General features: G+C 57.1%; 53 protein-coding genes and 1 pseudogene (1 of these 54 only partly in view). 36 read left to right on the top strand and 18 right to left on the bottom strand.

What is annotated here, in order from left to right; all coding sequences use genetic code 11:
• Nucleotides 1-90: the 3' end of a hypothetical protein gene (locus J8G15_RS06265; protein WP_210546661.1), read on the top strand. It extends 237 nt beyond the left edge of the window; only the last 90 of its 327 coding nucleotides appear in the window; the start codon falls outside the window, past its left edge; the stop codon is at nucleotides 88-90.
• 105 nt (nucleotides 91-195) lie between these two features.
• Here J8G15_RS06265 and hutH read toward each other — a convergent pair whose 3' ends face one another.
• Nucleotides 196-1764, bottom strand: coding sequence for a histidine ammonia-lyase (gene hutH, locus J8G15_RS06260; protein WP_210547489.1), 1569 nt, complete (start codon nucleotides 1762-1764; stop codon nucleotides 196-198).
• A complete protein-coding gene (gene hutU, locus J8G15_RS06255) occupies nucleotides 1761-3461 on the bottom strand; it encodes a urocanate hydratase (protein ID WP_210546660.1) in 1701 nt (566 codons plus the stop codon). Before hutU ends, hutH begins: the two co-directional genes overlap by 4 nt.
• Before the next feature lie 79 nt (nucleotides 3462-3540).
• Here hutU and J8G15_RS06250 point away from each other — a divergent pair, with 79 nt between their 5' ends.
• The 12 genes from J8G15_RS06250 (at nucleotide 3541) to J8G15_RS06195 (ending at nucleotide 13874) form a co-directional block, all read left to right on the top strand.
• Nucleotides 3541-3711, top strand: coding sequence for a hypothetical protein (locus J8G15_RS06250; protein WP_210546659.1), 171 nt, complete (start codon nucleotides 3541-3543; stop codon nucleotides 3709-3711).
• Nucleotides 3712-3727: 16 nt separating this feature from the next.
• Nucleotides 3728-4474: an IclR family transcriptional regulator gene (locus J8G15_RS06245; protein ID WP_210546658.1), complete on the top strand. Its 747-nt coding sequence runs from the start codon at nucleotides 3728-3730 to the stop codon at nucleotides 4472-4474.
• 24 nt (nucleotides 4475-4498) lie between these two features.
• Nucleotides 4499-5242, top strand: a complete 744-nt coding sequence (locus J8G15_RS06240; protein ID WP_210546657.1) for a transporter substrate-binding domain-containing protein — start codon at nucleotides 4499-4501, stop codon at nucleotides 5240-5242.
• A gap of 17 nt (nucleotides 5243-5259) precedes the next feature.
• Nucleotides 5260-5928, top strand: a complete 669-nt coding sequence (locus J8G15_RS06235; RefSeq protein ID WP_210546656.1) for an amino acid ABC transporter permease — start codon at nucleotides 5260-5262, stop codon at nucleotides 5926-5928.
• Entirely contained in the window at nucleotides 5925-6689 is a 765-nt protein-coding gene (locus J8G15_RS06230) for an amino acid ABC transporter ATP-binding protein (RefSeq protein WP_304621856.1), read from the top strand. Before J8G15_RS06235 ends, J8G15_RS06230 begins: the two co-directional genes overlap by 4 nt.
• Before the next feature lies 1 nt (nucleotide 6690).
• Nucleotides 6691-7401: a histidine utilization repressor gene (gene hutC / locus J8G15_RS06225; RefSeq protein WP_210546655.1), complete on the top strand. Its 711-nt coding sequence runs from the start codon at nucleotides 6691-6693 to the stop codon at nucleotides 7399-7401.
• Nucleotides 7398-7955 (top strand): HutD family protein, encoded by a 558-nt coding sequence (locus tag J8G15_RS06220; protein ID WP_210546654.1) that lies wholly within the window; start codon nucleotides 7398-7400, stop codon nucleotides 7953-7955. The genes hutC and J8G15_RS06220 overlap by 4 nt, the downstream gene beginning before the upstream one ends.
• Nucleotides 7952-9166 carry an imidazolonepropionase gene (gene hutI, locus J8G15_RS06215; protein WP_210546653.1) on the top strand — a complete coding sequence of 405 codons (1215 nt, stop codon included), beginning with the start codon at nucleotides 7952-7954 and terminating at the stop codon, nucleotides 9164-9166. Before J8G15_RS06220 ends, hutI begins: the two co-directional genes overlap by 4 nt.
• Nucleotides 9163-9960: an N-formylglutamate deformylase gene (hutG, locus tag J8G15_RS06210; RefSeq protein ID WP_210546652.1), complete on the top strand. Its 798-nt coding sequence runs from the start codon at nucleotides 9163-9165 to the stop codon at nucleotides 9958-9960. Before hutI ends, hutG begins: the two co-directional genes overlap by 4 nt.
• Nucleotides 9953-11350 (top strand): formimidoylglutamate deiminase, encoded by a 1398-nt coding sequence (locus tag J8G15_RS06205; RefSeq protein WP_210546651.1) that lies wholly within the window; start codon nucleotides 9953-9955, stop codon nucleotides 11348-11350. The genes hutG and J8G15_RS06205 overlap by 8 nt, the downstream gene beginning before the upstream one ends.
• Nucleotides 11351-11409: 59 nt before the next feature.
• Complete coding sequence (locus J8G15_RS06200; protein WP_210546650.1) at nucleotides 11410-13356, top strand: acyl-CoA synthetase; 1947 nt, start codon at nucleotides 11410-11412, stop codon at nucleotides 13354-13356.
• 98 nt (nucleotides 13357-13454) lie between these two features.
• Entirely contained in the window at nucleotides 13455-13874 is a 420-nt protein-coding gene (locus tag J8G15_RS06195) for an ACT domain-containing protein (protein ID WP_210546649.1), read from the top strand.
• On the opposite strand, the pseudogene J8G15_RS06190 reads toward J8G15_RS06195, so the two are convergent.
• The 3 genes and pseudogenes from J8G15_RS06190 to gabT all read right to left on the bottom strand — a co-directional run bounded on the left by J8G15_RS06190 (nucleotide 13835) and on the right by gabT (nucleotide 17497).
• Nucleotides 13835-14632, bottom strand: a pseudogene (locus J8G15_RS06190) (carbon-nitrogen hydrolase family protein). The gene J8G15_RS06195 and the pseudogene J8G15_RS06190 sit on opposite strands and share 40 nt — an antisense overlap.
• Before the next feature lie 80 nt (nucleotides 14633-14712).
• Nucleotides 14713-16176, bottom strand: coding sequence for an NAD-dependent succinate-semialdehyde dehydrogenase (locus tag J8G15_RS06185; protein ID WP_210546648.1), 1464 nt, complete (start codon nucleotides 16174-16176; stop codon nucleotides 14713-14715).
• A gap of 13 nt (nucleotides 16177-16189) precedes the next feature.
• Nucleotides 16190-17497 (bottom strand): 4-aminobutyrate--2-oxoglutarate transaminase, encoded by a 1308-nt coding sequence (gabT, locus tag J8G15_RS06180; RefSeq protein ID WP_210547487.1) that lies wholly within the window; start codon nucleotides 17495-17497, stop codon nucleotides 16190-16192.
• 115 nt (nucleotides 17498-17612) lie between these two features.
• Between gabT and J8G15_RS06175 the strand changes: the two genes are divergently transcribed.
• Nucleotides 17613-19136: a PLP-dependent aminotransferase family protein gene (locus tag J8G15_RS06175; protein ID WP_210546647.1), complete on the top strand. Its 1524-nt coding sequence runs from the start codon at nucleotides 17613-17615 to the stop codon at nucleotides 19134-19136.
• 326 nt (nucleotides 19137-19462) lie between these two features.
• Here the strand turns inward: J8G15_RS06175 and J8G15_RS06170 are convergent, their stop codons facing one another.
• From J8G15_RS06170 to xopAW, 4 genes are all read right to left on the bottom strand, one after another.
• Entirely contained in the window at nucleotides 19463-19621 is a 159-nt protein-coding gene (locus J8G15_RS06170) for a hypothetical protein (RefSeq protein ID WP_210546646.1), read from the bottom strand.
• Between the two features lie 88 nt (nucleotides 19622-19709).
• Nucleotides 19710-19970, bottom strand: coding sequence for a hypothetical protein (locus J8G15_RS06165; protein WP_210546645.1), 261 nt, complete (start codon nucleotides 19968-19970; stop codon nucleotides 19710-19712).
• Nucleotides 19971-20154: 184 nt separating this feature from the next.
• Nucleotides 20155-21384, bottom strand: coding sequence for an IS256 family transposase (locus J8G15_RS06160; protein WP_210546644.1), 1230 nt, complete (start codon nucleotides 21382-21384; stop codon nucleotides 20155-20157).
• A gap of 190 nt (nucleotides 21385-21574) precedes the next feature.
• Nucleotides 21575-22423 carry an EF-hand domain-containing protein gene (xopAW, locus tag J8G15_RS06155; protein ID WP_210546643.1) on the bottom strand — a complete coding sequence of 283 codons (849 nt, stop codon included), beginning with the start codon at nucleotides 22421-22423 and terminating at the stop codon, nucleotides 21575-21577.
• Between the two features lie 222 nt (nucleotides 22424-22645).
• Here xopAW and J8G15_RS06150 point away from each other — a divergent pair, with 222 nt between their 5' ends.
• From J8G15_RS06150 to J8G15_RS06135, 4 genes are all read left to right on the top strand, one after another.
• Nucleotides 22646-23362: a response regulator gene (locus J8G15_RS06150; protein ID WP_210546642.1), complete on the top strand. Its 717-nt coding sequence runs from the start codon at nucleotides 22646-22648 to the stop codon at nucleotides 23360-23362.
• An 11-nt stretch (nucleotides 23363-23373) separates the two neighbouring features.
• Nucleotides 23374-24384, top strand: coding sequence for an ATP-binding protein (locus J8G15_RS06145; protein WP_210546641.1), 1011 nt, complete (start codon nucleotides 23374-23376; stop codon nucleotides 24382-24384).
• 275 nt (nucleotides 24385-24659) lie between these two features.
• Nucleotides 24660-25130, top strand: coding sequence for a helix-turn-helix domain-containing protein (locus tag J8G15_RS06140; RefSeq protein ID WP_210546640.1), 471 nt, complete (start codon nucleotides 24660-24662; stop codon nucleotides 25128-25130).
• Nucleotides 25131-25138: 8 nt separating this feature from the next.
• Nucleotides 25139-25720: an RES family NAD+ phosphorylase gene (locus tag J8G15_RS06135; RefSeq protein ID WP_210546639.1), complete on the top strand. Its 582-nt coding sequence runs from the start codon at nucleotides 25139-25141 to the stop codon at nucleotides 25718-25720.
• A 109-nt stretch (nucleotides 25721-25829) separates the two neighbouring features.
• On the opposite strand, the gene J8G15_RS06130 is transcribed toward J8G15_RS06135, so the two are convergent.
• The gene (locus tag J8G15_RS06130; RefSeq protein WP_210546638.1) at nucleotides 25830-28019 is read right to left on the bottom strand and encodes a transporter substrate-binding domain-containing protein; all 2190 of its coding nucleotides are present in this window, start codon (nucleotides 28017-28019) and stop codon (nucleotides 25830-25832) included.
• Nucleotides 28020-28143: 124 nt separating this feature from the next.
• The gene (locus J8G15_RS06125; RefSeq protein WP_210546637.1) at nucleotides 28144-28956 is read right to left on the bottom strand and encodes a helix-turn-helix domain-containing protein; all 813 of its coding nucleotides are present in this window, start codon (nucleotides 28954-28956) and stop codon (nucleotides 28144-28146) included.
• Between the two features lie 94 nt (nucleotides 28957-29050).
• On the opposite strand from J8G15_RS06125, the gene J8G15_RS06120 reads away from it, so the two are divergent.
• Together J8G15_RS06120 and J8G15_RS06115 are read left to right on the top strand one after the other, a co-directional pair.
• Entirely contained in the window at nucleotides 29051-30277 is a 1227-nt protein-coding gene (locus J8G15_RS06120) for an MFS transporter (protein WP_210546636.1), read from the top strand.
• 26 nt (nucleotides 30278-30303) lie between these two features.
• The gene (locus J8G15_RS06115) at nucleotides 30304-32028 is read left to right on the top strand and encodes a thiamine pyrophosphate-binding protein (protein ID WP_210546635.1); all 1725 of its coding nucleotides are present in this window, start codon (nucleotides 30304-30306) and stop codon (nucleotides 32026-32028) included.
• Nucleotides 32029-32138: 110 nt separating this feature from the next.
• Here the strand turns inward: J8G15_RS06115 and J8G15_RS06110 are convergent, their stop codons facing one another.
• From J8G15_RS06110 to J8G15_RS06085, 6 genes are all read right to left on the bottom strand, one after another.
• On the bottom strand, nucleotides 32139-33767 hold the full coding sequence (locus J8G15_RS06110) for an ABC transporter substrate-binding protein (protein ID WP_210546634.1): 1629 nt from the start codon (nucleotides 33765-33767) through the stop codon (nucleotides 32139-32141).
• A gap of 18 nt (nucleotides 33768-33785) precedes the next feature.
• Nucleotides 33786-34802 (bottom strand): peptide ABC transporter ATP-binding protein, encoded by a 1017-nt coding sequence (locus J8G15_RS06105; RefSeq protein WP_210546633.1) that lies wholly within the window; start codon nucleotides 34800-34802, stop codon nucleotides 33786-33788.
• Nucleotides 34799-35815, bottom strand: a complete 1017-nt coding sequence (locus J8G15_RS06100) for an ABC transporter ATP-binding protein (protein ID WP_210546632.1) — start codon at nucleotides 35813-35815, stop codon at nucleotides 34799-34801. Before J8G15_RS06100 ends, J8G15_RS06105 begins: the two co-directional genes overlap by 4 nt.
• 10 nt (nucleotides 35816-35825) lie before the next feature.
• Nucleotides 35826-36725, bottom strand: a complete 900-nt coding sequence (locus J8G15_RS06095) for an ABC transporter permease subunit (RefSeq protein WP_370627540.1) — start codon at nucleotides 36723-36725, stop codon at nucleotides 35826-35828.
• On the bottom strand, nucleotides 36722-37726 hold the full coding sequence (locus tag J8G15_RS06090) for an ABC transporter permease subunit (RefSeq protein ID WP_210546631.1): 1005 nt from the start codon (nucleotides 37724-37726) through the stop codon (nucleotides 36722-36724). Before J8G15_RS06090 ends, J8G15_RS06095 begins: the two co-directional genes overlap by 4 nt.
• 241 nt (nucleotides 37727-37967) lie before the next feature.
• Nucleotides 37968-38396, bottom strand: a complete 429-nt coding sequence (locus J8G15_RS06085) for an SWIB/MDM2 domain-containing protein (protein ID WP_210546630.1) — start codon at nucleotides 38394-38396, stop codon at nucleotides 37968-37970.
• Between the two features lie 185 nt (nucleotides 38397-38581).
• Between J8G15_RS06085 and rraA the strand changes: the two genes are divergently transcribed.
• On the top strand, nucleotides 38582-39103 hold the full coding sequence (gene rraA / locus J8G15_RS06080) for a ribonuclease E activity regulator RraA (RefSeq protein ID WP_210546629.1): 522 nt from the start codon (nucleotides 38582-38584) through the stop codon (nucleotides 39101-39103).
• Here rraA and J8G15_RS06075 read toward each other — a convergent pair.
• Complete coding sequence (locus J8G15_RS06075; RefSeq protein WP_240538461.1) at nucleotides 39100-39984, bottom strand: DMT family transporter; 885 nt, start codon at nucleotides 39982-39984, stop codon at nucleotides 39100-39102. The two genes, rraA and J8G15_RS06075, sit on opposite strands and share 4 nt — an antisense overlap.
• A 186-nt stretch (nucleotides 39985-40170) precedes the next feature.
• Here J8G15_RS06075 and speB point away from each other — a divergent pair, with 186 nt between their 5' ends.
• From speB to rplT, 15 genes are all read left to right on the top strand, one after another.
• On the top strand, nucleotides 40171-41088 hold the full coding sequence (speB, locus tag J8G15_RS06070) for an agmatinase (protein WP_210546627.1): 918 nt from the start codon (nucleotides 40171-40173) through the stop codon (nucleotides 41086-41088).
• A 12-nt stretch (nucleotides 41089-41100) separates the two neighbouring features.
• Entirely contained in the window at nucleotides 41101-42402 is a 1302-nt protein-coding gene (locus tag J8G15_RS06065; protein ID WP_210546626.1) for an FAD-binding oxidoreductase, read from the top strand.
• A gap of 177 nt (nucleotides 42403-42579) precedes the next feature.
• Nucleotides 42580-43302, top strand: a complete 723-nt coding sequence (locus J8G15_RS06060; RefSeq protein WP_240538460.1) for a gamma-glutamyl-gamma-aminobutyrate hydrolase family protein — start codon at nucleotides 42580-42582, stop codon at nucleotides 43300-43302.
• A gap of 38 nt (nucleotides 43303-43340) precedes the next feature.
• The gene (locus J8G15_RS06055; protein WP_210546624.1) at nucleotides 43341-44708 is read left to right on the top strand and encodes a glutamine synthetase family protein; all 1368 of its coding nucleotides are present in this window, start codon (nucleotides 43341-43343) and stop codon (nucleotides 44706-44708) included.
• 50 nt (nucleotides 44709-44758) lie between these two features.
• The gene (locus J8G15_RS06050; RefSeq protein WP_210547485.1) at nucleotides 44759-46168 is read left to right on the top strand and encodes an aspartate aminotransferase family protein; all 1410 of its coding nucleotides are present in this window, start codon (nucleotides 44759-44761) and stop codon (nucleotides 46166-46168) included.
• Between the two features lie 94 nt (nucleotides 46169-46262).
• Nucleotides 46263-47429 (top strand): extracellular solute-binding protein, encoded by a 1167-nt coding sequence (locus J8G15_RS06045; protein ID WP_370627502.1) that lies wholly within the window; start codon nucleotides 46263-46265, stop codon nucleotides 47427-47429.
• Nucleotides 47430-47514: 85 nt separating this feature from the next.
• Nucleotides 47515-48615 carry an ABC transporter ATP-binding protein gene (locus tag J8G15_RS06040; protein ID WP_210546623.1) on the top strand — a complete coding sequence of 367 codons (1101 nt, stop codon included), beginning with the start codon at nucleotides 47515-47517 and terminating at the stop codon, nucleotides 48613-48615.
• A 10-nt stretch (nucleotides 48616-48625) separates the two neighbouring features.
• The gene (locus J8G15_RS06035) at nucleotides 48626-49543 is read left to right on the top strand and encodes an ABC transporter permease (protein ID WP_210546622.1); all 918 of its coding nucleotides are present in this window, start codon (nucleotides 48626-48628) and stop codon (nucleotides 49541-49543) included.
• A 10-nt stretch (nucleotides 49544-49553) separates the two neighbouring features.
• On the top strand, nucleotides 49554-50411 hold the full coding sequence (locus J8G15_RS06030) for an ABC transporter permease (protein WP_210546621.1): 858 nt from the start codon (nucleotides 49554-49556) through the stop codon (nucleotides 50409-50411).
• 91 nt (nucleotides 50412-50502) lie between these two features.
• Nucleotides 50503-51972 carry an aldehyde dehydrogenase gene (locus tag J8G15_RS06025; protein ID WP_210546620.1) on the top strand — a complete coding sequence of 490 codons (1470 nt, stop codon included), beginning with the start codon at nucleotides 50503-50505 and terminating at the stop codon, nucleotides 51970-51972.
• Nucleotides 51973-52331: 359 nt separating this feature from the next.
• On the top strand, nucleotides 52332-53651 hold the full coding sequence (aceA, locus tag J8G15_RS06020; protein WP_210546619.1) for an isocitrate lyase: 1320 nt from the start codon (nucleotides 52332-52334) through the stop codon (nucleotides 53649-53651).
• 259 nt (nucleotides 53652-53910) lie between these two features.
• Nucleotides 53911-55845 carry a threonine--tRNA ligase gene (gene thrS, locus J8G15_RS06015; RefSeq protein ID WP_210546618.1) on the top strand — a complete coding sequence of 645 codons (1935 nt, stop codon included), beginning with the start codon at nucleotides 53911-53913 and terminating at the stop codon, nucleotides 55843-55845.
• A 142-nt stretch (nucleotides 55846-55987) separates the two neighbouring features.
• The gene (infC, locus tag J8G15_RS06010; RefSeq protein ID WP_240538459.1) at nucleotides 55988-56515 is read left to right on the top strand and encodes a translation initiation factor IF-3; all 528 of its coding nucleotides are present in this window, start codon (nucleotides 55988-55990) and stop codon (nucleotides 56513-56515) included.
• A 190-nt stretch (nucleotides 56516-56705) separates the two neighbouring features.
• Nucleotides 56706-56909, top strand: coding sequence for a 50S ribosomal protein L35 (gene rpmI / locus J8G15_RS06005; protein ID WP_210546617.1), 204 nt, complete (start codon nucleotides 56706-56708; stop codon nucleotides 56907-56909).
• A gap of 25 nt (nucleotides 56910-56934) precedes the next feature.
• On the top strand, nucleotides 56935-57294 hold the full coding sequence (gene rplT, locus J8G15_RS06000) for a 50S ribosomal protein L20 (RefSeq protein WP_210546616.1): 360 nt from the start codon (nucleotides 56935-56937) through the stop codon (nucleotides 57292-57294).
• The last annotated feature ends 34 nt before the right edge of the window (nucleotides 57295-57328 follow it).

The following is a 57328-nucleotide window of genomic DNA, read 5'->3' as shown; positions in this document are numbered from 1 at the left end:
TCGGTCCTTCTTTTTTCGATTGGCGCTTGTGTCGCCTTTGTCACTCTTGTTCGGTCGCTAAAGTTGGTGGTAAAGCATGCAGGCGCCTAACCATCTCCATTGAGAGGACGCTGTCCGGCAAGCCCAGTGCATCTCCTGTCAAACGATAGACCTCGCAATGGCAGAATCACCAAAAATTTGCGCACTGCCATCTGCTTAAACCGCCACCCAAAGTGCCGGCAAACCCGGCAAGGCGCGAAACAGCGGCGATAGGCGGCCCTCGCGCACCAGTTGGGTGGCGTGTTCAATGTCCGGCGCGAGGTAACGGTCCACATGCATGGCGGGCGTGGTTTCGCGCAGCAAGGCGTGGGCGGCTTCCAATGCGGGCGAGCTTTTCAGTGGACGCAAAAACTCAATGCCTTGGGCGCATGCCAGCAATTCGATGCCCAGAATGGTGGCTGTGTTGCTGATCATGGCCTGCAGGCGGCGCGCGCCAAAGGTGGCCATGGAGACATGGTCTTCTTGATTGGCGCTGGTGGGCAGGCTGTCCACACTGGCTGGGTGCGCCAAGGACTTGTTCTCGGAGGCCAGTGCGGCTGCCGTGACGTGGGCAATCATGAAACCGCTGTTCAGGCCCGCATCGGCGGTCAAAAACGGCTGCAGGCGCGAGACGCCGCTGTCAATCAGCATGGCAATGCGGCGCTCGGCAATGGCACCCACTTCGGCAATGGCCAGCGCCATGCCATCGGCCGCCAGCGCGACCGGCTCGGCGTGGAAGTTGCCGCCCGAGACCATGGCACCGTCTTCGGCAAACACCAGCGGGTTGTCGGTGACGGCATTGGCTTCGCGCACCAGCACCACCGCACCATGGCGAAGTTGGTCCAGACAGGCGCCCACTACCTGGGGCTGGCAACGCAGGCTGTAGGGGTCTTGTACCCGGTCATCCCCGTCCAGATGCGAGTCGCGAATGGCGCTACCTTTGAGCAGGGCGCGGTAATACTGGGCCACGTCAATCTGGCCGGGTTGGCCGCGCAGTTCATGAATTCGCGGGTCAAACGGGCCGTCGCTGCCGCGTGCTGCGTCCACCGTCAACGCGCCAATCACCAGCGCTGATTCCAGCACGGGCTCAAAGCTGATCAGGGCGTGCAGCGCCAGCGCGGTAGAGGTTTGTGTGCCGTTGATCAACGCCAGGCCTTCTTTGGGGCCGAGGGTGAGCGGTGTTATGCCGGCTTCTTGAAGCGCGGGGCCGGCGGGTACGCGTTGGCCATTGACCAGCATCTCGCCTTCGCCCAGCAGGGCCAGCGTCATGTGAGCCAGCGGTGCCAAGTCACCGGACGCGCCGACCGAGCCTTGTGACGGCACGTAGGGCACCAAGCCCGCGTTGAACACCGCCAGCAGGGTGTCGACCACCACCTGGCGCACGCCAGAGTAGCCGCGCGCCAGACTGGCGGCTTTCAGCACCAGCATGATGCGCATGATGGCGGGCGCCAGTGGCTCGCCCACGCCCACGCTGTGGGAGCGGATCAAATTGAGTTGCAGCGTGGCCAATTGCTCTTTGCTGATGCGTTGGTTGGCCAGCTTGCCAAAGCCGGTGTTGACGCCATACACCGGCGCATCGCCGTCAGCGGCGCGTTGCACCACCAACTGGCTGGCCTGAATATCGGCGCGGCTGGCTTCGGGTAAGGTGAGTTGCACGCCACCGGCGTGAATGGCTTGCAGTTGTTCCAGCGTCAAGTGGCCGGGTTGAATCAATAGGGTGTTCATTGGAGTCGTCATGGTTTTCAGGCTTTCATGGGCAGGTTCAGGCCTTGCTCGCGGGCACAGGCTTCGGCAATGTCATAGCCGGCATCGGCGTGGCGCATGACGCCGGTGGCGGGGTCGTTCCACAGCACGCGGCCCAGGCGGTCTGCTGCCTCAGGTGTGCCGTCGGCCACTATCACCACGCCCGAGTGCTGGGAGTAACCCATGCCCACGCCGCCGCCGTGGTGCAGGCTGACCCAGGTGGCGCCGCTGGCAGTGTTGAGCAGAGCGTTCAGCAGCGGCCAGTCGCTCACTGCATCGCTGCCATCCGCCATGGCTTCGGTTTCGCGGTTGGGCGAGGCGACTGAGCCGCTGTCCAGATGGTCGCGGCCAATGACGATGGGGCCTTTGAGTTCGCCGCTTTTCACCATCTCGTTGAAGGCCAGGCCGGCCCGGTGGCGTTCGCCCAGCCCGATCCAGCAAATGCGGGCGGGCAGGCCTTGAAACGCAATGCGCTCTTGCGCCATGTCCAGCCAGCGATGCAGGCCCGCGTTGTCGGGGAAGAGTTCTTTCATCTTGGCGTCGGTCTTCTTGATGTCTTCCGGGTCACCGCTCAAGGCCACCCAGCGGAAGGGGCCCACGCCCCGGCAAAACAAGGGGCGTACATAGGCGGGAACAAAACCGGGGTAGTCAAAGGCATTGGCCACGCCAAAGTCTTTCGCCACCTGGCGCAGGTTGTTGCCGTAGTCGACCGTGGGAATGCCCATGGCGTGAAAGTCGAGCATGGCTTGCACGTGCACCGCGCAAGATTCGCCGGCGGCCTGCGTGAGTGCGGCGTGTTGGGCCGGGTCTTTTTGCGCGGCTTGCCACTGCGCCACGCTCCAGCCCGAGGGCAGGTAGCCGTTGATGATGTCGTGGGCTGAGGTCTGGTCGGTGACGATGTCGGGGCGAATGCCGCCGGCCTGGGCGCGCTTGACGAGCTCAGGGACGATCTCAGCGGCGTTGCCGCACAGGGCGATGGAAACCGCTTTTTTCTCGGCCGTGTACTTGGCGATGCGCTTCAGGGCGTCGTCCAGGTCGGTGGCTTGCTCGTCCACGTATTGGGTGCGCAGGCGAAAGTCGATGGAGCTTTGCTGGCACTCAATGTTGAGCGAGCAGGCGCCGGCAAAAGTCGCGGCCAGTGGCTGCGCGCCGCCCATGCCGCCCAAACCGGCGGTCAGCACCCAGCGCCCAGCCAGATCGCCGTTGAAGTGCTGACGGCCGGCCTCCACAAAGGTCTCATAGGTGCCTTGCACGATGCCTTGCGAGCCAATGTAGATCCAGCTGCCAGCCGTCATTTGGCCGTACATCATCAAACCTTTGCGATCGAGTTCATTGAAATGCTCCCATGTGGACCATTTGGGCACGAGGTTGGAGTTGGCAATCAACACCCGGGGCGCGCCGGGGTGGGTGCGAAACACGCCCACGGGCTTGCCGCTTTGAACCAGCAAGGTTTCGTCCGCCTTGAGCTGGGTCAGGCTGTGCAGAATGGCGTCAAAACACGGCCAGTTGCGCGCCGCCTTGCCGATGCCGCCGTACACCACCAGTTCATCGGGGTTCTCGGCCACTTCCGGGTCGAGGTTGTTTTTCAGCATGCGGTAGGCGGCTTCGATTTGCCAGTCGGCGCAGGTCAGGGTGCTGCCGCGGGGCGCGCGCACTGGGCGGGCGACGCTGTCGGCAAAGGGGCTACGGTGGTTTGACATAGGAAACTCCAGCGTGGTGGTAAATTCGCATTAAGTTTAGTTGTCTATACAACTATAAAAGTAAGTATTTACCCTGTAATTGAACGAGGAGAGTGACTGTATTTTTGGTCGCATCCAGCTCTATTCTCATTGGGAGATTGCAGCTGTTTTCACCAAAGGGATGGGGCCAACAATGGGGATTTTTGAAAGTCAAAAAAGAGAGTTGCATTCCCGCCAGTTGAGAATTGATGATTTACGAACCAATGAATGACCTAGATACTGGACGCATGTCTACCGACGTAAACACTCTCTCAACTGTTGATCGCGCTTTGTCCGTCCTGGCTGTTCTGGCGCGGCACGGTAGTGCACTGTCGGCCATGGATTTGGTCAAAAAGACCGGCTTAAGTCAAAGCACTCTCTATCGCCAATTGGCCGCGCTGAAAAAGTGGGGTTTCGCGCTTGAGGTCGATGGCCGCTACGCCCCAGGGCCACTGAGTCTGCAGTTGGCACTTGGCTTTGATATCGCCTCTCATCTTGTTCAGCATGCGCGCGCCGACATGTTGCTATTGGCACAGCAAACCGAAGAAAGCGTCGGATTGATCGTGGCGGTCAACGGTCAAGCTATTTGTATCGACATGATCGACAGCCAACAGTCCCTGCGCTGCTCTTTTGAAAAGGGACGAAGCGTGCCACTTCACAAGGGTGCATCGGCCAAGTGCCTCTTGGCACATTTGCCCAGTAGGGATTTGAGTGCTCTCCTTCAGCCTTTGATGGGCGACGGGTCTCCTGAGAATATTGGTTTGTTGGCAGAGTTGGCCGCAATTCGAAAGGCGGGCTTTGTCGTTAGTGATGGTGAGGTTGACCCGGGCGTATGGGGTGTGAGTGCCCCCTTGTTTTCCCTGGGACGACGACCCGTTGGCGTTTTGACTTTGATGGCGCCGAGCGTGCGTGTAGAAAACAACCATTCACCCCTGATTCAGATGACGGTCGTAACGGCCGCCCGTATTACGCGAAGTTTGAATACCCCGAGCTAGTTTTAACCACCTGGAGACAACATCATGAACTTTCGTCGCACCTTTCTATTTTCCTGTGCTGCAGCCGTTGGCTTGAGTGCCGTCAATGCGCATGCGCAAGACACACTTCGGGTTGGCACCGACGCTACCTTTCCTCCTATGGAATTTGTCGAAAACAACGTGAGAACCGGGTTTGATATTGAACTGGTTGAAGCCCTTGGAAAGGCGATGAACAAGCGAATTGAGTGGGTGGATATTGACTTCAAGGGTTTGATCCCTGGGTTGATTTCCAAACGATTTGACATGTCAGTCTCGGCGATCTATATCACGGACGAGCGCAAGAAAGTCGTGGATTTTTCCGACTCTTACTATGCCGGTGGACTGGTTGCTATGGTGAAAGATGGCAATTCGGCCATCAAGACCCTTACTGACCTGAATGGTAAAAAAGTTGCAGTCCAAGTCGGAACCAAGTCGGTCGGCTACTTGGGGACCAACCACCCTCTAGTTCAATTGGTTGAGGTTGAAAAAAATCAGGAAATGTTCAACCTTGTTGACATTGGCCGGGCGGATGCCGCTGTTACCGGCAAACCGGCCGCTTTTCAATATGTACGTACTCGCGGTGGCATGAGGGTGCTTGACCAGCAGTTGACCACGGAGGAGTACGGCATGGCTATTCGCAAAGACACCCCTGAGTTGACTCGTGCCGTGAACGCTGCACTGGCAAAACTCAAGGCAGATGGGACCTATGCCCAGATTGTCAAAAAATGGTTTAGCGGCATGTCCAAATAACACGCAGGCGGCATCTGATGGAACTCGATTTCTCTCCAGTTTTTGATGGTTGGCGCAACCTCATGCAAGGGGCGTGGGTAACGGTTGAAATTACCTCGTTATCGCTCTTGCTTGGTTGCGTCATGGGCTTGTTGGTGGGGATCGGGCGTCTGAAGCCTGAGCGGCGCGTGGTCTATGCGTTGTGCACCAGCTATGTGGCTGTCATTCGTGGTACGCCGTTGCTGGTACAGCTCTTTCTGCTGTTTTTTGGATTGCCTCAGTTCGATATTCTTTTGCCGGCTTTTGTCTGCGGCGTATTGGGGCTGGGCGTTTATTCAGGGGCCTATGTTTCCGAAATTGTTCGGGGCTCCATCCAGTCGATTGACAAAGGTCAGATGGAGGCAGCGCGATCGATGGGCATGTCGTATGGAACTGCCATGCGGGCCATCATCTTGCCTCAAGCCTTGGTGCGGATGATTCCCCCGCTGGGCAACGAGTTTATTGCCCTGATCAAGAACTCAGCCCTAGTGTCGCTACTCACCATTCACGATGTGATGCATGAGGGACAAAAGATCATTAGTGTGACGTATCGTTCATTGGAGGTCTATCTGGCCATCGCTGCTATCTATTTCATATTGACTGGAATGACATCTCTTGCCTTGCGAAAGATCGAACAGCGTTTGCGTGCAGGAGGCATGGTGCAATGAAAACCCAAGAACCCATCATTCACATCCGTGCATTGCACAAGTCATTTGGCGAGCATGAGGTCTTGTGCGGAATTGACTTTGATGTTCAACCGTCACAGGTTGTCGTAGTTATTGGTCCGAGCGGCTCTGGTAAGAGTACCTTTCTGCGGTGTTGCAATGGACTTGAGCAACCGAACAGTGGATTGGTCAAAATATGCGGCCGCGTCCTGACCGACAACGGCCAGATGTTGGGCGAGCAAGCCTTGAACCATTTGCGTGAAGAAGTGGGCATGGTGTTCCAGTCCTTCAATCTATTTCCGCACCTTTCGGTTATTGAGAACATCACGGTTGGCCCTTGCAAAGTCCGCGGGGTGTCCAAAGTAAATGCTGAAGTTGAGGCCATGGTTCTGCTGAATAAAGTTGGCTTGTCTCAAAAGGCGCACGCGATGCCCGGAAGTTTGTCTGGAGGACAGAAGCAGCGTGTAGCCATTGCCAGGGCGTTAGCTATGCAGCCCAAAGTCATGTTATTTGACGAGCCGACGTCGGCGTTAGACCCCGAGCTGGTCGGCGAGGTTCTTCAGGTGATGAAATTACTCGCCAGTGAGGGAATGACGATGATGGTTGTGACCCATGAGATGGATTTTGCGCGAGAGGTCGCGGATATTGTGGTCGTCATGGATGGCGGAATCGTGATAGAGGCTGGCGCTCCTGACGTAATATTTACGGCCCCAAAGGAAGAGCGCACGAGAGACTTTCTGCGTGCTGTGCTGACGCGTGCGTGAAATGGTTGTTCAACCACTCCCTGCCTACGAGCAAGTCAAAGCCTTCGTCAAGTCGCAAATCACCTCCGGTGCTTGGCGCCCGGGCGATGCGGTGCCCAGCGAAGCCGCGTTGCAGTTGCAGTTTGGGGTGAGCCGCATGACGGTGAACCGCGCTGTGAAAGAGCTGGCGGTGGAGGGGCTGGTGACGCGTGTGCAAGGTTCGGGCACGGTGGTGGCGCAGTTGCACCGCATCTCCAGCACGCTGGCAGTGCGAGACATTCATGAGGAGGTGCTGGCCCGGGGCCACACGCACACCAGCCGTTTGGTGAAGTTAGAGGCTGTGCCGGCTGACGCCGCACTTGCCCAGGTATTGGGTGTGGCGGTGGGCGACACGGTGTTTCATTCCCAACTGGTGCATTTTGAAAACGACGTGCCGATTCAGTTTGAAGACCGCCATGTGAACCCGTTGGCCGCGCCAGATTACATGCGCAATGATTTCGCCCGCACCACGCCCACCCATTACCTGTTGGACCATGCCCCCTTGACAGAAGCCAGCTATGTGATCGAAGCTTGCCTGCCGGACCCGTTGGAGGCCAAACACCTGGCCATGAAACGCGGAGAGCCTTGTTTGGTCATGACCCGGCGCACAGTGAGTGGTGCGCATGTGGCCAGCGTGGCCCGCTTGGTGTACCCCGGTTTGCGTTACAGCTTCAGTGGGAATTTTCAGTTATGACCTGGCATGTTTTGCACTTGAATGACGTTGCCCCAACGCCTTGGCGCAATGGGGGCGGCACCACGCGTGAACTCGCGGTCTGGCCGGAGACCCAGAACTGGGTCTGGCGCATGTCCGTGGCGGAGGTGGCACAGGGCGGGCCGTTTTCAGCCTTCCCGGGTGTGCATCGCTGGTTTTCGGTGTTGAGCGGCGCAGGCGTACAGCTGACCATCGAAAACCGTCGCCACGTCTTGCACGATGACACCGCGCCGTTTGACTTTGATGGAGATGTTCCAGTGGACTGCCAACTGCTCGACGACCCCACGCAAGATTTCAACCTCATGGTGAAGCAGGGTGTGGGCGCCCGCATGGAGCGGCTTCGCGTGCCGTTTGATCGAACGCTGAATACTCCTAAAACAATAGCTGTCTACGCAGGTAATACGGGGGCTAGAGTGCTATTTAATACTGAAGTATTGACATTGGAGCCCCAAACCTTAATTTGGCAGCATCTGCCGGTGGGTAGCCAGTTTCAGGTGCATGCTGAGCACGCGCTATGGATGGAGATTGATTTATGAGTCTGACATTTTGGAACAATTGCAACCTTGCAACGATGCGCGCCGGCGCCGTCATGCCTTACGGTTTGATTCCCGACGGCGCGTTGGTGGTGGAAGGCCAGACACTGCGCTGGGTTGGCCCCCGCACCGAGGTGCCGGCGGATTTGCTGGAGCGCTGCACCACCCAGCACGACGCGGGCGGCGCCCTGATCACCCCCGGCTTGATCGATTGCCACACCCACCTGGTGTACGGCGGTGACCGTGCCCATGAGTTTGAAATGCGCCTGCAGGGCGCCAGCTATGAAGACATTGCCGCACAAGGCGGAGGCATTGCCTCTACGTTGCTGGCAACGCGCAACGCCAGGGCGGAGGAATTGAAGGCACAAAGCAGCGTGCGCTTGCAACAACTTTTAAAAGAAGGCGTGACCACCCTGGAGATCAAGTCCGGCTACGGCCTGAGCTTGATGGACGAGGGCAAGATGCTGGAGGTGGCGCGTGACTTGGGCCAAGAGCATCGGGTGTCGGTGCGTACCACCTTTCTGGGCGCCCATGCTGTGCCGGCGAGCTTTGCCGGCCGGGCGGACGCCTACATTGACGAGGTGGTTGGCATGCTGCGCGAATTGCATCGCGAGGGACTCGTTGACGCCGTGGATGCTTTTTGTGAACGAATTGCCTTCAGCCCCGCTCAGGTCGCCCGGGTGTTTGAAGCCGCTAGCGCGCTGAACCTGCCGGTGAAGTTGCACGCTGAACAACTCAGCGACAGCGGTGGCGCGGCGTTGGCTGCCAGTTTTGGGGCTTTGAGTTGCGACCACCTGGAGTGGTTGAGCGAGGAGGGCGCCGTGGCGATGGCACAAGCGGGCAGTGTGGCCGTGTTGCTGCCGGGCGCGTTTTACTTTCTGCGTGAAACCAGGCTGCCGCCCATTGAGTTGCTGCGTCGCCTGAACGTGCCGATCGCCGTGTCTACCGACTGCAACCCCGGCAGTTCTCCGTGCACCTCGCTGTTGCTGATGCTCAACATGGCGTGCACGCTGTTCCGCCTGACGCCCGAAGAGGCTCTGGTCGGTGTTACCCGCCATGCCGCGCAAGCATTGGGGCTGGCGGACCGGGGCGTGCTGGCCACGGGCCACCGCGCCGACTTTGTGCTGTGGAACGTCAAGCATCCCGCCCAACTCAGCTACGCGTTGGGCGCCAACCCCTGCCGCGAAGTTGTTTTTGAAGGCCAAGTTCGATGACCTACACCCTGCACCATGGCAATTCGCCGCTTCTGGTCAGCATGCCCCACATTGGCACCCATATTCCTGAGGAATTGCGCAGCGCCTATGTGCCCCCCGCTTGGGAGGTGGAAGACACCGACTGGCACTTGGACCAGCTCTACAACACCTTGCCCGAGTTGGGGGCCAGCGTGCTGATGCCAAAGACCTCGCGCTACGTGATCGACCTGAACCGCCCGCCGGATGACGCACCCATGTACCCCGGTGCCTCCAACACGGAATTGTGCCCCACGCATTTCTTCACGGGCGACGCCTTGTACCTGCCGGGCCAGGCACCGGGGCCGCAGGAGTGCCTGCGCCGGCGTGCGCTCTATTGGCAGCCGTATCACACGGCTTTGGCGGCTGAGCTGCAGCGTATCAAGGCGGAGCATGGCTATGCGCTGCTGTGGGACGCACACAGCATTCGCTCGCAAATTTCATGGCTGTTTGAAGGCACGCTACCGGGGCTGAACGTGGGCACTGCCAATGGCGACAGCGCCCATGAAGCTGTTGCCGGGGCTGTGATTCAGACTTGTGCCTCGCAAACCAAGGTCAGCCATGTGCTGAACGGCCGCTTTAAAGGCGGCTACATCACCCGCCACTACGGCGCACCGGCCAACCGGGTGCACGCCGTGCAACTGGAAATGTGCCAATACCTCTATATGCAAGAGAGCGCACCGTTTGCCTATGACGCCGCCAAGGCGGCCGCCATACAACCGCTGCTGACGACGATGCTGCAAGCCGCGATGAGCGCTTGCCGGAAGCTGTATGACTGACGCCACGAAGAGTTTTTTCGCCCAACAAGCGTGGGTCAACGGCACATGGGCACGGGACGTGTTGCTGGGTGTAAATGTCAATGGAGTTTGGAGCGGCGTGCAAGCGGGCGCCTCCGAGGTGGAGCGAAGGGGCGCTGTTGTCTTGCCTGGACCGGTGCTGCCGGGGCTGGTCAACGCCCACAGCCACGCCTTTCAGCGCGCCATCGTCGGACTCACCGAGCGCCGGGGTGGGGCAGTGGGCACGGCCAGCGACGACTTCTGGAGCTGGCGCGACCGCATGTACACGGCCGCCCTGCGTATTGCGCCAGCCCAGTTGGAGACCATTGCCACCTTGCTCTACACCGAGCTGCGCCAAAGTGGCTACACCCAGGTTTGCGAGTTCCACTACCTGCACAACGCGCCCAGCGGTCAGCCCTATGCCGATCCGCTGGAGATGTCGCTCGCTCTGGCGCGTGCTGCGCAGCGCGCCGGCATGGGCTTGACGCTATTGCCCACGCTGTACATGCGCTCCGGTTTTGATGCGGCGGGCTTGCGCGGCGACCAGCGCCGTTTTGCGTCATCGCCAACGTCCATTGCCCGCCTGGTTGAAGGCTTGCAAGCCCAGGTGCGCGACATGCCGTGGGTCAACGTGGGTGTGGCTATGCACTCGTTGCGTGCCGCTGATGAAGGCGCCATTGCGGAAATCGCGGCCTTTGCCAACGAGAGTGGCCTGCCGGTGCACATTCACATTGCCGAACAAACCCAGGAGGTGCAAGACTGCATCTCCCACACGGGTCTGCGCCCGATAGAGTGGTTGCTTACGAAGATGCCGGTTAATGCAAACTGGAATTTGGTGCATGCCACCCACACCACGCCTGCCGAGTTGCAAGGTGTGGCCTACGCAGGTGCTTCCATCATCATTTGCCCCAGCACCGAGGCCAATCTGGGTGACGGCGTGTTTGACTACAGCGGCTTTGCCAAGCGAGGTGGCCGTTGGTCGATTGGTTCAGACAGCCACGTCACCCGCAGTTGGAGCGAAGAGTTGCGCTTGCTGGAGTATTCCCAGCGCCTCGCCCTGCGCCAGCGCAATGTGGCGGCGCAGGCTGGCGAGCACCTTAGCACCGCTGCCGCGTTGTTTGAGGGGGCGTTGGCCGGCGGGCACGCCGCCACCGCGCAGCCGCTGGGCGGTATTCAGGTGGGGCATCGTGCCGACTTCATGGTGCTGGACTCCAACGCCCCAGCGTTGTTGGGAATGCCTGCCGACCACGTTCTGGATGCCCAGCTTTTCTCCAGTCCCGACGCCAAGCCCTTGGCGGTCTACCTGGCTGGTCAGGCGCACAACTTGGCACAGTGGCCCGCGCAGGCTCAGAACTATGCCCAGGTCATGCGTGATTTGTGGAGCGAGTTGTAGGGCAGGACGCGCGGGTGACTTCGCAGGGTGGTGTTTGGGCTTAAAGTCCAAATCACACCATGAACAAGCCATCCACACCCCCTACAGCGGCCAACCAGCCTTTTGTGGCGCCGCCACCCATTCGCAGCCTGGACGACGTTCGGCGGCTGGAAGCGCTGCCGCTGGCGCAAACCGTGGCCGTTCCCAGCACCTACGCCCTGCTGTGTAACTCGGCGCGAGCCTTTGGCAGCAAACCTGCGCTGACCTTTTTGCGCACGGCCAATCCTGAGGATGCGCCGATTCGATGGTCCTATGCCGACCTGCTGGCCGGCGTGCACCAAACCGCCAACCTGTTGCACAGCCTAGGTGTCGGCCCTGAGGACGCGGTGGCGGTTTTGCTGCCCGGTTGTCTGGAATATCACTTGGCCCTTTGGGGTGGCGAGGCGGCTGGCATTGTGCAGCCGCTCAACCCCTTGCTTAGCGATGAAAAACTGGTGTCGCTCATGACTGTGGCCCGCGCCAAGGTATTGATCGCCTATGGCAGCGACGCTGATACGCCACTCTGGTCCAAAGCGCTGCGTTTGCGCACGCAGGTGGCCACGCTGACGACGGTGCTGCGGGTGGCACCCCATGATGAAACATTGGACAGCGAACCGCCATTGCCTGAAGGCGTGCTCGATTTTGGCTCGGCACGTGCCGCCCAAGTCGATGACCACTTGGTGAGCGGCCGCAATATCCTGCCCACTGACGTTGCCGCCTACTTTCACACCGGTGGCACCACCGGCGCGCCCAAGCTGGCCCGCCACAGCCATGGCAGCCAAGTCTTCACGGCCTGGGCCTGCGTCATGATGCAAGGCGTGCAACCCACTGATGTCGGCATCAATGGCTACCCTCTTTTTCATGTAGCAGGCGTTTTGCCCGGCTCGCTCACGGCCCTGGCCGCCGGGGCTGAAACAGTCATCCCCACCACGGCCTTGATGCGCAACCGCGATGTGCTGGCCAACTACTGGCATTTGGTTGAAAAGTACCGGGCGACGTCGGTGTCAGGCGTACCCACGGTGCTGGCCGCCTTATCCAATGTGCCGCGAGGTGCGGCAGACATTTCATCGGTGCGCTACTGCCGCACCGGAGCGGCGCCTATGCCTGCTGAGCTGGGCCTGCGCTTTGAGCGCCAGTTTGGCATTCATGTGCATGAAAGCTTTGGCATGACCGAGATGGCCGGCATCTCCACCGTCACCCCGCCCGGTGTGGTGGGCCCGGCCGGCTGTGTGGGTTTTGCGCCGCCCTATGTGCGCATGCGAGTCGTCGCGCTGGACGCCAGTGGCGGTGCCACCAACACCGACATGCCCGCGGGCGAGCAGGGCATGGTGCTGTTCCAGTCGCCCAATGTCTTCCCCGGCTTTCTGGACCCGGTGGATACCGCGCACGCGTTCACGCCCGAGGGCTGGCTGGCCACCGGTGACCTGGGTTGGCTGGACAGTGAAGGACGCCTGAACCTGAGCGGCCGGGCCAAAGACCTGATCATTCGCGGCGGGCACAACATTGACCCCAAAACCATTGAAGACGCGCTGAGCGCCCACCCCGCCGTGCAGCTGTGCGCCGCCGTGGGCGCTCCGGACGCCTACGCCGGTGAGTTGCCGGTGATGTTCGCCACCCTGGTGCCGGGCGCGAGGGCGACCGAGGCCGAGTTGTTGGACTTTGTTGCCACCCGAGTGGACGAAGCACCTGCGCGCCCCAAGGCAGTCACCATTCTGGCCACCATGCCCATGACCAACGTGGGAAAGATTTTCAAACCCGATTTGCGCCAGCTCGCCACCCAGGCAGTGGTGGTGGCGCTGGTTGAGCAGGTCTACCGCGACCAGAGCATCACTGGCGAGCCTGCGGTCATAGTAGAGATCGATCCGCAGCATGGGGTTCGGGTGAGCATTCCCACCGATCTGGCTGGTGAGCGTTTTGCGGTAATGCACGCGGCGGTGAAGGACGCCCTGGCACGTTTGCCGGTCAAGGTGGCCCTGCACGTACCGTAGTTTTTTGGCTTTTATTTCAGCGATTGCGCAGGGTTCGTCTTTGGCGACAATTGTTCAGTTGTCGACAATCGCCAAATATCAATCCAAGACATCAAACCATGCCTCCCATCTCAGATCTAGACACCCGTCTTCGGCACATGGAGCCGGTGCTCAATGCAGGCGTTTACGTGTTCACACAAAGCGATGGCACGGTGCCGATCGACCCGGCGCATGTCATGGCATCCATCAGAGAGCCAGAGGGCTTGTCGCTTGTTTTGGAAGAATCGGTTGCCCTAGCGGCTGGCCTCAAGCCAGCCTTGCGCTGCGCCTGGATCACGCTGAATGTGAACTCAGACCTGGAAGCGGTGGGCTTGACCGCCGCCTTCGCCACCGCGTTAGGTCAAGCCGGCATAAGCTGCAACGTGGTTGCCGGCCTGAACCACGACCACATCTTTGTGCCGGTGCACAGGCCCGCGGCGCTCGGGCCTGCAAGGCGGCACTATTCGGGTTTCACCAGCGGGCCGAGTGTGTTCAGGTAAGCGTCCACACCCGAATCCTTCTGATAGACGGTGAAGTCCACATCGCGATCCCGAAAGCTCTTCAACGGTTGGCCCAGGTTGCTGCGCAATCCGCGCTCCCGTTCGCGTCGCACTTTTGCAAAGTCCACTTCAATCGGGATCACCTCAGCCCCTGCAGCGGCCTGGTGCAACACGTAGCCTGACGGGTCAATCACGATGGAGCGACCTGTGCCGGCATCCCCTGAGCCGTTGATGTCAAAGAAATAGACCTGGTTGGTTGCGGCCGACGCTCGAGCAATCGACAATTCCACGTCGCGGTCAATCGTGTCAGTCATGGTGGGGTGAAGGATCACCTCTGCGCCCATGGCCACCAGGGTTCGTGTGGTTTCGGGGAACTACATGTCATAGCAAATCGACACACCAAATCGACCCGCGTCGGGCACGTCAAATACGCAAAACTCATTGCCGCCCTCAACGTGATGTTCGTAAAGGCGGAATGGGAACATTTTGCGAAAACGTCGAATCACCTCGCCCTGAGGGTTGATCACTGAGGTGGTGTTGTAAGTGACCACGGTGCCATCTGGCCGCTCGACTCGCTCGAACAGCGAACCCGGGATCATCCACAGGCCGGTCTCCTTGGCCATGGCACACAAGGCCGCCTCGGTGGGGCCCGGAAGCGGTTCGGGGGTTTGCTTGGGGCCGTGCGCAGCCAGCTCCGAGAACATCACCATGCGCACCCAGGGGAAGCGGTGGCGAATGTGACGCATCCAGTTGTTCATGCGTTCCAGATTGGGCACAAACGCAGAGACCTGCATCTGTACGCCGGCAATGCCAAAAGTGGTCATGGATTCCTTTGTGTTCATTTGTCGAGGCCTGCCAGGCAAATATATTTAACTTCAAGAAAGTCATCGAGCCCGTACTTCGAGCCTTCGCGCCCTAGTCCTGACTGCTTGACACCTCCAAACGGTGCTTCCGCGGTGGAGATCAAACCGGTGTTCACGCCCACCATGCCCGACTCAAGTCGCTCGGCGACACGCATCACGCGTCCGATATCGCGGCTGTAGAAATAGGCCGCGAGGCCAAATTCGGTGTCGTTGGCAAGCTCAAGCACCTCCGCTTCCGTGTCAAAGGCGAAGATGGGGGCCAGCGGACCAAATGTCTCCTCGTTGGCCACCAGCATGTCGGCAGTGGCTCCCGACAGCACGGTCGGTTCAAAGAACTGTCCCCCAAGGGCGTGGCGCTTGCCACCTGTGAGCACCTTGCCACCCTTGGCGCGGGCGTCGGCAATATGCTCCTCGACCTTTGCGACGGCTTTTTCATCAATCAGCGGACCCTGGGTGACGCCAGCGTCAACGCCCGAGCCCACCTTGAGTCCATTGACCTTGGTCACCAGTTTGTCGGTGAAGGCCTGAAGCACGCCCTGCTGCACATAAATGCGGTTGGCGCAAACACATGTCTGGCCGGTATTGCGGTACTTGGAGACCATAACCCCGTCGACGGCTGCATCAAGGTCGGCGTCATCAAACACAATGAATGGAGCGTTGCCGCCCAACTCCAGTGACAGCTTTTTGACCGTGTCTGCACTTTGGAGCATCAGCAGGCGGCCAACCTCGGTGGAACCAGTGAAGCTGAGTTTGCGCACCAACCGGTTGCGGGTCATCTCGCCGCCGATCTTTGCGGCCGAACCGGTCACCACCGACAACAGGCCGCTGGGAACTCCCGCCCGCTCAGCCAGTAGCGCAAATGCGAGCGCGGAGAAGGGCGTTTGTGAAGCGGGCTTCACCACCATTGAGCAGCCGGCAGCCAGGGCCGGGCCTGCTTTTCTAGTCAACATGGCGGTTGGAAAGTTCCAGGGGGTAATAGCCGCGGTCGTACCGATCGGTTGTTTGATGGCCATGATGCGCCGGTCGCCTTGGGGAGCGGGAATGGTGTCACCGTAAACGCGCCGGGCCTCGTCCGAGAACCACTCTATGAAGGACGCGGCATAGACAATCTCGCCGCGAGCTTCCGCAAGCGGCTTGCCCTGCTCTGAAGTCATGATCAAGGCCAGGTCGTCCGCGTTGGCCAACATGAGGTCGTTGAGTCGACGCAAAATAGCGGCCCGCTCCTTGGCCGAGGCGTCGCGCCACAGGCGTTGTGCTGCATCCGCAGCCAGAATCGCACGTTCGGTTTCTGCGGCCCCGCAATTGGGCACAGTGCCGAGTTTCTTGCCGGTGGCTGGGTTGGTGACGTCAATGGTCGATGCATCGTCAGCATCAATCCACTTGCCCGCCACCAAGGCTTGCTGGATGAACAGGCTGTTGTCTTTTAGATTTAATGTCATGGAGATGTTCCAGTCAGTCTTGAAGCGCAGCGGTCAAAATCGCCAGGCCTTCTTCGAACACAGAGTCTTCGATGGTCAATGGATACAAGAAGCGCACGACATTGCCGTACACCCCGCAAGTGAGCAGCAGAAGCCCGGCGTCAAACGCGCGTTGTTGAACGCGCTTGGTGACGTCGGGGTCGGGTGTTCCGTCCGCCTTGGCGAACTCGATCGCGACCATCGAGCCCAGTCCGCGGACTTCTGAAATCGCGGGAACGGACGCGCGCAAAGATGCCAGATGAGTGGTGAGTTGCTGTCCCAGTCGCACAGCGCGGTCGCAAAGCTTTTCATCGGCAATGACGTCAAGCACTGCAAGCGCCGAGGCAATGGCAAGTGGGTTGGCCGCGTAGGTGCCACCCAAGCCGCCCGGCGCCGGGGCGTCCATGATCTCGGCGCGACCGCATACAGCAGACAGCGGCATGCCGCCCGCCAGGCTCTTGGCCAAGGTGATCAGGTCAGGCACCACCGTGTGGTGGTCCATTGCGAACATCTTGCCCGTACGTGCAAACCCGGTCTGGATCTCGTCAGCGATTAACAAGATGCCATGTTGGTCGCAGACCTTGCGTAAAGCCTCCATCAGGGCGCCCGGCATCACATAAAAACCGCCTTCACCTTGAATCGGCTCCAAGATGATGGCAGCTACCTGGGTCGGTTCAATGTCCGCTTTGAAGAGTTGCTCAATCGCGTTCAATGTGTCTTGCACCGACACGCCATGCAGATCTGTAGGCGCTGGAACGTGGTAAACGCTGGCCGGGAAAGGGCCGTAGCCAATTTTGTACGGGGCAACCTTGCCGGTCAGTGCCATGCCCATGTAGGTGCGCCCATGAAAGCCGCCGCTCAAGGCAATCACCCCGGGACGGCGGGTCGACGCCCGTGCGATTTTGATCGCGTTTTCGACTGCCTCTGCACCGGTGGTGAAAAATGCGGTCTTCTTGGCATGGGCTCCCGGCGTGATCTTGTTCAGTCGCTCCGCAAGGGTGACCACACTCTCGTAAGGCACGACTTGGTACGCCGTGTGCGTAAAACGGTCGAGCTGCTGTTGGATCGCCTCGACCAGGCGAGGGTGACGGTGGCCCGTGTTGAGCACGGCAATACCTGCGCCGAAGTCGATGTAGCGCTTGCCCTCGACATCCCACAGCTCTGCATTGAGTGCCCGCTCTGCATAAACGGAGAAACCAATGCCGACGCCTCTTGGCGTGGCAGCGATTCGCCGCGCGTCGATCTGGGAATTGGAGGCCCCAACAGGGGCAGATTTTTTCTTGGTGATGGGAAGCGTGGCCATGGTCATTGGGTTTCGCAAATGCGATCCTTGAAGTTGGTGTGGTTGTGTATAAATCATGCTAGATCAAAATTGGACCTAACATTAGAGCCAACTTGTTGATATGTTAAGAACCAATATGCCAGCTCAACTTGCCACTTCACAGCCATCACAGCCATCACAGCCATCACAGGCCGCTGCATTTCCAGATTTCGTACTGCGGCAGTTTGTTAGGCAGAGTGGGGAGCGGGACCACCGTCAGCTCTATCGCATCATTCAAACCGGCATTCGCGACGGCGTCCTGCCGGCTGGGCTCAAGCTTGCGCCCACGCGCGGTCTCGCTCAGTCGTTGGGGATTGCCCGCAATACGGTGGTGCACGTTTACGAGCAGTTGGGATTTGAGGGCTATGTGGAGGCGGGGGTCGGACGTGGTACCTACGTGTCGTCAGTCGGTGGACGATTGGCAGACCACGCGGCGTACCAAGGGCCACCCATGGCCCATGGGGGCGCCCCAACATTGTCCAGGCGCGGCAGCGAACTGGTCGACGGGGCCGGCGCAGGCCGACGCCAGTGGGGCGCGTTCACACCCGGTGTGCCCGAGGTGCGTCTGTTTCCAGCACGCATCTGGAGCAGGCTGCAGAGTCGCCTTTGGCGAAATATCACGCCGCAGCACTTGTGCTACTCCACTGGCGCCGGCGACGCGGACCTGCGTCGCGCGGTGGCCGAGTACCTGCAGGGCGCCCGCGGCGTCGTTTGCACGCCTGAGCAGGTCATTATTACGAGTGGAACGCAGCAATCACTGCACTTGATTGGCCAGTTGCTGGCTGACCCCGGTGACGCCATCTGGCTGGAAGACCCGGGTTATTGGGGAGCCCGCAGCGTGTTTCATGCTCTGGGGCTGAAGCTTGTGCCGGTTGATGTTGACGGGGAAGGTCTGGCACCCAGTGAAGCCCAATTGCGTGAACCGCCACGCGCCATGTTCGTCACGCCGTCGCACCAGTACCCGGTTGGCACACTAATGAGCCAAGGGCGTCGCCAGCAGTTGCTCGACTACGCTGCGGCCCATTCCATCTGGTTGATCGAAGACGACTATGACAGTGAGTTTCGTTATGGGGCATGGCCCGCACCCGCCTTGCAAGGGCTTGACCAACATGGTCGCGTGCTCTATCTCGGCACGTTTTCAAAAACCTTGTTTCCCGCGATACGCCTGGCCTATTTGGTTGTTCCGCCTGATTTGGCGGGGACTTTCGAGCGCGGATTGAACGAGTTGTATCGGGAGGGGCAGTTGCAACAACAGGCGGTCCTGGCTCGCTTTCTGTCCGAAGGGCACTATGCCAGTCACGTGCGAAAGATGCGCGGAGTCTACGGCGCGCGCCACGATGCATTGATCGCCGCCATCACGAGGAGCTTTGGCAGTCTGTTGCCGGTGATCGGCGGCGACGCGGGGCTTCACCTTGTATTGGGGTTGCCCAAGCGTGTGGATGATGTCGTGGCCTCGCGAAAGATCATGCGGGCCGGCGTTTCCACACGTCCTCTGTCGGAGTACTCCATCCGCCCAACCTCCGCTGCAAATGGATTGTTGCTTGGCTACGCCGCGGTGCCGGAAGATGAGATCAGGAGTAACTTTTCAATGTTGGCAAGCGTGGTCCAAAGCCTGCTTTGAGCAGACATTGCCTTGACGAGAGCCTTTGCTGGGCAGCGTGAAACAGGTGAGGGCGAGCAAAAACTGGCGTGCGCCCAAGCCTGCGGCTAGCACCACCAGCAGAAAGAGCCGGTGGTCTAAGCGAGTGGCGGTGTGTTCAGCGCCGATGGCTGAAAAATCGACAAAGCTGCGCCAGTTCGAGGGGCAAAGAACCCGATGTGTTTGATTCGGGTGAAGCAGGAGTAGCTTTTTTGGACCTGCGCGAGTGACGGTGAGCTGGTAGTTTTCTCCGCATACAAGGTGCCAAATAGACCCAAATTGAATTGAATTGAATTGAAGTGGCTCAACTAATGCCGCGCCATTTGAAGTTGCCAAACGAAGCGTCCCATCACCACCCGTTGGGTGGCTGGGGCGGTGGGGGCATGGTCAGTCGGCGCCAATGTGAGCATGACGCCCTTCAATGGTCGGTAGCCGTGGGCGTCGGAAAAGCGAATCTTGTGGTTCACCTAGGCCACCACGTTAGCGCTGTGCTTGCGCAATTCAGTCAATGACAGCTGACCATCGCCAGTTCCAATGTGGTCCGCTCACTGGCAGTCACAACACCATGTAGGCTCCGTGACACACCAGATTGATGGTGCCACGTTGCGCCGGCATCAGATGAGCGTGCGACGCTGACAACGCAGCGCACCACAGGATGGCAAGGGCGATCAGCTGGCGCATGGATTGGCAATGAATTCCAACCTGACGAAACCGTGTTGAAGGTGTGGCGGTGCCAGTCACTCGGCGCAAAGGCTTGGCGCGTAAAAAAAAGGGGCAGATCAACCGCTCATACAGTTCGCAAAGGAACGCGCTCATGGCACTGCATGAAGGGTTGATCAAGTCTCAACAGGAGAAAACACCGATCGACAAGTGGCGAAAGGGGAGTTCGGCGGCATTTCCGGTTGGCAATCAGTGTTGTTGAAAGCCAGAACCGATGATGATTGGGAAATGTGTGGTAAAAAATGAGGGTGTCCCGAATTTTGTGTAAACGGCGGTTAAGTTAGACGCGCGGCATGCGCTCGTCAAACTGAATGGTAAAGCGGTTCAGAGCAGCCTTCCAATCCCGAATCGGCATCGTCCATTTCTGGCTGATGTTGTTCAGTGCCAGATAGAACAGCTTGAACACTGCGTCCTCAGTTGGGAACGAGCCGCGGGTCTTGGTTATTTTGCGCAGGCTCATGTTCACGGACTCAATGGCGTTGGTCGTGTAAATCACTTTTCGGATGTCTGGCGGGTATTCAAAGAACGGTATCAAGCGTGTCCAGTTGCGCCGCCAGGAGCGCCCAATCGGAGCGAAGGAATCGTCCCATTTGACCTCGAATGCCGTGAGTTGTCGCTCAGCTTCGGATTCAGTGGGCGCAGCGTAAATCAGCCGCAAATCCGCGGCGACTTCCTTGCGCTGTTTCCACCCCACGAAGTTCAGGCTGTGACGCACCATGTGAACAATGCAAAGCTGCACCGTCGCCTTGGGGAAGACTGCCTCAATGGCGTCAGGGAAACCTTTGAGCCCATCTACGCAGGCGATAAAGATGTCAGCCACGCCCCGATTCTTCAGTTCAGTCACCACCTGCAGCCAGAACTTGGCCCCTTCGGTTTGGGCCATCCACAGGCCCAGTACCTCTTTGAGGCCGTCCAGGTTGACGCCAATGGCCAAGTACAGGGCCTTGACCCGCACAGTACCGTTGTCGCGCACCTTGACGTGAATGCAGTCCATGTAGACGATGGGGTACAGCGCCTCCAAGGGGCGCGACTGCCAGGCTTTGACCTCGTCCATGACGGCGTCGGTCACGGATGAAATCAGGGCAGGAGACACTTCGGCGCCGTACATCTCCTGCAGATGGCCTTGAATCTCGCGTACCGTCATGCCTCGGGCATACAGCGACAGTATCTTGTCGTCAAAGCCGCTCCAGCGGGTCTGGTGTTTGCCAATCAGTTGGGGCTCGAAGGTGCCGGCGCGGTCACGGGGGATTTCTATGGGTAGCTGGCCAAAATCGCCTTTGAGCGTTTTCTTGCTGCACCCGTTGCGGGTGTTGCCCGCTTCATTGGCAACCAACTGGTTCTTGCCGTGACCCAGGTGGCCGGTCAATTCGGCTTGCAAAGCTCGCTCGACCAAGGCTTTGGTGAGCTGCGTCAAGAGGCCATTCTGGCCAATCAGGTCTTCGGGCTTTTTGTAGTCGGCCAACAGGGCGTCAATCAGCTCGGCGGGTAAGGGTTTCATCTCTACGGTCATCTCGGCTCCATGCAAGACAGCAGTTTCCTGCCAAATAACCGTTTACACAAAACTTCTTACACCCTCTAAAAAATGACAGGGCGCAATCCCTGTGTAAAGACGATGCCGACAGGCCACGGCAAGTCAACCGTTCAAACAGGGTGTGGAGCCATGGACTCTAGTCCTTGCATGAACGTTTGATCAAGTCTCATCAGGCCGTAACGCTCAACGAAGACTCGCTGCCGGACTGGGCCCAACTAGCCGCAATTTGGTCGTACAGGGTTTTGGCCAGTTTGGCCATATCCACACTGGAGCTGCTGCTGGTGCTTTCGGTTGCCGTCTGGGTCAACTCACCGATCAGGCGCTCGGCTTCAGACACCGTGCCGTCCTGGTTCAGGTCCAGTGAGTCATAGGTGGTGGTGCTACTGGAGGCCGACTCACTGCGTCCGCCACCGGGTGGTGGGGGAGGTGACCTACCAGCGCCTGGCGGCCGTGTGCCGCTGCTTGCCTGGGCCTGGGTCGGCGGTGCGCCAGCGTCAAACTCAGCCTGGGTCAGGCTGCCGTCGCCATCAGAGTCAAGATGCGCGAACATCTCGTCGGTGCTGGCGGCGCTTGTCTGACCTGGTCCTGGGCCTTGTGACGCCTTCTGGGTCATCAGATTCAGCATTTCGTCTTTGCTCAAGGTACCGCTTCCGTCCGCATCCAGTTTGGCGAATTTTTCGGCGCCGCTTTCACTGCTCTGGCTGCTGCGTGACTGCGCAAACTCCATGGTGGATGGAGGCTGCAAGATACTGGCCATGCCTTCGGCCAGTTCGTCCGACGACAGGCTGCCGTCGCCGTTGCCATCCATCTTGCTGAACAGCTCCGACGTTTTGGTACTGCTGCTGACGCCGGTTTTGCTGGCGACATCGTCCAACAAACCTTGCAATTCGGTTTGGTTGACGCCGCCACTGCTGTCGGCGTCCACTTTGGCGAACATTTTGGCCTGCATCTGGCTCCGGTTGGCGCTCATCTGGGCCCAGGCCGAGCTGGACTCACTGACTGCACTGAGGGTGCTCATGGTTGTTCCTTTCAAGTTCAGAGTTGCGAGGTGCCTCCCCAAACCGACGGCAGGAGGGGCAAGTCCATTTTGGGGAAGCCCTGTCAACCCAGTTTGTCGGCTTTGTACCGATGCGGATACGAAGACTGGATTGATCGACTGAATTGCGGGGTAAGCCCCTTGCTGTGCTCGCTTTAGTTTGCGGATGTGCCTTCTAAACTGCCTTGGCTTGACGAATTTAATATGCCAAACCCAGCCCACATTTTGATTGTTGATGACGACGAGGGCATCACCTCGTTGATGGCGGACTACCTGTCTCGCTTTGGTTTTGTGACCCATATCGCCGGTGATGGTGTGGCCATGCGAAAGCAGTTGGCAGCCCATCCCATTGATTTGGTCGTGCTGGACTTGATGCTGCCGGGCGACGACAGTTTGACGCTGGTGCGTGAGGTGCGCGAGCGCTCTTTGCTGCCCGTCATCATGTTGACGGCGCGCTCCAACCCCTATGACCGTGTGTTGGGTCTGGAATCGGGTGCCGATGACTACATGAGTAAGCCGTTTGAGCCCCGAGAACTGGTTGCCCGAATTCAATCGGTGTTGCGTCGGGCCACCCACCAAAACGAGGGCGCCAGTCAATATAGCCGAAGCGATGTGATTCATTTTGACGGTTGGACGCTGCACCGGGATGATCGCTGTCTGACATCGCCCACCGGGTTGGTCGTGGCCCTGTCCAACGCCGAATACCGACTTCTCACTACCTTTTTGCAGACACCCAGACGACTGTTTAGCCGCGACCAGCTGATGGAGCAGGCACTGGGGCGGTCCATGGAGGTGTTTGAGCGCAGCATTGACTTGCTGGTGTCGCGCTTGCGCCAAAAACTGGCCGACGACTCTGGCGAGCCCCAAATGATCCGAACCGTGCGGGGGGCGGGCTATATTTTCAACGTTCAGTCCGTGTAAGGTCGCGCAGCATGGGGCGCTTAGGCGTGACCTGGTTGCGCCGGTTTTGGCCCACAAGCCTGTTTGGGCGGTTGGCCTTGCTGTTGTTTGTCATGGGCTTGCTCAGCCATGCCCTGGGTTTAACGGTGCTGTTTGAGTTGCGTCCCGAACATGGGCCACTCGGGCCGCCACCACCGCCCGGGCCGCCACCGCTGAACCATCCGGGTCAATGGATCGATATTTCGGTTCGTCTGGCGGCTTTGACCGTTGCAGCCTGGATTGGCGCGCGTTGGTTGTCCCGCCCCATGCAAAGTCTGGCGCGAGCAGCCCAAGGTTTGGGTGCTGATTTGCGGCGCCCCCTGCTGGCCGAAGAAGGGCCTGACGAATGCCGCGCCACCATTCGGGTTTTCAACCAAATGCAGGGGCGCATTGGCCAGCAAATGGCGGACCGCGACCGGTTTGTGGCTGCGGTGTCGCATGATTTGCGCACGCCTTTGACCCGGCTGGCCTTGCGGGTGGAACGCCTGCCAGACGCAGCAGACCGCCAGCAGTTTGCGCAAGACATTCAGGAAATGAACGCCATGATCGCCGGCACGCTGGACTACCTGCGTGGCGCGGTGGATCCCGAGCCGCGAGTTCGGCTAGATGTGACTTCGCTCTTCGAGAGTCTGGTCGATGACCAACGAGACTGTGGACACGAGGTTGAATTCAGTGGCCAGGCCGGTAGTCTGCTGGCCCAGCCTTCATCGCTGCGGCGCCGTGTTGATAACTTGGTGTCTAACGCTGTGCGCTACGGCGGGGTCGCACACGTGGTGCTGCGGGACGCACCTGACCAGGTGACGATTGAGGTGCACGATAACGGCCCCGGCATACCACCGCAGGAGTTGGACAAGATGTTGGCCCCGTTCTATCGGGTTGAAGCCTCACGCAATCGCAATAGCGGTGGCGTGGGTTTGGGCTTGTCGATTGCGCTGGAAATTGCCCTGCGCCACGGTGAACAAGGCGGGCTGGTGGCGACATTGACACTGCTGCGCCGCCATTGAGGTAGCGCTAAAGTTCACCCGGACGCCATCGATACTTAGTTGCTATAGTTATGATAGCTGCTTGCGCTTATTGGATGGGGAGTAGACACTCTTTCTAGTTATTTTTTTGCCGCTGACGGTTGTGGCCACGCAAGCATATCTTTGATTGCAGCGAAGTTATCAAACTTAACGAGATTGCTGAAAATAACGAATTGAACTAAAATACTTGTGAAATCTGCTGAACGCAGTGCCCGCCATTGGAGCCACCGCGCCTACGCAGAGTCGGAAAGGTATTGATGAACACACTGACGATTCCCTCAACATTTGTGCGGGACACCACTGCGCCGCGCCGTACGTCCACAGACAACCCTTATGCCAGCGCGGCCCAGACGCAGGCTTTGCTGCAGTCGGGCGCGCAATACCGGCGTGAGCGCATGGACGCAGCCGACATGATTTCCACCGATGAGGCCGCTGAACTGGCAGGCACCAGCCGAGTGACGATCAATGCCTGGATCAAAGCGGGGCGCTGCATTGGCGTGGCCCATTTGCGCCGGGGTTTCAAGCTGCCGCGCTGGCAGTTTGAGCCCGCCATTTGGCCTATGCTTCAGCCCTTGGCCAAGGCTTTGGGCCGTTCGGATGGGTGGCAGTTGCTGGCGTTTCTGGAATCGCCTGCGCCCGCGCTGGACGGCCAAACACCCCGTGCCGCGCTGGAGCAGGGCGTGACGCCCGAGCGCATGTTGGCTCTGGCCACCGCTGAGGCGCACTGACCTGCGCCATGAATTTTCAAGACCTGCAACCGCCAATTCTTGAACTCGCCGCCCCCCACACCTGGCACCGCGTGCAGCGCAGCCGGGCGCGCAGCGGCAGTGTTCGAATCAAGGGTTATGTGTTGGCGCCCACGGGCGGGCTGACTGGGCGTTTTGATTTAGCGGACGAGCCGATTGCCTATGTGGCGGACTCTGCTGAGACCGCTCTGTATGAGTCAGTATTTCGCCGCGAGGTGCGCAGCTGCCACTGGGACCGCTTGACGGAGCGCAGCCTGTTGACGTTCGAGACTCGCGCTAACTTGCGGCTGGTGGATTTGCGCGGCTTGGAGGAGCGTTACCCGGTGCTGCAGTCGATGCGCTACGAGACCAGCCAGGCGTTTGCCCACGATTGTCGAGCGCAGGGCTTGCACGGCATTCTTTACGCCTCGGCCCAGCACCCGCACCATGGCTGCGTGTGTTTGTTCAAAGCGGGCATTGAACACTCCAAAAAGCTGGGGTCATGGCCGCTCGTGGAGCCTGGCACGGACCACCTGCTGAAGTCGGTGGTGAATGCCGCGCGCGGATCTCAAGTGCCGCTGATTCAGGGCTAGTGCTGCTCAGATTTCGCTATTGTTAACGGAGCTACCCCTGCACTTTTTGTAAGGGCTACAGACTGATTTCTCTTAAAAATAGTCTGCCTGGGAAAACAAGTTCAAAGTCCTAACTCGGCTGGTGAGTCGAAGACGCCGACCACGCTTCAGGAGGGGAGTCTGAGCGGTGGTTTGTAGCTTCAAGCTTGGCCTCATACATGCGGGCATCGGCAATGGCCATGCAGGCCTCCAGCGCGTCCTGGCTGCCGCGTCGCATCGCGAACCCAACGGCAGCAGTGGCGTGTAATGTTTCTCCCATGACCGTGTGACCTTGTTGCTGGCACTGCACATGCAGCGCCCGTACCTGGCGGTCCATTTCCTCGGCAGTGGTGTCGTCGACGACGACCAGGAACTCATCTCCACCCAGCCGAAAGCAGGCGGCCTGTGGAAACACGGTGCGAATCGCCTTGGCGTACAAGACCAATATGGCGTCGCCGGCCGCATGACCATAGGCGTCATTCACGAGTTTGAGGTTATTCAAGTCAGCAATCAACACCGCCTGAGGGTAGATGCCAGTTTGCAGCGATGAGCGTGTGTGGCTGAAGTAGTTGCGGTTGTGAAAGCCGGTCAATGCGTCGGTGTACAGCAAGTGCTCACGTTGTTCAAGCAATAACGTCTGATTCTTTTGCGCCGCAAGGGAGCGAACGACTTTGATGGTCACCAGCAAAACGGCAATTAGAGCCGCGGCCAGGCCGGCGGCGATCAGTGCCAGTCGCTGGCTTTTTTCATTTTTTAAGGTGGGCACACTTTGGATGCCGGCGTATTTGATCTCTTCAAAATTCACCAGTGACATGGCTTTGTCCATGATGGAGGCCAACTCAGGCTTTTGCTTGTTGACGCCGAAGTAAACAAATGAGTCCTTCGACGTGCTGCCGCGTTTCACGACATCGGTGTAGCCCAACCCGTTGATATAGAACTCCACCACAGTTGGATTTTCAATGGTGTAGTCGACCTTGCCCTCGCGAAGCAGTTTGAGCGACTCCATGATGCTGGCTGTGGTGACAATTTTGGCGTCTCGCAGGTTCTTTTGAAGATGCTCCACATGCCAGAATCCATCAATGACCGCGACACGTTTTCCCTCAAGCCCATACACATCTTGCACTGCCGGGCTGGTTTTAAGCCCAACGATGATGTCACGCTCGGTGCTGATCGCACGTGGGTATAGGAAGTACGCCAACCGGTCGTCGGTTTTGGCGATATTGAGCACGTCAATTTCACCCGCCTGGGCTTGTTTGTAGACTGTAGCGAATGGTCCGCTAACCACGGTGAACTGGATGCCGCTGATCTCGGTGATGCGTTTTAGCATTTCGCCAGCAATACCCCGGTACTCGCCGTCCTGATAGAGGTCAAAGGGCAGGTAGTCTTCTGCCACCCCGACGACCGCCTTGCCCTTGTTGTCCAGCCAGGCCAGTTCGGCAGCCGTCAACCGCATGATCTTCAGGTTGTAGCTGCGCTCGGCATCACGAGCCAATGACGCAATTCTGGCCGTGTTTTCATCAATGTAGCGGTTGATAATTTCGCCCAGCATGGCGCGATCTTTCATCACGGCAAAGGTCATGTCGGAGGTGATGGCGGGTAGCCTAGCCGCCAATGCGATGTCGGGGAAGCTGAACAAAATTTCTTTCTCAATACCGCCGCCAGCGGCCACGAAGCCATCCACTGTGCCAGCCCGCAAGGCCGCCAAAGCCTGATTATTGGTGTCAAAGTCCATCGCCTGGAAGTGAATGTTTCGGTAGGTATCGGGGAGTTGCTGGCGAACAAAGTCGTTGGTGATGAAGCCGACTTTTTTGCCATCGAGATCCCCCAAGGTCTGGATTGAAGAGTCTTTGCGGGCCAGCACAACGTAAGGGTAGCGCTGAGCCGCTCGGGTGAAGACCATGGTGCGTTGGCGCTCTGGGGTGGGGTTGGCACCATACAGAATATCAATTTTTCCGCGCACAAAACCACTGTAGGCACCATCCCAGTCCGCCATATCGGTCTTTGCAAAGCGCAGTCCGAGTGTGGCTTGCATGTCTTTGAGCAGGTTGGGCAACAGGCCGACACGCTGGCCTCGAAACTCAAAATCATCCATGCCCGCATAAGGATCAAAGCCGACGGTGAAAACCTTGTCTCCTTGTGCTTGGATCCAGCGGGTCTGAGCTGGCGTGAGTATGAGTGAGGCAGCGCTGGCCCCGAACGTTGTCAGTGCCACTAGGGCGCCCACCATCAACGCTAGGCGGCATCGCCTTAGTCGAGTACAAAACTCAAATAAAACCAACATGGTTCAGTCATCTCCAAGTGCGCTGGTCCGGCCAGCGAATACATCGGCTTGCCATCGCTGAGGGCGCCTCCGCTTTGGCAATTTGCTATTTTTGCTATTCAATTGATAGCTGCCTACGCAAATTTTACGGGCGCAGCGTGTTTTTAAGCTGGAAATAGCTAGGTGATTGTCCTAGTGCGGACTTGAACATGGCAGAGAACGCACTGTCACTGGCATAGCCGCTTGCCGCAGCCACTTCACTGACGGGGGTGCCGCACGCCAGCATGGGCAGGGCGTGGGCGAGCACAGCTTGCAGGCGCCACTGCTGAAAGGTGGTGGCCAACTCGGTTCGAAACAGGCGCGCCACCGTGCGTTCGCTGGCTCCCGTGTCCACCGCCCACTGCGCCAGGGTAGCGCAACGCCCGGGGGCCTGCAGCACCGATTCGCACAGGGCGCGCAAGCGTTTGTCACGGGGCAGCGGCACGCCCAGCGACTGGGTGCCGGCATGGGTGATTTCATGCAGGGTCAGCGCCATCAGGGCGTCGTCGCGTGCTGAGGGCGTGGAGGCCTCCAGCGCCCGAATGAGTTCGCGCATGAGACTGGACACCACCATGACGCGGCAGCCTTGCCAGCCCCGTGGCGTCGCGCTGGGGTCCAGATACACCGTTCGCAGTTCGGTGGCTTCCAGCACCGTGACCGCGTGGCGGGCGCCAGGGGGAATCCACACCGCCCGGGATGGCGGCAGGATGAAGGTGGTTTCCCGGTCGCCCTCACTGGCCGTCACCTGAATCAAGCCGTGCGCGCAGTAGGCCAATTGCGCCCAGGGGTGAAAGTGCGGCTCGAAGTGGGCGTCCACCGCGAGCGCGCGGGTGCGACTGCGTACAGGGCGCTGTCGTGTAGGGGCAACCGGGTCGGTGTCGCCAATCGGTTCAGGGGTTAGCGCATGGCGGCGTTTCATGGGGGCGTGTGTCGTGGAAGGCTTGGCAGTATTTCACTAATTATTGTCTATTTGTCGGATAGTGCACGCACGAACCAGCCCGTACCATCACCGCATGACCTCAGCTTCCTTTTCTCCCTCTGCGAGCGTGCCCCTCCAGCAGGACGCGGCCATCATTGGCCTAGTCGGTTTGGCGCATGGCAGTTCTCACTTTGCTCACTTGCTACTGCCCTTGATGTTTCCGGTTTTCATGATTGAGTTTGGACTGAGTTTTTCGGAGTTGGGTTTGTTAATGACCACGTTTTTTGTGGTGTCAGGCCTGGGACAGGCGAGTGCCGGTTTTCTGGTGGACCATGTGGGCGCAAGACCTTTGCTCTTTGTGGCGCTGGGCATTTTTGTGGTGGCCTGTGGCTTGGCCTCGATGGTGACTGGCTACAGTGGCTTGATTAGCGTGGCGGCCTTGGCCGGTTTGGGCAATGCCACCTTTCACCCAGTGGACTTCACGATATTGAACCAGCGCGTGTCGGCACCTCGGTTGGGGCATGCCTTTAGCGCGCATGGGCTCACGGGTAATTTAGGCTGGGCTGCCGCGCCGGTGTTCATGGCTGGCATCACCAGCCTTTACAACTGGCGCGCCGCCTATGTTGCGGCGGCGCTCATGTATGTGGCGATTTTTGTGTTGCTGTATCTGCACCGAGACAAGCTCAGCACGCAAGCGGTTCAGCACCCGGCCAGTGGGCCAACCGAGCACAGTATGGCGTTCATGAAGTTACCGGTGGTGTGGTGGTGTTTCAGCTTTTTCTTGCTGTCGACCATGACATTGGCGGTGATTCAGAGTTTTTCCGTGTCCATTTTGAAAGCCATGCACGGCATCAGCTTTGAGGCGGCCACGCTGACGCTGACTGCCTACATGCTGTGTGGCGCGGTGGGCATGTTTGTGGGTGGGTTTATTGCGGCCCGTGCGGCCAACAGCGACCGTGTGGTAGCCGTGGCCATGACAGCCGGTGCGCTGCTGCTTGCGTTGTGCGGCACCGGTCTGTTTGGCGCCACCGGCACCATGGTGGTGCTTGCGGCCACGGGCTTCGCGGTGGGCATTGGTGGGCCGTCGCGCGACATGATGATTAAGAAAGCAACGCCCAAGGGTGCAACCGGGCGGGTGTATGGCATGGTGTATTCCGGTCTGGACGTGGGTTTTGCCATTTCCCCCGTGTTGTTTGGCGTTTTCATGGACCGGGGCTGGTACGGCGCGACCTTGCTGGGCGCGGCACTGGTATTGCTACTGAGTGTTGTGGCCGCGTTGGGCGTGGGCCTTCGCACGGCGGGCCGAGCGAAGACTGCTTAAAACCGATTTGACATAAGGAAGAAGACATGACAACAAAGATTGCTGGCCACTTGTTGGTCGAGTGCTTGATGGCTCAGGGCGTGACGCACGCGTTTGGGGTTCCGGGTGAGAGTTATCTGGCGGTGCTGGACGGGTTTCACCTGCACCAGAAAGACATCAAGTTCATCATCAACCGGCAAGAGGGCGGTGCCGCCTTTATGGCCGAGGCGCATGGCAAGCTGACCGGGCGCCCTGGTGTCTGTTTTGTGACCCGAGGGCCGGGTGCAACCAATGCCTCCATTGGGGTGCACACCGCGTTCCAGGACTCGACTCCGATGGTTCTGTTTGTCGGTGACGTGGCCAGCGACACGCGAGACCGCGAGGCCTTTCAGGAGGTGGATTACCAAAGTTTCTTTGGCCCCAGCACCAAAGGCTTCGCCAAACGGGTGGAACGTATTGACGATGCGCGGCGTATTCCGGAATACGTGGCCCGCGCCTTTGCCACCGCCATGAATGGTCGACCGGGCCCGGTGGTGCTGGTGTTGCCCGAAGACATGTTGACACAGGCCGTGGTTCCCCACCCGGTGACTGGTGTGGTGCCCGCTGCCTTGCCGCGTGTCAATGCGGTTGAGGCCTGGAGTGACCCCGGCGCCCTGCGCACCCTGCGTGAGATGCTATTGAAAGCAGAGCGGCCCTTTGTTATTGCTGGCGGCGGTGGCTGGACGGTGCAGGCAGCGCAGGCATTGCAGCGCTTTGCCGAAAACTGGAAGCTGCCGGTGGGCAACGCCTTCCGGTTTCAAGATACCTTTGACAACCACCACCCCTTGTATGCCGGTGACGTGGGCATTGGCATCAACCCTAAACTGGCGGCTCGCATCAAAGACAGCGACTTGGTGATCGCTATCGGGCCTCGTCTTGGTGAGATGACTACTGGAGGCTACACGCTGCTGGAAGCGCCTCGGCCCAAGCAAAAGCTGGTGCACATTCACGCCTGTGCCGAGGAGTTGAACCGTGTCTACATGGCTGACTTGGCCATTAACGCGACCATGAACGCCGCCGCTCGCTCGCTGGAGGTGTTGACTGCGCCGGTCACCCTGCCGTGGGAGGGCTTGGCCGAAGAGGCCCATGCCGACTACGTTGCCAACTTGGTGCCACAGGCGCTGCCAGGTGACATTGACATGCCCGCCATCGTTGCCACCTTGCAAAAGCACCTGCCCGAGGATGTGGTGCTGACCAACGGCGCAGGTAATTTCGCCAGCTGGATTCACCGCTTTTACGTCCACCACGGCTTGGTCAAAGGCCATAAAACCCAATTGGCGCCGACCAATGGAGCCATGGGCTATGGCGTGCCGGCAGGGATCGCGGCGGCCATCACGACGGGCCGACTCGCGTTCACGATTGCCGGCGACGGGGACTTTTTAATGAACGGCCAAGAGCTGGCCACGGCGACCCAATACGGCGCAAAAACGATTGTGGTGCTGCTGAACAACAGCATGTTTGGCACGATTCGCATGCACCAGGAGCGCGAGTACCCACGGCACACCACGGGGACTCAGCTGAAGAACCCGGACTTTTCCGCCCTGGCCAATGCCTACGGTTATGTGGGAGTTCGCATTACTCGCACCGAAGAGTTCGAGCCTGCTTTGCTGGCCGCTCTGGCACGGGAAGAGGGCAGTTTGATCGAGGTGATGTTGGACCCGGAGGTCATCAGCACCCGCGGTACTTTGAGTGCGGTGACTGACGCGGCCTTGCTTCGACTGAAAACGGCGTAGTTGCTATTGATTAAGTAGCGATATGTCCATACGTTTATTGCGGCTGAGACATAAATTGCATATAAAAAAAGGCCGGTTACCCGGCCTTTTTTGATCACCTTGTCAGGCGTTTATTTCATGTCTACACCGTAGAAGGTGTGACGACCAAATGGGCTCAATTTGAAGTCAATGACTTCATTGCGCACGGGCTTCAATTGCACCGCGTGAGCGATGGTGAACCAAGGCGCTTGCTCCTTGAAAATCACCTGGGCTTTTTCGTATAGCTTGGTACGCTCAGCCATATTGGTCACGACCTTGGCCTTTTGGACCAACTCTTCAAACTTCGGATCACAGAACTTGGCCACGTTCGAGCCATTGGATTTGGCTGATGTGCAACCGAGCAGGGTGTTCAGGAAGTTGTCTGGATCTCCGTTGTCACCCGTCCAACCCAGCATGCCCATCTGGTGCTCGCCCGCTTGCATTCGCTTGCGGTACTCGCCCCACTCAAAGCTCTTGATCTCGGCCTTGATGCCAACTTTGGCCAGATCCGCTTGCATCAACTCGGCAATGCGCTTGGCGTTGGGGTTGTAGGGACGCTGAACAGGCATGGCCCACAGGTCCGTTGCAAAACCGTCAGGCAAGCCTGCTGCAGCCAGCAATTTTTTGGCAGCAGCCGGATCAAACGCGTCGTCCTTGATGGACTTGTTGTAAGACCACATGGTCGGTGGAATTGGGTTGGTGGCAGGAATGCCGGTGCCCAGATAAACCGCATCCACAATGGCTTGCTTGTTGATAGCCATGTTCACTGCTTTGCGAACGCGCACATCGTCAAACGGCTTCTTGGTGGTGTTGTAGGCCAGGTAACCGACGTTTAAGCCAGGCTGCTCCAGAATCGTGACACTGCTGTCCTTCTTCATGGCGGGCAGGTCGGCCGGGTTGGGGTAGGGCATGACATGGCACTCGCCCTTTTGCAGCTTGGCCCAGCGGACCGATGCGTCAGGGGTGATGGCGAAGATCAGGTCATCAATCTTGGCTTTTCCGGCCCAGTACTGTGGGAAGGCCTTGTAGCGAATGATGGCATCTTTTTGGTACTGAACCAGCATGAAAGGACCGGTGCCCACTGGCTCCTGGTCGATCTTCTCAGGCGTGCCGGCTTTCAGCATGGCGATCGCGTACTCTTTGGACTGAACGCCCGCCCATTGCATCGCCATGTTGGCCAGGAAGGGTGCCTCAGGCTTGGTCAAGGTGAACTTGACGGTGTGCTCGTCGACCTTGTCCACACTCTTTAGCAACTTGGGCATGCCCATGTCGCCAAAGTAGGCGTGGTTGGAGCTGGTGACTTTGAAGTAGGGGTCGTTCTCAACCCACTGACGCTCAATCATGAACATCACGTCATCCGCGTTGAAGTCGCGGCTGGGTTTGAAGTTCTTGTTGGACTGCCATTTCACGCCCTTGCGCAGCTTGAAGGTGTACTCCAGGCCATCAGGCGAAACCGTCCAGCTCTCGGCCAGGCCGGGGACGACCTTGGTGCCACCGCGCTCAAATTTGACGATGTTGTCGTAGATCTGTTCGCTGGCATCAAACGACGTACCGGTGGTGTTGACGCCAGGGTAGAAGTTTTCCGGACTGCCTTCCGAACAATAAACCAGCGTCTTGGCGGACGCAGGGGCCAGCGCCATCAGCGCGGGCAAGGCCAGCGCGCAAAGCACCGTGGGCTTGATGGCTAGTTTTCGTCGAAAGATTGACTTGGATTGTGTCATCTGGTGGACTCCTCTGGGTTATTGCTGCTGAGCAGCGGGTTGGATAAATTGTTCTGCCTCATGGCAGGCGACTTGGCGGCCCACAAGCTCGCGCAGCACTGGGCGCTCTGCCCGGCATCTTGCGGTCACGTTGGGGCAGCGAGTTGAGAAAACGCAACCTCTGGGTGGGTTCAATGGTGACGGCAACTCGCCACTCAGCACAATGCGCTTGCGGGTGTCACCGGTGCCCACGATGCCGGGAGTGGAGGCCAGTAGCGCTTGGGTGTAGGGGTGAAGCGGCTGAGCAAAGATGGCTTTCTTCTCGCCTTGCTCCACCGCATGACCCAGGTACATGACCAGCACGTCGTGGGCAATATGACGGACCACGCCCAGGTCGTGGGAGATGAAAAGGTAGGCCAGGCCAAGCTCTTGCTGTAAGTCGGCCAGCAAGTTGAGCACCTGGGCCTGGATGGACACGTCCAGTGCAGACACTGGCTCATCGGCCACGATCAACGACGGCTTGAGCATCAAGGCCCGGGCAATGGCAACCCGCTGGCGCTGACCGCCAGAGAACATGTGCGGGTAACGGTCGTAGTGCTCGGGGCGCAAACCCACCAAGGCCAGCATGGACCGGGCTTTTTCGGCGCGCTCGGCAGCCGTCATCGTCGTGTTGATCTCCAATGGGGCCTCCAACACCGCGCCAATTTTCTTGCGCGGGTTCAATGATCCAAATGGATTTTGAAACACCATTTGCACCGCTTGGCGAAGCGTCTTGCGTTCCTCCGGCGTCGCGGTGAGCACATTGACGTTGGTTAACTTCAACTCACCCGCGGTGGGTGTCTCGATCAGGGAAACCATGCGTGCCAGGGTGGACTTGCCACACCCGGACTCGCCCACAACGGCCAAGGTTTTTCCCGGATCCACTGAAAATGAGACGCCGCCGACCGCCTGCAAATGATCGGCCTCCCTCAGAAAGCCCCGGCCAATTTTGTAGACCCGGCGCAGGTCTTTCGCGACCACAACAGGGGTGATTGGGGTTGACGCTGGGGTGTTCATTGTGCGGCTCCCATGGCCACTGGCGCACCGGTTTTGGCGGCGCTTTTGGTGGCTTCGGCGAGTGGGTAGTGACAACGCACCATGCCGTCCTGCCAGGCCCGCAGAGGCGGGCGCTGCGACCGGCAACTGTCGTCGGCGTAATTGCATCGAGGGGCAAACAAGCAGCCGGCAGGGCGGTCGTAGAGGCCGGGCACCATGCCAGGAATCGTGGCCAAGCGGGAGAAGCCGTCGCTACGCTCTGGCATGGCCGCCAGCAGGGCCTCGGTGTAGGGGTGTTGGGGGACGGCGAAGATGGTTTGCGCGCTGCGCTCTTCCATCACCTGGCCGGCGTACATGACCGCCACGCGCTGGGCCATCTCAGACACGACGCCCATGTTGTGCGTGATCATCACCAGCGCCATGCCGCGTTCTTTTTGTAGGCTGCGCAGCAGGTCCAAAATTTGAGCCTGAATGGTCACATCAAGCGCCGTAGTGGGCTCGTCTGCGATCAATAGCTTGGGGTTGCAGGCAATCGCCATGGCGATCATGACGCGCTGGTTCATCCCGCCCGACATTTGATGCGGGTAGTCCTTGAGGCGCTTCTCAGGCGCCGGAATGCCGACTTGCTCCAGCAACTCAATGGAGCGCTTTTTGGCGGTTTGACCGTTCATGCCAAGATGGAGCTTGAGGGTTTCGGCCAACTGAAATCCGACCGTGAAGCACGGATTCAGGCTGGTGGTCGGGTCCTGGAAGATCATGGCCACGTCTTTGCCAATGAGCTTGTTGCGCTCACTTTGGGAGAGGGACAAAAGGTCGTGTCCGTCAAACCGGAGCTTGTCCGCCGTGACACGGCCGGGGTAGGAAACCAGGCCCATCAAAGCCATCATGGTGACGCTTTTCCCGGAGCCGGATTCGCCCACAATGCCGAGTACGCCGCCAGTCTCTAGGCTCAGACTCACCCCGTCAACAGCATGCATGACGCTGTTCTTGGAGGGAAACTCCACGGACAGATTTTCAATTTCTAATAAGGGCATAAGTGTGCTTTCAGCGCTTCAATTTGGGGTCGAACGCATCGCGCAGACCATCACCAAGCAAATTGAATGCCAGGACGGTAATCAGAATGGCCAACCCGGGGAAGGTCACAACCCACCAGGCGCGCAGCACAAATTCGCGCGCGTCAGCCAGCATGGTTCCCCATTCAGGCGATGGTGGCTGGGCACCTAGGCCCAGAAATCCCAGGGCGGCGGCGTCAAGAATGGCAGTGGAGATACCCAGTGAGGCCTGAACAATCAAAGGCGCTGTGCAGTTGGGCAAAACCTCATTGAACATCAGGCGAAGGTGGCCGGCGCCGTTCATGCGCGCTGCAGTCACATAGTCTTTCGACATTTCTGTGATCACAGCCGCACGGGTAATGCGAACGTAATGGGGCAGCACCACAATGGCCACGGCCAGCATCGCGTTCATAAGGCCAGGCCCCAGAATGGCCACAATCACAATGGCGAGCAGCAAGCTGGGCAAGGTCAGAATGATGTCCATGAGGCGCATGACGCTGATCTCAAACAGGCCTCGAAAGTAGCCCGCCGTCAGCCCCAGAATGGTGCCCAAAATCACGGATAACGTCACCACTGCCAGGCCAATGGCCAGCGACAGTCGGGCACCATGAATCAGGCGAGACAAAATATCGCGGCCAATGGCGTCAGTGCCCAGCAGGTGGGCGCTGGAGCCTCCGGTTTGCCATGCGGGAGGCGTCAGAAAGACTTCAGGGTTGGTGATGTCGGGTGAGTAGGGCGCCAGCCAAGGGGCGAAAGCTGCCATCAGCAGCACGGTCACCACAATAACCAGGCCCGCGACGGCACCTTTGTTGGCGCTGAAGTAGGTCCAGAACTCACGCAGTGGACGGGGCGGCTCGATGGCCGGATTGTCAATAATGGAGCTCACGTTCAGTGCCTTATGCGGGGATTGATGATGCCGTAAGTCACGTCAACCAACAGGTTGACCATCATCACGATGATGCCGAGCAACAGCATGCCGCCTTGTAAAACCGGGTAGTCGCGGCGACCAATCGCCTCAATCATCCACTTGCCCACACCGGGCCAGGAAAAGATGGTTTCAGTCAGGATGGCGCCCGTGAACAAAACGCCAACTTGCAGTCCAATCACGGTGACGACCGGAATGAGCGCGTTGCGCAAGGCGTGCAAAGCCACCACGCGCAAATTGGAAAGGCCTTTGGCGCGCGCCGTGCGAATGTAGTCCTCGCCCAGCACCTCCAGCATAGCCGAGCGGGTCATGCGAGCAATCACGGCCAGCGGAATGGTGCCCAGCACAATGGTGGGGAGTATCAAATGGTGGAGTGCTGACCAGAAGGCGCCTTTGTCACCCGCCAGCCAAGTGTCGATCAGCAGGAAGCCGGTCACTGGTTCAATAAAGTACATGACCGAGATGCGCCCCGAGACAGGCGTCAGATCAAGTTTCACTGAGAACAGCAGAATCAGCAGCAAGCCCCACCAGAAAATCGGCATGGAGTAGCCGGTGAGCGAGACCCCCATGACGCCATGGTCAAGGAAGGTGTTCCTCTTGACCGCCGCAAGGATGCCAGCGGGTATGCCAATCAGCAGTGCAAAAAGAATGGCACAGACCGCCAATTCGATGGTGGCCGGAAAGAGTGCGATGAACTCATCCAGCACTGGCGCGTGGGTGATTAGTGATGTGCCCAGATCACCTTGGAGCACTTTTCCAATATAGACGCCGTATTGGACGATGACCGGACGGTCCAGTCCATATTCCTTGAGCAGCACGGCGTGACGTTCGGCGTCGATACCGCGTTCACCGGCAAGCGTTTCAATGGGATCGCCTGGAACCATTCGAATCAGAAAGAACGCAACCAACGTCATGCCGATGAAGGTCGGAATGATCAAGCTAAAGCGCGTGAGAAGAAAACGTATCATCGTGGTGGGAGTGTGTGTTGAATCGCCATACTTGGTTGATATGTTATGTCGATTTCAGTGCAGATGAACTCGTGATTCTTTGACTGAATGGTCAAATTTTAGCAAGTGACTTGGCGGTAGCTGCCCAAAAAAAGTGCAAAATCCCCCAGACAAACCCGTATAGAAGTTAACGCCCCAAGGGTAATTAAACATAAAAAAACCGGCGATTGGCCGGTTTTTTCAGGGAAGCAGCAGGTGCTAATTATTTGAGGTGCTTGCCGATCAGGCCAGCCATCTCGAACATCGACACTTGCATCTTGCCAAAAACTTCTTTCAACTTGGCATCAGCATTGATCATGCGCTTGTTGACAGCATCTTGCAGCTTGTGCTTTTTGATGTAAACCCACAATTGCTTGACTACTTCTGTGCGAGCCAGTGGCGTTGCGCCAACGACAGCGGCTAGCGCTGCACTTGGTGTCAAGGCTTTCATGAACGCTGCGTTGGCGGTGCGCTTTTTGGCAGGTGCTTCTGGCACTGCGGCTTTTTTAACGGCAGTCGTCTTTTTTGCAGGTGCTTTGGCACCAGGTTTTTTGGCCGCTACGACCTTTTTTGCAGGAGCCGCGGCTTTCGCTGGGGCTGCTTTTTTTGCTGGTGCAGCTTTCTTTGCCGGCGCCTTAGTTGCAGTTGCCATGATTGTTTGTCCTTCCAGTAGTTGATTGATCACCAGAAAAAAATGGCTTCTTCGCTGGCAGCCAGAATGCTAATGGAGAATGAGGGTGCTTCCAATAGGATTAGTGCCTATTTCATTGGAGAACCTGTCTTTTTTCATGTTTTTCCCTGCCCGTCTTCAATAAATTGCCAGAAAGGTTCATGCATATGCCCGATTCCCTCGCTACTTGTGATCTCTGCGATGTTCATAAAAATGATTCATCTGGTGCATTCCGGGTGTTGCCGCCAGTGTTTCGAGACTATGGCGCGGCTCTTCGATTCAGTGGACCGGTAGAGATGGTGAAGTGCTTTGAGGACAATTCGCTGGTGAAAGCCGCGGTGGACTCGCCGGGCCTGGTGGACTCACCCGATGGGCCCATCGGGAAGGTGTTGGTGGTTGATGGCGGTGGCTCCCTTCGTCGGGCTTTGCTGGGGGGCAACCTTGGCGCTGCGGCCGCCAGAAACGGGTGGGCTGGCGTTGTGGTTGACGGTTGTGTCCGTGATGTCGGTGAGTTGGCCGAGTTTGAGATTGGGATTCGTGCCCTGGCGAGCATGCCGCTACCGACAGAAAAGAGAAACACCGGACAGGCCGATGTGGCGGTGCAGATTCAAGGCGTCTGGGTCCGCCCGGGCGACTGGTTGTACGCCGACGAAGACGGCATGGTGGTCTCTTCCCGCAAATTGGACTAGCGGCGCTGAGATCTGGCTGGCAATGTGGCGAGGACCACGCCAGCCAGGCAGATGGCGAAGGCAATGATTTGCATGGTGCTGACGCTTTCACCCAGCGCAAAGACACCGACCAGAGCGGCCGATATAGGCAACAGCACCATAAAGACGCCGGCCTTGGCGGCGGGGACTGATCGAAGGCCGGTCATCCAGAGCCAGACGGTCCAGACACTGGCTGCCAGCGCATAAAAAACGAGCAACACCCAGATGCCCGGTTTCACCGCGGCGAATGAAAAATGAAACGCCCAGTAAAGGCCCATGGGTGTCATCAAGATAAACCCCCACAGGTTGATCAGCGATGTGATGCGTTTGGCGCTCATGGTGCCGCTTAGCTTTTTTCCAATAACAGCGTAGGCAGATTCACACAAGACGGCCGCAAACACCAGCAAATTTCCCAGCAGCATGTTTGCATGAGAAGAATTGGCATCCAGCCCTTGACCAACGTCCGGAAGGTGCTCTTGTTTTGATAGTGATGCCAAGGCGATCCCAAAAGCGGCGAGCGCAATTGAGAGCCACACCCTCACGCTAATTTTCTCGCGCAGAAACGCCCAGCTCATCAAGGCCACGACCGCCGGGATGGAGGCCATGATGACGCCGGCGGAAATTGCACTTGTCATACTCACACCGTAGAGCATGCAGATCGAAAACATGAAGTTGCCCAAGAATGACTCTAGAAAGATCAACTTTTTGGTTCTAAAAGTCAAGGGCGCTTCGTCAGCAGGTTTCTTCAGCCAGTGCACGATGGCGAGGCCACCAATGCCAAATCGCATCCATGCCAATAAAAAGACCGGCAATGCCGCGACCAGTGGTTTAGACAGCGCAACATAAGAGCCAACGAGGGACATGCTTAGGGCGAGACAAAAGTAGGCACTAAGCTGTTGGGGTGCGGAAGTGGGCGATGCTTTGGGCTGAGACACGGGCGAGTCGGCGTTGATGTGATATCGCTTGATCATGCCTGATGGGTCGATGGGTTTTGATACTCTTCCAAGCCTGACGGAAGAAAAAATTGACTTGAGGTGAAAGGAGAATTTATGGCGATGGGTGAATTTGCGTATGCAAACAATAGCAATCGGTTTCTGGCGACGGAGCCACTCCATGAGCAGCCGTTCGCGCTCATGGGCATTCCCTTTGATGGCGCGGTCACCAACCGCCCGGGCGCCAGGTTTGGGCCGCAGGAAATTCGCCGTGCCAGCTTGATGCTGTGTGACGGCTTGCACTCCTTGTTTGGTGTGACGCCACTGGGTTTTCTGGGCGACGGGCACGACATGCGTTTGCCCAACGCGTCACCCCTGGCTGAAGTCCGGGCGCAGATTCAAGCGCAAGCGGCTCCCCTGATGGCCAAGCACCATTGCGTGTTCTTGGGGGGCGATCATTCGGTGACCTTGCCCTTGCTGCGGGCCGCTCGGGCCCAGTTTGGAGAGTTGGCCTTGGTTCACTTTGAAGCACATTGCGATACCTGGACCGATCATTTTGGTGAGCCGTCAGGTCACGGAACCTGGACTTACGAGGCCATTCGCGAAGGCTTGGTGAGTTCGGCCCACACGGTGCAAATTGGCTTGCGATCCAGCGGCGAGCGCGCTGCGCGTGAATACGTTCAAGATCTGGGTGGTTTGATCTTTACGGCGCGACAGATGCGAGGTCTGGATGGGGCGGGGTTGCAGCCGCTGATTGCGCAGATTCTGGAACGCGTGGGCGATCGGCCCTGTTACCTGACCCTGGACATCGATTGCATGGACCCTGCGTTTGCCCCTGGCACGGGCACGCCAGAGCCCGGGGGCATGACCAGCTCACAGGTGCTGACGTTTCTGGAATCGCTGGCGCCGTTGAATATGGTGGGCATGGACTGTGTCGAAGTGGCACCCGCCTATGACCATGCTGAGCTGACCAGCAATGCAGCTGCGACCGTCGTTTGGACCTATTTGTGCGGTCAAGTGGCCAAGTTGACCTAGAGAAAGAGACTCATGTTGCTTCAGTCGGACACCCAGCTCAATCAAAAGAGTTATTACGAGGCCACCGTTGAGAGGGATTCACCCGCGCCCGCGTTGCAGGGTGAGGTTCGGGCTGATGTGGTGGTGGTGGGGGCCGGGTTTGCCGGCCTGTCCGCGGCCATTGAGTTGGCTCAACGGGGTTACCAAGTCGTTGTTCTGGAAGCTGACCGCATTTGCAGCGGCGCGTCCGGGCGCAATGGTGGGCAGGCCATTGTGGGTTATGCCAGCGGGCAGGGTCTCTTGGTGCAGCAGCTGGGCATCGAGGGCGCGAAACAGGCCTGGAACATGTCGGTGGAAGCGATTGCACTGCTGGATGCCCGCATTGCCGAGTTTGATATCGACTGCGACCGGGTTCACGGTTACCTCTATGTGGCCGAGACCGAACGCAAGGCGAGGGCGCTGGAAGCTGAGATGCAGGCCATGGATCGCCTGTATGGATTGCCTACCGAATGGGCGACTGGCTCAGACGTGCAGCGTTTGATCCAAAGCCCGCGCTATTGCGCCGCCGCGTACGAGAAAAAGTCAGGTCACCTGCACCCGCTGAAATATGGGCTGGGTCTCGCAAAGGCGGCCCAGCGCCTGGGGGTGAAAATATATGAATCGTCACCCGTGGTTGATTTGCGACGTGGCGCCAAATTGACTGCTGTGACGCCCCAAGGGGCAGTGACTGCATCTTTTGGTGTGCTGGCGGGCAACTGCACATTGGGCGAGTACGGCCCGCGTGTCGCCCCAGAGATCAATGCGCGCATCATGCCGGTCGGCACCTACATTGTGGGTACAGCGCCACTGGCCCCAGATTTTTGCGCCCGCCTGATTGCGCGCAATGCGGCGGTATGTGACAACAACTTTGTACTGGACTACTTTCGATTCAGCGCGGACTACCGAATGCTGTATGGCGGGCGTGTCAGTTACAGCGCGCAGACCCCCGCACGCTTACAAGAACGCATGGCCACCCGTTTGGCGGCGGTATTTCCTGAGTTAAGCGGCGTCCCCATTGAGTATGTGTGGGGAGGGTTTGTGGATATCAGCATGAACCGAGCGCCTGACTTTGGTCGCTTGGGGCTCAATTTGTACTATTTGCAAGGGTTTAGCGGGCACGGAGTGGCCTTGACGGGTTTTGCCGGTCAATTAGTGGCGCAGGCGGTGGCCGGTCAGTCCGGGCGATTTGATGTGTTTGCATCACTGCGACATCGTTCCTTTCCTGGGGGCTCGTTGTTACGCATGCCCAGCTTGGTGCTGGGAATGCTGTATCACCGTCTGCGGGACGCTTTTTGAATAGGATGTAGTTGGTTTGTGGGCGAAATTTGACAGCGCAGACGGTTCGCAGCACAGAGCGAGGGTATGCTTGCACATCAGCCACAAGGCATCGGTCTTTGGCGCGCCAAATTTATCGCGGAGGACGTCATGACACAGTCACCATACCTGGTTTGGCTGCCAATGGATCACCGGTTTTTGGGCAACGCCCCGCACCAGAAACCATATTTGATACTTGGCGATAAATATGCCAGAGCGGCGCGCGATGCCGCAGCAGTTCAGCCGGTGTTATTTCCTTTGGCCGATGGACAGGATATGCCTGCCCTGCTTGACATCGTCGACGGCGTCATGCTGACAGGGTCGCCCTCCAATGTGCATCCCTCCCAATTCAACGAGGAGATTTCCGACTCCAACATGCAACTGGATATGGATCGGGACGCCCTGACACTGAAATTGGTGCGAGCTTGCGTTGATAACCAAGTGCCCTTGCTCGGTTTGTGTCGTGGTTTTCAGGAAATAAACGTCGCGATGGGAGGCACTTTGCACCAGCATGTGCACAGGCAGCCGGGCATGGCGGACCATCGAGAGTTGGCAGTTGAGACAACTGAGCAGCAGTACGCGCCCCGCCATGAGTTGTTCCTGACCAAGGACTCGTTATTGGCTGAGTGTGCGGGTGCTGGGTCTGTCTGGGTGAACTCACTGCATACTCAAGGCATCAATCAATTGGCTGCGGGTCTGCGTACACTTGCAGTGGCTCCCGATGGGCTCGTCGAGGCATTTGAGGTAGAAGGCGCGGGCGCGTTCACATTGGGTGTGCAATGGCATCCCGAGTGGAAATGCATGGACACGCCGTTTTATTTGGAAATTTTTAGGCGTTTTGGTGAGGCCTGCCGCGCCCGGAATCGCGCGCGGATGGTCTGATTTTGGTATGAGTTGAATCAAGTAATTTGGAGCATTGGATGAGTGAAAAAAAAGCCATGAATTTCAACGACCTTGAGCAGTGGCTCAATGAACGCAGGGTGACGGAGATTGAGTGCCTCGTACCTGACTTGACCGGCGTTGCCCGCGGAAAAATTCTGCCCCGAGCGAAGTTCACTGAAGATCGGGGTATGCGTTTGCCTCAATCGGTCGTGGCCTTGGGCGTGACGGGGGAGGTGCCAGAAAGTGGCCCGTACTACGACGTCATCGATCCAACCGACAAGGACATGCAACTGCGCCCCGACCCTTCATCGGTCCGGATTGTCCCTTGGGCATCTGACCCGACCGCTCAAGTCATTCACGATTGCTTTGATCACAACGGCAACCTTGTTCCCTTTGCACCTCGCTCGGTGTTGCGCAAGGTTTGCAAGCTTTTTGCCGACGAGGGGCTTCAGCCTATCGTGGCTCCCGAACTTGAGTTTTACCTGACAGCGCGCAACACCGATCCAAATACTTTGCTGCGGCCGCCCATTGGTCGAAGCGGTCGAGCCGAGACCTCACGACAGGCTTACAGCATTGATGCGGTGAACGAATTTGACCCCTTGTTTGAAGAGATCTACGACTATTGCGACAAGATGGAGTTGAATGTTGACACGCTGATTCACGAAATCGGCGCTGGCCAAATGGAGATCAACTTCTTCCATGCTGAACCGATGGGGTTGGCAGATGAGGTGTTTTTCTTTAAGCGCACAGTTCGTGAAGCGGCTCTACGTCATGACATGTATGCCACCTTCATGGCCAAACCGATTGCCGGTGAGCCAGGCAGTGCTATGCATGTTCATCAGAGTTTGCTGAACGTTGCCACCGGTCAAAATGTGTTCAGCAATGAAGACGGCACACCGTCTGAGACTTTTCTGCACTACATCGGTGGCTTGCAGCGCTACATTCCAACCTCCATGGCGCTGGTGGCGCCCTATGTGAACAGTTACCGGCGTTTGGCCCGCAACTCGGCCGCGCCGATCAATATCGAATGGGGTTATGACAATCGTACGGTTGGCATCCGCTCACCCATATCTTCACCGGCTGCGCGACGAGTTGAAAACCGGGTGATTGGTGCTGATGCCAACCCGTATATCGCCATGGCCATGACGCTGGCGTGCGGTTATCTGGGCATGAAAAACAAGATCAAGCCCAAGCAAGCCATGAAAGGTGATGCCTATTTGGCGCCCTATGCGCTGCCACGCAGTCTGGGCGAGTCGTTGGACTGGCTGCGACGCGATTCAGATTTGCATGATGTGCTGGGCAAGGAATTCATCACGGTCTACCTTGAGATCAAAGAATTGGAGTTTGACGAGTTCATGAAGGTCATTTCTCCATGGGAGCGTGAGCATTTGTTGCTTCACGTTTGATCGATACCATCGTAGGAGACTTCTTGGCCGCAATTGCGCCGGTGAACGACATGAACGCATCAGACGCCACTAAACCCTTGACGACTCAGGAAATGCAGGCCTTGGACAGTGCACATTTCCTGCATCCGTTCACGGACTTTAAAGATCTGGCATCCCAAGGCGCCCGGATCATTGTCAGGGGCGAGGGCATCTACGTCTGGGATTCCGAGGGCAAAAAGCTGCTTGATGCCATGAGTGGATTGTGGTGTGTCAGTGTGGGCTATGGTCGCGAAGAGCTGGCAGAGGCGGCCTACCAACAAATGATGAAGCTGCCGTTTTACAACAGCTTCTTTCAAACCACCAACGAGCCCGCTGTGAAACTGGCAGCCAAGTTGGCCTCACTTGCGCCCAGAGTCGGAGACCGAAGTTTTAACCACGTTTTTTACTCCAGCAGTGGGAGTGAAAGCAACGACTCCAACTTACGTATGGTGCGGCGTTACTGGGATCTTTTGGGGCAGCCACAGCGCAAGGTGATCATCAGCCGGGTGAACTCCTACCATGGAAGCACCGTGGCAGGAGCCTCGTTGGGCGGCATGAGCGGTATGCATGCTCAAGGGGACTTGCCCATTCCGAATATCGAGCACATTGAGCAACCGTACTTTTTTGAAAACGGCTTGCCTGGCGAAAGCATTGAGACCTTTGGAGTGCGAGCAGCGGGGTGGCTAGAGCAAAAGATTCTGGCGATCGGGCCCGACAGGGTGGCTGCTTTTATTGCTGAGCCGTTGCAAGGCGCAGGCGGTGTGATTGTGCCGCCCGACACCTATTGGCCGGAAATCCAGCGCATTGTCGATAAGTACGACATTCTCCTGATCAGCGACGAAGTGATCTGCGCGTTTGGTCGTCTGGGGCACTGGTTTGCCTACGAAAAGTTTGGCTACAAGCCCGACTTGATCACCTTCGCCAAGGCCGTGACGAGCGGCTATATCCCGCTCGGTGGGGTGATGGTGGGCAATCGTGTGGCTGACGTACTGATTGAGAAGGGCGGCGAGTTTGAACACGGCTACACCTACAGCGGGCATCCCGTCGCTTGTGCAGTTGCCCTGGCGAATTTGGAGATCATGGAGCGCGAGCAATTGCCTCAGCGCATTCGCGGCGAAGTTGGGGATTATTTTGCCCGGCGCTATGCTGAGTTGAACGATCATCCCTTGGTGGGCGAAGCTCAGTCCTGCGGCCTTGTAGCCGGCTTGGTACTTTTGAAAAATTCGGAAACCAAGGAACGCTTTGCGAGCGACGTGGGCGTCGGCATGATCTGCCGAAGGCACTGCTTCGAAAATGGATTGATCATGCGTGCTGTGGGTGAGCGCATGATCATTGCGCCGCCGCTGACTGTGTCCATTAATGAAATTGACGAAATGATGGGCTTGATTCGTGTCGCCCTCGACTTGACTTTGGATGAACTTGAATCCAAAGGGCTTCGCTAAGCCCTTTGGTGTGCGATCCCTTCGGATATGTGCCGATTGACTGCTTTAAACTTGTAACGACCTTTAATTTGACCTGTTCATAGGAGTGATTGAGATGATGAAGAAATATTTGGTGCCGTTTGCGCTGTCAGCCTTGGTACTAGCTGGGTGTGGGAAGAAAGAAGAAGCCCCCATGCCTGCCGCCGCACCCGCTGTAGTAGCCACAGCGCCAATGGCGGCCCCGGTGAACGCCGAAGAAAAAGTTCTCAATATCTACAACTGGCCTGACTACATTCCAGAGGGCATGATTGCCGCATTTGAAGCCGAGACTGGCATCAAAGTCAATTACGACACGTTTGAGACTAATGAGGCCTTGCATGCCAAACTCGTAGCCGGCAACACGGGCTACGACATCGTTGTGCCAGGCACGGTGTTCGCCAAGCCTCAAATTGAAGGCGGCATGCTACAGACGCTGGATAAGTCTAAGATTCCAAACTTGGCCAACCTTGACCCGGCGATCATGGCAACTTTGCAAAAGGCTGACCCTGAGAACAAGCACCTGGTGCCATGGGCTTGGGGTTTTACGACCGTCGGTATCAATAAAACCAAAGTAGAAAAGGCGCTGGGCAAGATGCCCATGCCAGAGAATGCTTGGGACCTGGTGTTTGACCCTAAATACACGTCCAAGTTGAAGTCTTGTGGCATTGCGTACCTGGATACGCCCACCGAGATTATTCCTGTGGCGTTGCACTACATCGGCAAGGATGCTTATTCCAACGATCCAGCCGATTACAAGGCAGCAGGTGACATGTTGGCCAAAGTTCGCAAAGATGTTCGCTTGTTTAGCTCCACCATGATTGACGATTTGGCCGGTGCCCGGGCCTGTGTTGCCATCGGCTGGTCGGGAGATATTAATATTGCAGCAACCCGCGCCAAAGAGAACGGCTCCAAAGATGTGATTGAGGCCATGTTGCCCAGCACTGGCGCCCTCATTTTCTTTGACACGATGGGAATCACCAAGGACGCAACGCATCCCAATAATGCACACCTCTTCATTGACTTCTACCTGCGCCCCGAAAACGCAGCATCTATGGCCAACGACATGACTTACCCTACCGGCAACAAGGCTGCGTTGGACAAGATCAAGCCAGAGATCGCCAGCAACAAGACCATTTTTGTTGATTCTGAGTACTTCGCGAAAATGATTCCCCCAAGCAGCTTCACCAATGAAGCCCGTGGCGCCATGGCCAACGCCTACAACAGCTTCAAAAAGGGCAAGTAAGGCTCGGACTTCGTGACTCCAAAGGGCTGTTTGTACACAACGTATAAGCAGCCTTTTTTCGTTGAACAAGAAAAAAGGTTAATGAATGACCGAGTCTGGTGATAAATCTGGCTATTTGGTGACTGAAAGATTGGTGAAGCGCTTTGACGAGGCAGTTGCCGTGGACGAAGTTTCTTTGTCGATTGGCAAAGGTGAAATTTTTGCCCTTCTTGGCAGCTCTGGCTGCGGAAAATCAACACTGCTTCGTATGTTGGCAGGCTTCGAGAAGCCGACTTCGGGCCGGATTCTTCTGGGAGGCCAAGATGTGGCGGGACTGCCCCCGTACGAGCGCCCCATCAACATGATGTTTCAGTCCTACGCCTTGTTCCCGCACCTGGACATTTGGGAAAACATTGCCTTCGGGTTGAAGCGAGAGGGCCTGCAAAGGGCCGAAATTAAAAAACGGGTCGAAGAAATGCTGGAGTTGGTTCAATTGACAGCCTTCGCCAAACGTAAACCGCATCAACTTTCCGGTGGGCAACAGCAACGAGTGGCGCTCGCCCGAAGCTTGGCCAAGCGGCCTAAGTTGTTGCTACTGGATGAGCCACTGGGTGCTCTGGACAAGAAGTTGCGCGAGCAAACCCAGTTTGAACTGGTGAACATTATTGAGACCGTCGGAGTGACGTGCGTCATGGTGACGCACGATCAACAAGAGGCCATGACCATGGCCAATCGCATAGCGATCATGAGCAAGGGGCGGGTGTTGCAAGTCGGTACGCCAGAAGCGGTCTATGAGCACCCGGCGAACAGGTTTGTGTCCGGCTTCATTGGCAATGTGAACCTGTTTGAGGGGCGACTTAGTTTGGACGAGGCCAACCGCTGTGCGGTCGAGACTGGAATCGGCGAGATTCAGGTGGGTCACGGCGTCAGCGGAACCCTTCACATGCCTGTTGCCATTGCGGTCCGTCCTGAAAAAATGGAGATCAGCAAACAGCGTCCGGACGTTTCTGTGAATCTATTTACGGGCAAAGTAGTAGAGATCGCTTATTTGGGCTCGTACAACACCTATATCGTGATTGCCAAAGACGGCACAAGAGTTAGCATCACCGAGGCCAATACATCGCGCGAAGATCTGAGTCAAATCACCTGGGAAGACAATGTGTTCTTTTGGTGGAGCGACGTGGCGGGCATCGTGCTGCGTGATTGAGGCCTGGAATATGCGCAAATTTCTATTGCCAATGCCAGGTCGCCGATTCGTGATTGGCGTGCCTTACGTTTGGCTGGGCGTGTTCTTCTTCCTGCCCTTCCTGATTCTGCTCTATATCAGCTTTGTGGATATGGGCAATGACATCTCCCCGTTCAAGCCCTTGTGGGATGCCGAAACCGGCATGCTTCATCTGAGATATGAAAACTACTGGTCGATCTTTCGCGCGGGCGACGGCGGCGTTTTGTTCGAAACCATATTCATCGAGGCCTATGTCAGGTCTATCTGGTACGCCTCGTGCACAGCGGTTCTGTGTTTGCTGATTGGCTACCCATTTGCCTACTTTATTGCCCGGTCTGCCCCGAGTTTGCGCCCCGCGTTGCTGATGATGGTCATGCTTCCGTTTTGGACGTCATTCTTGTTGCGGGTCTATGCTTGGAAGGGGATATTGGCTGATCAGGGAGTGTTGAACCGGATGTTGATGTATCTGGGCATCACGGATCATCCCATTCTGATGCTCTATACAGATGTCTCCATGTTGGTGGGCATGACTTACGTCTATTTGCCATTCATGGTTTTGCCGCTGTATGCAAATTTAGTGAAAATGGACTTTCGGCTTATTGAAGCAGCGTACGACTTGGGCGCATCCCCGCTAAAAGCATTCTGGTTGGTTACCGTTCCCTTGTCCAAGGCCGGCATCATTGCAGGGTTCATGCTGGTCTTTATCCCGTCCGTTGGGGAGTTCGTGATTCCATCACTTCTGGGGGGACCAGAAAATATCATGATTGGTCGGGTCGTTTGGGATGAGATGTTTACGAGCAACAACTGGCCGAGGGCGACTGCGCTCGCGGTTGTCATGATTGCGCTGATCGTTGTGCCACTCGCCATCTATTACCACTACTCGGGCGACTCCGCCGATCAAGACAAGTGAGTCATCCAAGATGAAGTCCTTTTTTTCAAGAAACGTTGGTAAGGCATGGATGGCCTTGGTGTACATTTTTTTGTACCTGCCGCTGCTGTTCATGGTGGTTTTCTCTTTCAATAGCACGCGGCAGGACGCTCGATTTACTGGGTTTTCTCTGCGGTGGTACGACGCTTTGACGAGGGACAGCCGAATTGTTGACGGGTTCTGGCTATCGCTTCAGGTGGCCACGATCACGGGCTTTTTGTCAGCTGTTTTGGCCACTTTTGCTGCGTTTGTATTGGTGCGATATCGGCGATTTCTGGGGCGGACCATATTTTCTGGCATGGTCAATGCTCCGCTGGTGATGCCCGAGGTAGTGATTGGCTTGTCGCTTTTGTTGTTGATGGTTGGGGCCCAAAATCTCTTTGGCTGGCCTCAGAGGGGCATGCTCACCATCATATTTGGTCACACCCTGCTTGGAATGGCTTATGGCATGGTCGTTATTCAGTCCCGACTTTTGGAAATGGATCGTTCCATTGAGGAGGCCGCAATGGATTTGGGGGCACGACCATTGCAGGTGTTCTTTTTGATAACGGTTCCGAGTATCTTTCAAGCCATCCTCGCTGCCTTCTTGCTGGCCTTCACCCTGTCATTTGACGACGTGGTGATTGCCGAGTTTTTGTCCGGGCCAGGGGTCAATACCTTGCCGCAGGTTATTTTTGGATACGCGCGGCGGGGAATTAACCCGACTATTTATGCGGCGGCCACGCTGTTAATCATTGCAGTCACGACTGTGATTGTTTTTTACAGTGTTTGGGTGGCACGCCAAACCCGACGGCGCGAGCGCGAAATTGCGGCAGCGACTCGGGCAGAGCTCACCGCCTTGAAGCACTAGTCATGTTGGCTTGTTTCATACACAAGCTGCAATTGATTTGGCCCTGTGCCAAAGCAATTGCCGAGACAGCCACTCATTTAGAAAGAAGAATATGACCGAATTGAAATTTGATGGACGGGCTTTTATCAATGGTGAGCGCGTTGCGGCACGGGATGAGAAAACGTTTTCATGCATTTCGCCAGTAGATGGACGGGTGCTAACCGATGTCGCGCGTTGCGGCGTTGCTGACATCGATAGTGCTGTTGCGTCAGCCCGCGCAGCCTTTGACGATCGGCGCTGGCGGGGAAAAAGTCCTGCCGAGCGAAAGCGGGCGATGATCAAGTTTGCCGATTTGTTGCTGGCGCATGGCGACGAACTGGCAATGATGGAAACACTCGACATGGGGAAACCTGTGAAGTATTCGCGGTCTGTGGACGTTAATAGCGCGGCCAATTGCCTTCGCTGGTACGGTGAAGCTATTGACAAAATCTACGACGAAATTGCTCCAACTCCCAGCACCGGTTTAGCCTTGATTACTCGTGAACCCGTCGGTGTTGTTGGTGTCATTGTTCCCTGGAACTACCCCATGATCATGGCGGCATGGAAGATCGCGCCCGCGTTGTCGTCGGGGAATTCTGTGGTCTTGAAGCCCAGTGAAAAGTCTCCCTTGACGGCCTTGAGATTAGCGGAGTTGGCGTTGGCAGCGGGTATTCCCGCTGGTGTGTTCAATGTGGTTCCAGGCTTTGGCCCGGAGGCCGGATCACCACTGGCGTCCCATATGGACGTTGACTGCATTGCGTTTACAGGGTCAACGCCTGTTGGCAAGAAAATTCACGTTATGGCGGGCCAAAGCAATCTGAAGCGGGCGTGGACTGAGTTGGGCGGTAAATCACCGAATATCGTGTTTGCCGATTGCCCAAACCTGGATCGCGCGGTTGAAGCTGCGGTGGGGAGTATTTTCTTTAACCAAGGCGAAAGTTGCAACGCCCCGTCTCGTTTACTGGTTGAGGAGTCGATCCGCGATGAGTTTATGTCGCGTGCGCTGGCCCTGATACCGCAATACCAACCTGGCAATCCGCTGGACAAGGAAACGGTTATGGGCGCGATTGTGGACAAGGTTCAACTTGAAAACGTGTTGCGCTACATAGAGCTTGGAAAGAAGGAGGGTGCCCGATTGGTGGCAGGTGGAGAGCAAGCCTTGAGAGAGACCGGGGGCTGTTATGTCCAACCCACCATCTTCGATGGAGTGACAGGTGGCATGGCGATCGCCCGTGAGGAGATCTTTGGGCCGGTTCTTTCCGTGATGACGTTCACTGATGCGGCGGAAGCTGTCCAGCAAGCCAACGATACCGTCTATGGCTTGCAGGCTGCTGTCTGGACGCGAGACATCAACAAGGCACACGGCGTGGCACGAGCCCTGCGTGCCGGTACGGTTCACGTGAACCAATATGACGAGGACGACATTACCGTTCCATTTGGTGGATTCAAACAAAGCGGTGTTGGACGCGACAAGTCATTGCACGCCTTTGATAAATATACGGAAACCAAAACCACTTGGATCCGGATTGATAGTCCTGTATGAGGATGGCGTGACTGCACGGCTGCGCTTTAGCGGCCAGCGACTGGTTCACCGCGTTGGCGCCCCGTGGGGTCTGCTCTTGACGCTCCTGCCGTGCGTCCCTGAAATTTCTACATCGTGAACCCAAGATTTTTTAATGTGAAATTTCGCACAAAAAATTTCAATTTTTCACTTTCGAATTGTGAAATTCCATTTTTTATGTGAGAAAAAGATCTTAAGCCATTGATTTTTAAAGATAAAAATAAAGTCTTCTATAAGACATAAGAATTAGTTTTAGTCTTCTATAAGACTTAAAATAGACGTCAGATGCTGACCAACGCTCTTGGCAGTCAACGTTTTTCAAACCTTCAAGGAGTGCTTTTATGCCGCAAACCATCACTGAGCAATTGAGCCGCGAACAACAGATCGCAGCATTGGAAAAAGATTGGGCGACCAACCCCCGTTGGAAGGGAATCAAGCGCGGCTACACGGCTGCTGATGTGGTGCGTTTGCGCGGATCGTTCCCCATTGAGCACACCTTGGCTCGCCGCGGAGCCGAAAAGCTCTGGAACCTGGTCAACACTGAGCCCTACGTCAATTGCCTGGGTGCCCTGACTGGTGGGCAAGCCATGCAGCAAGTTAAAGCTGGCGTGAAAGCGATCTATTTGTCTGGTTGGCAGGTTGCTGCGGACAACAACAGCTACGCTTCCATGTACCCAGACCAGTCCCTGTATCCCGTGGACTCGGTGCCAACGGTCGTTGAGCGTATTAACAATACGTTTCAGCGCGCTGACGAGATCCAGCACTCCAAAGGTATCGATGCGGGTGACAAAGGTTACATCGACAACTTCGCCCCTATCGTGGCCGACGCTGAGGCTGGTTTCGGTGGCGTGTTGAATGCGTTTGAACTGATGAAAGCGATGATCAAGGCTGGCGCGGCTGGCGTGCATTGGGAAGATCAACTCGCCTCCGCCAAAAAATGTGGCCACATGGGCGGCAAAGTGTTGGTGCCAACCACCGAAGCTTGCCAAAAGCTGATCGCTGCCCGTATGGCTGCTGACGTTTGCGGCGTACCTACTCTGGTAATTGCCCGTACCGATGCCGAAGCAGCTGATCTGTTGACCAGCGACTACGATGAAAACGACAAACCATTCCTGACTGGTGAGCGAACCGTAGAAGGTTTTTACAAAACGAAAAAAGGCATGGATCAAGCGATCTCCCGTGCTGTCGCCTATGCTGAATACGCGGACTTGGTCTGGTGTGAAACCGGTACGCCTGATCTGGAATTTGCCCGTAAATTTGCCGAAGCAGTGCATGCAAAGCACCCAGGGAAGTTGCTGGCTTACAACTGCTCGCCTTCGTTCAACTGGAAGAAGAACCTCGACGACGCGACCATTGCCAAGTTCCAACGTGAACTCGGCGCGATGGGTTACAAGTATCAGTTCATCACCTTGGCTGGTATTCACTCCATGTGGTACAACATGTTCGACTTGGCGCAAGACTACGTCAAACGTGGAATGTCGGCCTATGTTGAGAAGGTCCAAGAGCCTGAGTTCGCCGCTCGTGACCGTGGCTACACCTTTGTCTCACATCAGCAAGAAGTCGGTACCGGCTACTTCGATGAAGTGACCACTGTGATTCAAGGTGGTAAGTCCAGCGTCACTGCTTTGACTGGCTCCACAGAAGAAGAGCAATTCCATTAATAGCTAAAATTGCTTGCTTGCGGGGCTTGCTCCATCCGGCACAGGGTGGCGCAAGCCCTTTTTTGTTAAACTGGGCCATTGTTTTTGAAATAAGAGCGAGAAAGGCACTTGGTTATGACACCGCGAACTACCTTACCTTACTGCGAATGCTTATAGGCCGTTAGTCCGGGCGCCATAGGCGCAGGTTGCCACAAAAAATATAGTAAAGCGCGGCACTTCCGCGCTTTTTCTTTGCCACAAATTTCCCCAGGTACTCCACATGATTCAAATTACTCTCCCTGATGGCTCGAAGCGCGACTACCCTGGCCCAGTCACCGTGGCGGAGGTTGCCTCTTCCATTGGTGCGGGTTTGGCCAAGGCTGCGTTGGCGGGAAAAGTAAATGGCTTGGTCGTGGATACCAGTCATCTGATCGAAAAAGACAGCCCGTTGTCGATCATTACGGCAAAAGACGCCGATGGCCTGGATGTCATTCGCCATTCGACAGCACACTTGTTGGCGTATGCTGTCAAGTCGCTGTTTCCTGAGGCTCAGGTCACGATTGGCCCGGTCATTGAGCACGGTTTCTTCTACGACTTTTCCTACAAGCGCCCGTTCACACCTGACGATCTGGCTGCTATTGAAAAGAAGATGGTGGAGCTGGCAGGGAAAGACGAGTTGGTAACACGCCGCGTGTTGCCGCGCGATGACGCTGTTGCCCATTTCAAGGGGCTGGGCGAGCACTACAAGGCCGAAATCATTGCCAGTATCCCTGCCAATGAAGATGTGTCTTTGTACCGGGAAGGCGACTTTGAGGATCTATGCCGTGGGCCGCACGTGCCTAGTACGGGAAAGCTCAAATTTTTCAAGTTAATGAAGCTTGCGGGAGCTTACTGGCGTGGCGATCACCGCAATGAGATGCTCCAGCGGATTTACGGCACCGCATGGGCAACAAAAGATGATTTGCAGCAGCATTTGAGGATGCTCGAAGAGGCTGAGAAGCGTGACCACCGCAAGCTGGGGCGTGAACTCGATTTGTTTCATATTGATGACCACGCCCCAGGCCTGGTTTTCTGGCACCCCAAGGGTTGGACTTTGTGGCAGGGTGTTGAGCAGTACCTGAGACAGGTCTACCGAGACAATGGGTATCAAGAAGTCAAAGGCCCACAGATCATTGACAAAGGTTTGTGGGAGAAGACGGGGCATTGGGACAAATACCGTGAAAACATGTTTGTCACGGAGTCCGAGAAGCGCGAATACGCGCTGAAACCAATGAATTGCCCCGGACATATATTGATCTACAAGCAGGGCATCAAGAGCTACCGGGATTTGCCACTGCGTTATGGTGAGTTTGGAAATTGCCACCGCAACGAGCCCTCGGGTGGCTTGCACGGCATCATGCGCGTGCGTGGCTTTACCCAAGACGACGGGCATATTTTTTGCACAGAAGATCAAATTCTGGATGAATGCATTGCCTTCACCGCACTTTTGAAAAAAGTGTACAAAGACTTTGGATTCACCAAAATTATCTACAAAGTGGCTACGCGTCCGGAAAAGCGGATTGGATCCGATGAGTATTGGGACCGGACGGAAGAAATCTTAAAAGAGAGCCTGCGTAGATCCGGCTGCGAATTTCAAGTTTCTGAGGGGGAGGGTGCGTTTTATGCGCCCAAGCTCGAATATGCGTTGAAGGACGCATTGGGACGGGAGTGGCAATGTGGCACGATTCAAATTGACCCCAACTTGCCGGAGCGGTTAGAGGCGGAATACGTCGGCGAGGACGGTGCCCGTCATCGCCCGGTCATGCTTCACCGCGCCATTGTGGGAAGCCTTGAGCGTTTCATTGGAATTTTGATTGAGGAGAGCGCTGGCGCGTTGCCCGCTTGGTTGGCGCCAGTTCAGGTTGCTGTACTTAACATCACCGATGCGCAAGCAGAATATTGTGGGGAAATTGTCGAAAAACTCAAAAAGTCATTGCCAAATCAAGACTTGCGAGTGATAGCCGATTTACGTAATGAAAAGATTACGTATAAAATACGGGAGCATTCAATGCAGAAGCTTCCCTATATCCTTGTTATTGGTGACAAGGAGAAGGCAGCAGGAACCCTTGCTGTGCGCGCCCGAGGAGGTCAAGACCTCGGTGTGATGTCTATTGATTCTTTCATTGAACTGATTGGACGGGACATTGCTCAAAAAACTGTCAGCGAATCTGCCTAAGGCCCGATGATAGTTTTGCGTCATCAGAATGGATTTGGCTATCGTTTTGATAGCAATAATTGTGAAGGATTGAGCCATCGCTACTGAATTTCGTGACCGTCGTCACCGTGAAGAACGCAAACACCGCCTGAATCGAGAGATCATGGCTCCAGAAGTTCGACTTTCTGGGGTTGAGAATGAGCCGTTGGGTGTCGTCAGCCTGATGGATGCCTTGCGCATGGCAGGTGAGTTGGATGTTGACCTTGTGGAAATTGCCGCGACGGCAAATCCCCCTGTCTGTCGTTTGATGGATTACGGCAAGTTCAAGTACCAAGAGCAGAAAAAAGCGGCTGAGGCCAAAGCCAAGCAGACGGTTATCGAAATCAAGGAGGTTAAATTCCGCCCTGGTACTGATGATGGCGACTACAACATCAAAATGCGCAATATCAAGCGCTTTTTGGCTGACGGCGACAAGTGCAAGATTACATTGCGCTACCGCGGTCGGGAAATTACACACCAAGAGATTGGTATGGCTCTTTTGAATCGAATTCGCAACGATTTGGCTGATTTGATCGTTGTTGAACAATTTCCTAAGCTTGAAGGGCGCCAGATGATCATGATGATCGCGCCAGGGCGCAAGAAGCCAGCTGGGAAAGCGGGAGCTGAGACCGGTTCTACTGTCAATTCATAATTCGCTACGCACGGGCGTATTCCCGTGCGTGCAAAAGTCACGGAGTATCTTCGTGACTAAGCTGGCGCAACTTGTTGCGCCGGTGATAAGCGGTCTGCTGAAAGGCAGCGCTTAAAAAGTGGCTCGGGGCCAACAAGGCTGCAAATTGTTTGTAGACGCCTCACGAGCACAATGTAAAAGGAGCATGTATATGCCCAAAATGAAGACTAAGAGCGCGGCGAAAAAACGCTTCCGCGTCCGTCCAGGTGGCACCGTCAAACGCGGTCAAGCCTTCAAACGTCACATTCTGACCAAGAAGACCACTAAAAATAAACGCCAATTGCGTGGTTCAACATCTGTTCATGAGTCCGATATGGGCCGCATGTCACAGATGCTGCCAGGCCGTGGTATTTAATTAACGACGAACAAGGAGTAATTCAATGCCTCGCGTCAAACGTGGTGTAACGGCTCGCGCCCGCCATAAAAAAGTTCTAGCCCTTGCAAAAGGTTTTCGCGGTCGCCGCGGTAATGTCTTCCGTGTCGCTAAACAAGCGGTAATGAAGGCTGGGCAATACGCCTACCGTGACCGTCGTACGAAAAAACGAGTCTTCCGTCAGTTGTGGATTGCCCGTATTAATGCCGCTGCTCGTCAGTGTGGCATGACATACAGCCAGTTCGCCAATGGACTGAAGAAAGCGAATATCGAAATTGACCGCAAGGTTCTTTCCGATATCGCTATTCATGATATGCCAGCTTTCGCTGGCATCGTGGAGCAAGTCAAGGCAAAGCTGGCTGCTTGAGTTCGCGTTGACACGCCGTCAACGTGACAGCGTG

Origin of the sequence: Rhodoferax sp. PAMC 29310, from assembly GCF_017948265.1 — a bacterium.
Taxonomy (GTDB): Bacteria; Pseudomonadota; Gammaproteobacteria; order Burkholderiales; family Burkholderiaceae_C; genus Rhodoferax.
Note: the sequence above shows the minus strand (reverse complement) of the source record. Positions and strands in the feature narration are given on the sequence as shown.

Bases quoted from the DNA above. Each gene is read 5' to 3' on its own strand.
- J8G15_RS06140 (WP_210546640.1), top strand. From the start codon at position 24,660: ATGAACACACTGACGATTCCCTCAACATTTGTGCGGGACACCACTGCG.
- J8G15_RS06110 (WP_210546634.1), bottom strand. From the start codon at position 33,767: ATGACACAATCCAAGTCAATCTTTCGACGAAAACTAGCCATCAAGCCC.
- rpmI (WP_210546617.1), top strand. From the start codon at position 56,706: ATGCCCAAAATGAAGACTAAGAGCGCGGCGAAAAAACGCTTCCGCGTC.
- infC (WP_240538459.1), top strand. From the start codon at position 55,988: ATGGCTCCAGAAGTTCGACTTTCTGGGGTTGAGAATGAGCCGTTGGGT.
- J8G15_RS06040 (WP_210546623.1), top strand. From the start codon at position 47,515: ATGACCGAGTCTGGTGATAAATCTGGCTATTTGGTGACTGAAAGATTG.
- J8G15_RS06075 (WP_240538461.1), bottom strand. From the start codon at position 39,984: ATGTCCCTCGTTGGCTCTTATGTTGCGCTGTCTAAACCACTGGTCGCG.
- hutU (WP_210546660.1), bottom strand. From the start codon at position 3,461: ATGTCAAACCACCGTAGCCCCTTTGCCGACAGCGTCGCCCGCCCAGTG.
- J8G15_RS06220 (WP_210546654.1), top strand. From the start codon at position 7,398: ATGACCTGGCATGTTTTGCACTTGAATGACGTTGCCCCAACGCCTTGG.
- J8G15_RS06240 (WP_210546657.1), top strand. From the start codon at position 4,499: ATGAACTTTCGTCGCACCTTTCTATTTTCCTGTGCTGCAGCCGTTGGC.
- J8G15_RS06115 (WP_210546635.1), top strand. From the start codon at position 30,304: ATGACAACAAAGATTGCTGGCCACTTGTTGGTCGAGTGCTTGATGGCT.
- speB (WP_210546627.1), top strand. From the start codon at position 40,171: ATGGCGATGGGTGAATTTGCGTATGCAAACAATAGCAATCGGTTTCTG.
- J8G15_RS06125 (WP_210546637.1), bottom strand. From the start codon at position 28,956: ATGAAACGCCGCCATGCGCTAACCCCTGAACCGATTGGCGACACCGAC.
- J8G15_RS06235 (WP_210546656.1), top strand. From the start codon at position 5,260: ATGGAACTCGATTTCTCTCCAGTTTTTGATGGTTGGCGCAACCTCATG.
- hutI (WP_210546653.1), top strand. From the start codon at position 7,952: ATGAGTCTGACATTTTGGAACAATTGCAACCTTGCAACGATGCGCGCC.
- J8G15_RS06200 (WP_210546650.1), top strand. From the start codon at position 11,410: ATGAACAAGCCATCCACACCCCCTACAGCGGCCAACCAGCCTTTTGTG.
- J8G15_RS06160 (WP_210546644.1), bottom strand. From the start codon at position 21,384: ATGACCGTAGAGATGAAACCCTTACCCGCCGAGCTGATTGACGCCCTG.
- J8G15_RS06035 (WP_210546622.1), top strand. From the start codon at position 48,626: ATGCGCAAATTTCTATTGCCAATGCCAGGTCGCCGATTCGTGATTGGC.
- rplT (WP_210546616.1), top strand. From the start codon at position 56,935: ATGCCTCGCGTCAAACGTGGTGTAACGGCTCGCGCCCGCCATAAAAAA.
- xopAW (WP_210546643.1), bottom strand. From the start codon at position 22,423: ATGAGCACCCTCAGTGCAGTCAGTGAGTCCAGCTCGGCCTGGGCCCAG.
- aceA (WP_210546619.1), top strand. From the start codon at position 52,332: ATGCCGCAAACCATCACTGAGCAATTGAGCCGCGAACAACAGATCGCA.
- thrS (WP_210546618.1), top strand. From the start codon at position 53,911: ATGATTCAAATTACTCTCCCTGATGGCTCGAAGCGCGACTACCCTGGC.
- hutC (WP_210546655.1), top strand. From the start codon at position 6,691: ATGGTTGTTCAACCACTCCCTGCCTACGAGCAAGTCAAAGCCTTCGTC.
- J8G15_RS06175 (WP_210546647.1), top strand. From the start codon at position 17,613: ATGCCAGCTCAACTTGCCACTTCACAGCCATCACAGCCATCACAGCCA.
- J8G15_RS06130 (WP_210546638.1), bottom strand. From the start codon at position 28,019: ATGTTGGTTTTATTTGAGTTTTGTACTCGACTAAGGCGATGCCGCCTA.
- J8G15_RS06065 (WP_210546626.1), top strand. From the start codon at position 41,101: ATGTTGCTTCAGTCGGACACCCAGCTCAATCAAAAGAGTTATTACGAG.
- J8G15_RS06245 (WP_210546658.1), top strand. From the start codon at position 3,728: ATGTCTACCGACGTAAACACTCTCTCAACTGTTGATCGCGCTTTGTCC.
- hutG (WP_210546652.1), top strand. From the start codon at position 9,163: ATGACCTACACCCTGCACCATGGCAATTCGCCGCTTCTGGTCAGCATG.
- J8G15_RS06055 (WP_210546624.1), top strand. From the start codon at position 43,341: ATGAGTGAAAAAAAAGCCATGAATTTCAACGACCTTGAGCAGTGGCTC.
- J8G15_RS06050 (WP_210547485.1), top strand. From the start codon at position 44,759: ATGAACGCATCAGACGCCACTAAACCCTTGACGACTCAGGAAATGCAG.
- rraA (WP_210546629.1), top strand. From the start codon at position 38,582: ATGCCCGATTCCCTCGCTACTTGTGATCTCTGCGATGTTCATAAAAAT.
- J8G15_RS06145 (WP_210546641.1), top strand. From the start codon at position 23,374: ATGGGGCGCTTAGGCGTGACCTGGTTGCGCCGGTTTTGGCCCACAAGC.
- J8G15_RS06205 (WP_210546651.1), top strand. From the start codon at position 9,953: ATGACTGACGCCACGAAGAGTTTTTTCGCCCAACAAGCGTGGGTCAAC.
- J8G15_RS06150 (WP_210546642.1), top strand. From the start codon at position 22,646: ATGCCAAACCCAGCCCACATTTTGATTGTTGATGACGACGAGGGCATC.
- J8G15_RS06025 (WP_210546620.1), top strand. From the start codon at position 50,503: ATGACCGAATTGAAATTTGATGGACGGGCTTTTATCAATGGTGAGCGC.
- J8G15_RS06185 (WP_210546648.1), bottom strand. From the start codon at position 16,176: ATGACATTAAATCTAAAAGACAACAGCCTGTTCATCCAGCAAGCCTTG.
- J8G15_RS06045 (WP_370627502.1), top strand. From the start codon at position 46,263: ATGATGAAGAAATATTTGGTGCCGTTTGCGCTGTCAGCCTTGGTACTA.
- J8G15_RS06090 (WP_210546631.1), bottom strand. From the start codon at position 37,726: ATGATACGTTTTCTTCTCACGCGCTTTAGCTTGATCATTCCGACCTTC.
- J8G15_RS06030 (WP_210546621.1), top strand. From the start codon at position 49,554: ATGAAGTCCTTTTTTTCAAGAAACGTTGGTAAGGCATGGATGGCCTTG.
- J8G15_RS06105 (WP_210546633.1), bottom strand. From the start codon at position 34,802: ATGAACACCCCAGCGTCAACCCCAATCACCCCTGTTGTGGTCGCGAAA.
- J8G15_RS06100 (WP_210546632.1), bottom strand. From the start codon at position 35,815: ATGCCCTTATTAGAAATTGAAAATCTGTCCGTGGAGTTTCCCTCCAAG.
- J8G15_RS06230 (WP_304621856.1), top strand. From the start codon at position 5,925: ATGAAAACCCAAGAACCCATCATTCACATCCGTGCATTGCACAAGTCA.
- J8G15_RS06135 (WP_210546639.1), top strand. From the start codon at position 25,139: ATGAATTTTCAAGACCTGCAACCGCCAATTCTTGAACTCGCCGCCCCC.
- J8G15_RS06195 (WP_210546649.1), top strand. From the start codon at position 13,455: ATGCCTCCCATCTCAGATCTAGACACCCGTCTTCGGCACATGGAGCCG.
- J8G15_RS06085 (WP_210546630.1), bottom strand. From the start codon at position 38,396: ATGGCAACTGCAACTAAGGCGCCGGCAAAGAAAGCTGCACCAGCAAAA.
- gabT (WP_210547487.1), bottom strand. From the start codon at position 17,497: ATGGCCACGCTTCCCATCACCAAGAAAAAATCTGCCCCTGTTGGGGCC.
- J8G15_RS06120 (WP_210546636.1), top strand. From the start codon at position 29,051: ATGACCTCAGCTTCCTTTTCTCCCTCTGCGAGCGTGCCCCTCCAGCAG.
- J8G15_RS06165 (WP_210546645.1), bottom strand. From the start codon at position 19,970: ATGAGCGCGTTCCTTTGCGAACTGTATGAGCGGTTGATCTGCCCCTTT.